Source organism: Rathayibacter sp. AY1C2 (genome assembly GCF_002931195.1).
GTDB lineage: Bacteria > Actinomycetota > Actinomycetes > Actinomycetales > Microbacteriaceae > Rathayibacter.
Genome location: NZ_PSWG01000006.1, coordinates 1 through 55712 on the forward strand (window position 1 = coordinate 1; position 55712 = coordinate 55712).

Here is a 55712-nt window from a genome sequence, read left to right on the forward strand (position 1 = left end):
CGACGCGGCCCGGCAGCTCGCGACCGAGGTACGGGGAGTTGCCGCTGCGGCCGCGCAGGTCCTCGACGGAGAAGCGGCGTCGCGCCTCCGGGTCGTAGAGCACGACGTTCGCGGCGGCCCCGACGGCGAGGCCGCGGTCGTAGCCGTCGAGCCGGCCGATGCGGGCGGGGGCGGAGGAGAGCACGCGCGCGACGTCGGACCAGCTCATCCGCCCGTCCTCGACGACGGCGGCGTGCACCACGCTCAGCGCGCTCTCGAGGCCGACCATGCCGAACGCCGCGGCGTCCCACTCGCAGTCCTTCGCCTCGACCGGGTGCGGCGCGTGGTCGGTGGCGACGATGTCGATGGTGCCGTCGGCGAGGGCCTCGCGGAGGGCGAGCACGTCCTCGTCGCGGCGCAGCGGCGGGTTCACCTTGAAGCGGGCGTCGTAGCTCGGCCCGTCCTGTCCGGCGACGGCCTGCTCGGTGAGGAGCAGGTGGTGGGGGGTGACCTCGGCGGTCACGTCGATCCCCCGGGCCTTCGCCCAGCGGATGACGTCGACCGAGCCCGCGGTCGAGACGTGGCAGACGTGCAGGCGGGAGCCCACGTGCTCGGCGAGGAGCACGTCGCGGGCGATGATCGCCTCCTCGGCCACGGCGGGCCAGCCCTGCAGGCCGAGGGCGCTGGAGACGGCGCCCTCGTTCATCTGCGCGCCCACGGTGAGCCGCGGCTCCTGCGCGTGCTGGGCGACGACTCCGTCGAACGCCTTGACGTACTCGAGAGCGCGGCGCATCAGCAGCGCGTCCGAGACGCACTTCCCGTCGTCCGAGAAGACCCGCACGGCCGCGCGGCTGCGGGCCATCGCGCCGAGCTCGGCGAGCGACTCCCCCGCCAGACCCACGGTCACCGCGCCGATCGGGCGGACCGTCGCGTAGCCGGCGTCCTCGCCCAGGCTCTGCACCTGCTCGACCACGCCCGCGGTGTCCTGCACCGGCGAGGTGTTCGCCATCGCGAAGACGGCGGTGAAGCCTCCGGCGGCCGCAGCTCGCGTCCCGGTGAGGATCGTCTCGCTCTGCTCGAACCCCGGCTCGCGCAGGTGGGTGTGCAGGTCGACCAGGCCGGGCAGCGCCAGCAGGCCGTCGGCGTCGATCACGCGGGCCCCGCGCGAGTCGAGGTCGGCGCCGATCTCGACGATCACGCCCCCGTCGATCAGCAGGTCGGCGGTCGACTCGTCGGCGAGCGTCGCCCCCGAGATCAGGATCCGCTCCGGCGCCGTGCTCTGATGCGGCTGGGCAGTGCTCATCAGTGGACCTCCCGTTCGCCGGACAGCAGCAGGTAGAGCGCGGCCATCCGGACGGACACTCCGTTCGTGACCTGTTCGAGCACCGCGGAGCGGCTCGAATCGGCGGCCGCCGAGGAGATCTCGACGCCCCTGTTCATGGGTCCGGGGTGCATGACGATGGTATCGGGACCCAGCCGGGCGAGCCGCTCGTCGTCGAGGCCCCAGATCCGCGCGTACTCCCGGCCGTTGGGGAAGAACCCGCTCGACATCCGCTCGAGCTGGATGCGCAGGAGCATCACGACGTCGGGGAGCCCGGTGTCGATCGCCTCGTCCAGATCGAAGCGGATGGTCGCGGGCCAGTCGCGCGTGTCGACCGGCACGAGGGTCGGCGGTGCGACCAGGGTCACCTCGGCGCCCAGCGCCGTCAGCAGCCAGACGTTCGAGCGCGCCACCCGCGAGTGCAGGACGTCGCCCACGATCGTGACCGCGACGCCGTCGAGGCTCTTGCCGCGGGACGCGGAGGCGCCGTGCAGGCGCCGGCGGATGGTGAACGCGTCCAGGAGCGCCTGGGTCGGGTGCTCGTGGGTCCCGTCACCGGCGTTGAGGATCGACGCGTCGATCCAGCCGCTCGCCGCAAGAACCGCGGGGGCTCCGGAGGCGCTGTGGCGGATGACCACGCCGTCGGCGCCCATCGCGGCGAGCGTCTGCGCGGTGTCCTTCAGGCTCTCGCCCTTGGAGACGCTGGAGCCCTTCGCGCTGAAGTTGATGACGTCGGCCGAGAGCCGCTTCGCCGCCGCCTCGAACGAGATCCGCGTGCGGGTGGAGTCCTCGAAGAAGAGGTTGACCACGGTCTTCCCGCGCAGGGTCGGCAGCTTCTTGACCTCGCGGTTCTGCACGTCCGCCATGTCCTCGGCGATGTCGAGGAGTGCGATCGCGCTCGCGCGGTCGAGGTCGCGGGTCGAGAGCAGGTGCTTCACGGAGCCGTCTCCTCGCCGGTGGCCTGCGACTCGATCGCGACCAGGTCCTCGCCGTCCGTCTCGACGAGCCGGACGTTGATCCGCTCGCTCAGGCTGCTCGGCAGGTTCTTGCCGACGAAGTCCGCCCGGATCGGGAGCTCGCGGTGCCCGCGGTCGACCAGCGCGGCCAGCCGCACGGCTCGCGGACGGCCGATGTCGCTGAGGGCGTCCAGGGCGGCGCGGATGGTGCGGCCCGAGAAGAGGACGTCGTCGACGAGGACCACTGTCCGGCCGTCGATGCTCGCGGGGACGGCGGTGCGCGCGGGGGTGCGGACCGGGTGCCGGGAGAGGTCGTCGCGGTACATGGTCACGTCGAGGGAGCCGGCGAAGACGGGGGGACCGTCCGGCTCGATCCGCGCGATCGTCTCGGCGATGCGCCTCGCGAGGGCGACGCCGCGCGTCGGGATGCCGAGGACGACCAGCGACTCGGGGCCGCGGTTCGACTCGAGGATCTCGTGGGCGATGCGCGTGAGCGCTCGCGTGATGTCAGCGCCGTTGAGCACGATTCGTGCCATCACACCGACCTCCTTCCCCGCCTCACAGGACGGCTGTTAAAGGAAAAGCCGTGTCGAGTATAGGGGCCCTCGCGCGGCCCGCCGGACGGGCAGCCCGGGAACGACCTCGGCCCGCCCGATCACGGGGATCCGGCGGGCCGAGCAGGTCTCCGGGGCGGGTCAGGCCGTCGTGCGGGACTCCGCGACGGAGGCGAGGAGCCCGTTGATGAAGCCCGCCGAGTCGTCGGTCGACAGCGACGTGGCGGCCTCGACGGCCTCCGAGATGGCGACGCCGTCGGGCACCGCGTCGTTGTGCAGGATCTCCCACACCCCGATCCGGAGGATCGCGCGGTCGACCAGCGGCATGCGCGAGAGTGTCCAGCCCTGGGCGAGCCGGGCGATCAGCTCGTCGATCTCGTCGGCGTGGTCGATGACCCCGTCGACGATCTCGCGGGCGTAGAGCCACGAGGCCTCACGGGCCGGCTCGTTCGCCGCCCGCTCGGCCTCGGCGCGCAGCGACTGGGCGAAGCTGATCTGCCGGACGTCGGCGTTGTAGAGGATGTCGAGGGCGCGCTTGCGCGCCTTCGTGCGAGCACTCACGGGAGGCCCGGCTCAGCTGACGCGGCCGAGGTAGTCGCCCGTGCGGGTGTCTACCTTGACCTTCGTGCCCTGCTCGAGGAAGAGCGGGACCTGGATCTGGTAGCCGGTCTCGACCGTCGCGGGCTTGGTGCCGCCGGTCGAGCGGTCGCCCTGGAGGCCCGGCTCCGTGTAGGTGATCTCGAGGACGACCGAGGCGGGGAGGTCGATGTAGAGCGGGTCACCGTCGTGCAGGGCGAGGGTCACGTTCTGGTTCTCGAGCATGAAGTTCGCCGCGTCGCCGACGACCGCCTCGGGAACGGTGATCTGGTCGTAGTCGCTGGTGTCCATGAACACGAAGTCCGCGCCGTCGCGGTAGAGGTACTGGAAGTCGCGGCGGTCGACGTTGGCCGTGTCGATCTTGGCGCCCGCGTTGAAGGTCTTGTCGACGACCTTGCCCGTGAGGACGTTCTTCATCTTGGTGCGTACGAAGGCGCCGCCCTTGCCCGGCTTGACGTGCTGGAAGTCGATGACGTTCCAGAGCTGGCCGTCGATGCTGAGGACGGTGCCGTTCTTGATGTCGGTGGTAGAGGCCATGCGAAGGGGGATCCGTTTCGGTGGAAGTCTGCGCCGGCGAGCCCGGTACGCGGGCGCGGCGATATCGGCCGGTCCGGCTGACCCGTCGAGTGTAGTCGACGCGGCCCCGTCGGCAGAGGAGTCTGGACGCCGCATGCGAATCGCCCCACCGGTCCGCCGGAGCGCGAGACGGTGGAGGACCGACCCCGAGGAGGAGCACAGGGACGCCTTTCCCGCCGACACAGTCGTGCCGCCCTGGTACTCGATCGTGTTCACCGCGGTGCCGATCGTCATCGCCGTCGTGATCGTGCTCGTCGTGGTGCTGATCGTCGTGAACATGCGCCGGGCGCGCTCGCTCGGAGTGGACCCGCTGACCCTGCGGACCGACGTCGCGGCCCGCTTCGCGCGCGAGGGTCCCGGCTCCGCCCGCCCGCTGGCGGACCGGCTCGCCGAGCTGGAGGCGCTGCGAGCGGCGGGCGCGATCACCGAGGCCGAGTACGCCCAGTCGCGGAGGGCCGCCCTGGGCGGAGGCTGACGGCGCCGCCCGGGCTCAGCCGAGCCGGACCTACGATCCGATCTCCTGGTACGCCGCGAACAGCAGCGACGTCTCCGGCCCCTGCAGGATGCTCGGGCGGGCGATGTCGTCGAGGACCACGAAGCGGAGCATCCCCGCGCGGGTCTTCTTGTCGCGCTGCATCGAGGCGAGGAGCGTCGCCCATCGTCCGAGCGGGTAGCTCGTCGGCAGGGTCAGCGACTCGAGGACCCGGCGCTGGCGGTCCACGACCGCGTCGCTGAGCGATCCGGTCAGGCGCGAGAGCTCGGCCGCGAACATCATCCCGACGGAGACGGCCGCGCCGTGGCGCCACTGGTAGCGCTCGGCGTGCTCGACCGCGTGCCCGAGGGTGTGCCCGTAGTTCAGGATCTCGCGCAGGCCCTTCTCGGTGAAGTCCTCGCCGACGACCCGCGCCTTGATCCCGATCGACAGCTCGACCAGGCTGCGGAACTCCTCCGACGTCGGGTCCGTGGCCAGGTCGATGTCGGACTCGATGATGTCGAGGATGCGCGGCTCGGCGATCATCCCGTACTTCACGATCTCGCCGAAGCCGGCCAGGATCTCGTTGCGCGGGAGGCTGGTCAGCACGTCGAGGTCGGCGACGACAGCCCGCGGCGCGTGGAAGGCCCCGACGAGGTTCTTGCCCTCGGCCGTGTTGATGCCGGTCTTCCCGCCGACGGCCGCGTCGACCATCCCGAGCACGGTGGTCGGCACCTGCACCAGGTCGACCCCGCGGAGCCAGGTGGCGGCGACGAAGCCGGCCAGGTCGGTGATCGCGCCGCCGCCGAAGCCGACGACCACGTCCGTGCGGGTGAAGTCCGACTGCCCCATCACCTGCCAGCAGAAGGCAGCCACCTCCACGCGCTTCGCGGCCTCGGCGTCCGGGACCTCGGCGAGCAGCACCTCGTAGCGCTCGAGCAGGCTCTCGCGGATCTCGGCGGCGAGGACCGCGAGGGTCGGCGGGTGCACGATGAGCACCTTCGCGGCCCGGGGGCCGATCGCGTCGGCGAGGCCGTCGAGGAGTCCGCGCCCGACGTGGATGTCGTAGCCGTTCTCTCCGGCGACGGGGATGGCGGTGGTGCCGTCGTTCATGACTGTCTTCCGCTCGGGCGGCTCGCGGCCGCCGGGTCCGATGGTGCAGGGGTGGCGGAGGGGCGCTGCGCGCGCACCCACTCCGCGATCTCGGCGGCGATCAGGGTGATCGGCCGCCGGGAGGTGTCGACCACGCTGTCCGCGAGGGACTCGTAGACCGGGCGCCGCTCGTCGAAGATGCGGACCCAGTCGCCGACCCCGCCGCGCACCAGCGGGCGGGAGCCGGAGCCGAGCCGGTCGCGGACGGCCTCGGCCGTGGTGGTGAGGAGCACGACGGGGACGTCCGCGAGGTCGGCGCGCGTCGCGGGATCGAGCACCGCTCCCCCGCCGAGGCTCAGCACCACGTCGCGGCGGACGGCGCGCTCGACGACGCGGCGCTCCTCCCGGCGGAAGGCCGGCTCGCCGTGGGCGTCGAAGTAGGGGGCGATCGGGCCGTGGGTGCGCACGAACTCCGCGTCGGAGTCGACGAACCCGGCGCTCAGCGCCTTCGCGACCCGCTTGCCGATCGTCGTCTTGCCGGCCCCCATCGGGCCGATCAGGACGAGGCGGGCGCGGGCCGCGCCGGTATCGTGACCCGCCATCAGCGGGCCGCCGAGGACGCGGCCATCAGGCGAGCCCGAGAGCCGGGTCGCTCGCGGCGGCCGTGCGGAGCTCGTCGGGGATGGCGGCGAGGTAGCCCTGCAGGTTGCGGCGGGTCTCGGCGACGCTGTCGCCGCCGAACTTCTCGAGCACGGCGTTCGCGAGCACCAGGGCGACCATCGCCTCCGCGACGACACCGGACGCCGGCACCGCGCAGACGTCGGAGCGCTGGTGGTGAGCGCCGGCCGCCTCGCCGGTGGCGACGTCGACGGTGCGCAGCGCGTGCGGCACGGTCGCGATCGGCTTCATGCCGGCGCGGACCCGCAGCACGGTCCCCGTGCTCATCCCGCCCTCGGTGCCGCCGGCCCGGTCGCTGGACCGGGAGATGCCGGCGTCGGACTGGAACAGCTCGTCGTGCGCCTCCGAGCCGCGGCGGGTGGTGGTGAGGAAGCCGTCGCCGACCTCGACGCCCTTGATCGCCTGGATCCCCATCAGGGCCGCCGCGAGCTGGGAGTCGAGACGGCGGTCCCAGTGCACGTAGGAGCCGAGTCCGGGCGGGAGATCGTACGCGAGGACCTCGACCACGCCGCCGAGGGTGTCGCCGTCGTCGTGGGCGCGGTCCACCTCGGCGACCATGAGGGCGCTGGTCGCGGCGTCGTGGCAGCGCAGCGGATCAGCGTCCAGGGCGGCGACGTCGGCCGGGCCGGGCAGCGGCGAGCCCTCGGGCACGCGGACCGGCCCGATGGCGAGGGTGTGGCTGACGAGCGAGACGCCGAGCTCGCCGAGGAAGCGGCGGGCGACGGCGCCGAGGGCGACGCGGGCTGCGGTCTCGCGGGCGGAGGCGCGCTCGAGCACGTTGCGGGACTCGGGGAAGCCGTACTTCTGCATCCCGACGAGGTCGGCATGGCCCGGGCGGGGCCGTGTGAGCGCGGCGCCGCGGCCCTTGGGCAGGCTCTCGGGGTCACGGGGCTCCGCCGACATGACGTCGACCCAGCGCGGCCACTCCGTGTTGCCGATGCGCAGGGCGATGGGGCTGCCCATCGTCGCTCCGTGCCGGACGCCGGAGGAGATCGTCAGCTCGTCCTGCTCGAAGTTCATCCGGGCTCCGCGGCCGTAGCCGAGCTTCCGGCGCGCCAGATCGGCGCGGATGTCGTCGAGGGAGACGGGGACGCCCGCCGGCAGTCCTTCGAGGACGGCGACGAGTTCGGGACCGTGGGATTCCCCGGCCGTGAGCCAACGGAGCATCCTCCGATTCTGGCACACGAGGTCAGTGCGCCGGACCCGTCGAGACGGCTCGGCGCATCGCCGCGAGCACCTCGTCCTCGCGATCGAGAGGCAGGGCCGGGTCGCCGCCGACGAAGATCCGCACCTGCACGAGGGCCTGGTGGAGCAGCATCCCGAGCCCGGAGACGACCGGGGAGCCGCCCTGCTCCCAGCGCTGGGCGAGAGCGCTCGGCCACGGGGAGTACGCCACGTCGAACAGGGTCGAGCCCGCGACCGCCGCGTCGGGCACGTCGAGGCCGTCCGCCGCTCCGCCGGGGAGCGTCGAGATCACCAGCGGCGCTCCGGTGGACCAGTCGGCGAAGGAGCGGACCGAGAGCAGGACGCCGAGCGACTCCGCGAGCGGAGCGAGCTCGACGGCCCTCGACGCCGTCCGCAGGACGAGGTCGACCCGCGCCGCGCCCAGCTCGGCGGCGGCGGCCAGGGCGGAGGCGGCGGTCGCTCCCCCGCCGAGCACCTGGACGCGCTCCGCCGAGACGACGCCCGCCTCGGCGAGGGCGCGCACGATGCCCGCGACGTCGGTGTTGAACCCGCGGAGGCGGGGTGCCGGGCCGGAGCGGTCGACCAGCACGGTGTTGACCGCGCCGGTGGCCCGGGCGACCGCGTCCTCCTCCGCCAGCAGCGGGCGCACCGCGTGCTTGAGCGGCATGGTCAGCGACAGGCCGTGCCAGGGCTCACCGGACACGACCTCGGAGAGGGTCGCCTCCGTCGTCTCGACGGCGCGGTAGCTCCAGTCGAGCCCGAGCACCCGGTAGGCGGCCGCGTGCAGCGCGGGCGACTTCGAGTGCGCGATCGGCGCGCCGAGGACCGCGAGGCGGTACCCGGCGGCCGTCACTGGTACTCCGGGTGGTCCCGCATCCAGGCCTGCCACTGGTCGACGGCCGCGTTGTGCTCGGCGTCGGTGGTGGAGTAGACCGTCTCGCCCGTCTCGAGGTTCACCGTGACGAAGTACATCCAGGTGCCGTCCGCGGGGTGCATGACCGCGTCGATCGCCACGTCCCCCGGGTTCGAGATCGGCGCGGGCGGCAGACCGTCGCGCTGGTAGGTGTTGTAGACGTTGCCGGCGTCGTTCCGCTCGGCGTCCGTGGTCGAGACGCGGTCGGTCGCGCCGGTGCCGTACGCCACGGTCGCGTCCGACTGCAGGCGCCACCCCTGGTCGAGGCGGTTCTGGAACACGCGCGCGACCTTCGGGAAGTCCTCGGCGACGCGGGCCTCGCGCTGCACGAGGGACGCGAACACCACGACGCGGTAGCGGTCGTCCACCGGCACACCGGCCTGGTCGAGCGACTGGTACATCCGGTCGACCAGCGTCTTCAGGATGTCGTGCGCCGGCGTCGACGGGTCGATGTCGTACGTCGCGGGGAACAGGAACCCCTCGAGGCTCGTCGCCCCGGCCGGGAGCCCGAACGAGCCCCAGTCGGCGGCGGCCGCCTCGAGGTCCGTCAGCGCGACCCCGGTACCGTCCGCGATGAGCGGCAGCGCCTCCTTGAGCGCCGTCCCCTCGGGGATGACGAAGGTGTTCGCGAGGCGCGTCGACTCGGAGTCGAGCAGCGCCGACAGTGCGGCCTTGGCGCTCATCTCGGCCTTGAGCGAGTACGCGCCGGGCTGGAAGACGGGCTCCGGGCTCTGGGCGAGGAGCAGGTCGTAGAAGGGATCGTACGACTTGATGACCCCGTCCGAGACGAGGTTGTTGGCGATGTCGCTGCCGCCGTCGCCCTGGTGGATCGTGAACAGCACCTCGCTCGAGCCGGTGCCGGTGAAGTCGGTCGGCTCGGGCTCCGCGAACAGGCCGCGCACGGGCTCGAGGAAGATCGTGACGGCGATGGCGACGAGCGCGGCGAAGACGCCGAAGGCCAGAAGCCCGCCGATGAGCCCGCGGCGGCTGCGGCGCTTCTTCGCGCCGCCCGTCGCGCGAGCCGCGCGGCGACGCTTCGGGCGCGCGTCCGGGTCGAACGCGGCCGCGTCGTCGCGGCCGCGGGGCTCGGGCACGTCGGGCCCGGTGAAGAGGCGGCCCAGCGGATCGTGCGCCTCAGTCGGCGCGGGCTGCTGCTCCGGAGTCGGGTCGGGCGGAGTCGGCTGCGCCTGCTCGGCGGCGCGGGCGTCGCGGCGGCTCGGGGGGACGTCGGTCACGAGGAGGTCCTTCGTTCGGTTCGAGCAGGACTCCGGCCGGGGTGCCGGCCGAGCGCTCGGAATCGATGGCGTGCTGCAGGATCACCACGGCGGCGACCTGGTCGATCACGGCTCGGGAGCCGCGGGTGGTGCGTCCGGAGCGGTGCAGGGCGCTCTGAGCGGTGACCGTCGACAGCCGCTCGTCGACGAGCCGCACCGGAGCGGTGGGCACCGCCTCGGCGAGCAGTCGAGCGAATCCGCGCGCGTCCTCCGTCGAGGCCGTCTCGGCCCCCGACAGCGACAACGGCAGTCCGACGATGATCGCCTGGGCATCGTACTCGGCGGCGAGGTGCGCGATCCGGGAGACGTCCGAGGATCCGCCGTCAGTGCCCGCCCTCGCGACCGTCTCGACGGGCACCGCGAGCAGGCCGTCGGCGTCGCAGCGGGCGACCCCGATGCGGGCACGGCCCACATCGATGCCGAGCCGGACGCCGAACCGGCTCATTCAGCTGGTCGCTTCCTGCACCACGGCCTCGAGCGCCGCGCCGATGGCGGAGACGTCGGAGCCGCCGCCCTGGGCGAGGTCGTCCTTGCCGCCTCCGCCGCCACCGAGGATCCCGGCGGCGCGCTTGGCGAGCGCACCCGCGCGGCGGCCCTGGTCGCGGGCGGCCTGGTTGGTGGCGACGATCACCGCGGGCTTGCCCGAGACGTCGGCGGCGAGCGCGACGACGGCCGGCTCCTGGCCGAGCCGCTCGCGGACGGAGGTCACGAGGGAGCGCAGCTCGTCGGTCGATCCCGCGGTGCCGATGCTCTCGGCGACGACGGTCGTGCCGCCCACCGTGCGACGGGTCGCGGCGAGGGCGGGCACCCGGTCGGCGAGGGCCTTGGCCTCGAACGCGGCGATCCGCTTCTCGGCGGCCTTGAGGCTCGCGACGAGCTCGCCGATCCGCTCGGGCAGCTGCTCGCGCGGGGTCTTCAGCGAGGACGAGATCGTGCTGACGAGGGCGCGCTCGGCGGCGAGCTCCTGGAAGGCCTCGCGGCCCACGAGCGACTCGACGCGGCGGTTGGTCGATCCGACCGAGGACTCGCTGACCAGGCTGATCACGCCGACCTCCGACGAGCGCCCGACGTGGGTGCCCGCGCAGAGCTCGCGCGACCAGGGCCCGCCGATGTCGACCACGCGGACGACGTCGCCGTACTTCTCGCCGAAGAGGGCCATCGCGCCGAGCGCCTTCGCCTCGTCGATCGGGAGCTCGCGCGTGACGACCTCGAGGTTGTCCCGGATCGCCGTGTTGGCGATCTCCTCGATCTCGCTGCGGGTCTCGAGCGAGAGGGCCTGGTTCCACGAGAAGTCCAGGCGCAGGTAGCCCGCCTTGTTGTAGGAGCCGGACTGGTGCGCCTGCGGGCCGAGCACCTGGCGCAGCGCGGCGTGGATGAGATGGGTGCCCGAGTGCGCCTGCGTGGCGCCCCGGCGCCAGTCGCGGTCGACGACGGAGGTGGCGGCGTCGCCCACTCCGACCTCGCCGCTGGCGACCTGGACCTTGTGGCTGATGAGACCCTTGACGGGCTTCTGCACGTCGAGGACCTCGAGATCGAAGCCGGAGCCGACGATGCGGCCGGCGTCGGCCTCCTGGCCGCCCGACTCCGCATAGAGGCTGGTCGCCTCGAGGATCACCTCGGCGATGTCGCCCGCGACCGCCTTCGTGACGGAGTGCCCGCCGACGATGAGGCCGAGGATGCGCGTCTCGGTGTCGAGCACGTCGTAGCCGGTGAACAGCGTCTCGCCGTGGGCGCGGAAGTCGGCGTAGACCGAGAGATCGGCCAGCGCCGACTTCTTCGACTTCGCGTCGGCCTTCGCACGCGTGCGCTGCGCGGTCATGAGGGAGTCGAACGCCTCGCGGTCGACCGTCAGACCCGACTCCTCGGCGATCTCGAGGGTGAGGTCGATCGGGAACCCGAAGGTGTCGTGCAGGAGGAACGCGGTGTCGCCCGGCAGCGTCGGCGACTCGGCCTTCTTCGTCTTCAGGACCGCGAGGTCGAGGATCTCGGTGCCGGCCGCGAGGGTGCGCAGGAACGCCTCCTCCTCGCCGTAGGCGCTGGTCGAGAGGCGCTCGAAGTCCGTGGACACCTCGGGGTAGGCCGACGCCATCGCGTCGCGCGAGGCGGCGAAGAGCTCGGGGAACGTCGCGGTGTCCACTCCGAGCAGGCGCATGGCGCGCACCGTGCGGCGCATCAGGCGGCGGAGGATGTAGCCGCGCCCCTCGTTCGACGGCGTCACGCCGTCCGACAGCAGCATCAGCGAGGAGCGCACGTGGTCGGCGATGACGCGCATGCGGACGTCGTCCTCGTGGACGGCTCCGTAGCGGCGGCCCGAGAGCTCGGCGGCGCGATCGAGGACCGGACGGACCTGGTCGATCTCGTACATGTTCTCGACGCCCTGCTTGAGGAAGGCGACGCGCTCGAGGCCCATGCCGGTGTCGATGTTCTTGCGCGGCAGCTCGCCGAGGATGTCGAAGTCGACCTTGCTCGTGCCCTCGCCGCGGAGGTACTGCATGAAGACGAGGTTCCAGATCTCGACGTAGCGGTCGTCGTCCGTCGCCGGGCCGCCGTCGATCCCGTAGGCGGGTCCACGGTCGAAGAAGATCTCGGAGCAGGGGCCCGCGGGGCCGGGCTGGCCGGTCGACCAGTAGTTGGTGTCCTTGTCCAGGCGCTGGATGCGCTCGTCCGGCAGTCCCGCGATCGTCTTCCAGAGCGCGATCGCCTCGTCGTCGTCCTTGTAGACGGTGACCCAGAGGTCCTTCTCGTCGAAGCCCAGTCCCCCGTTGCTCTCGGCGCCGGTGAGCAGCTCCCAGGCGTAGCCGATCGCCCCCTCCTTGAAGTAGTCGCCGAAGGAGAAGTTGCCGTTCATCTGGAAGAAGGTGCCGTGACGAGGCGTCTTGCCGACCTCCTCGATGTCGTTGGTGCGGATGCACTTCTGCACGCTGGTGGCACGCGGGTACGGCGCGGGGACCACTCCGGTGAGGTAGGGCACGAACGGCACCATGCCGGCGACGGTGAAGAGGAGGCTCGGGTCCTCGCTCACGAGGGAGGCGGAGGGGACCACGGTGTGGCCGCGGCTCCCGAAGAAGTCGAGCCAGCGGTTGCGGATGTCTGCGGTCTGCATGGGTTCCGTTACGGTTCGGTCGGTGACGACGCGGATGTCGGGCGGCGGGGCGTCAGCCCTCGCCGATGGCGGCCTTCAGTTCGGCCTCGCGCTGGTGGTAGCCCTCGGAGACGGCCTCGCCGAGCTCCTTCGCGGTGCGGTTGATGTCGGCGAAGAGCCGGGCGCCCGCCTCGGTGCGCGAGACCTGGTGGGCGACCGCGAATCCGAGGCCGATCCCGATGACGATCAGGAGGATGTTCTTCACGGGGTGTCCTTCCACAGCGGCGGGGCGGGCGCGACGGCGCGACGACCCGTTCGATTCTAGGGCGCGGGCGCGGCGCTACTTCGAGCGCGGGCGCTTCGTGCGCTTCGCGGCGGAGCGGCCGACCGCGGCTCCGGCCTTGTCGGCCGTCCGTCCGGCGACGAGCACGGCGCGGACTCCGGCGGTGAAGCCGGCGAGCTTGATGAGCGGACCGCCGACGGTCGCGGCCGTGAGAGCGACGAGCGCGTTGACGTTGCCGGTGACCTCGGCGACGTCCTTGGTGATCGTGTCCACCCGCGCGAGCTGGTGGTTGGCCTCGCGGAGGGTGGAGGCCGACTCGTCGAGGATCGGCGTCAGGCCGTCGCTGGCCTGCTTGATGGCCTCGCTCGTGCTGTCGAAGACGCGCCCGAGCTTCCAGAGCGGGACGGCGGTGATCGCCACCAGGATCGCGAACACCCCCGCGGCGATGAGCCCTGCGATGTCTCCACCGGTCACGGTGACCTCCGTTCGATGCCGCCCAGCGCGGCACTCCAGCCTACCGACGGGCCGCGAGAGGGTCGGACGCGGGGACGAGCGCTCGGCTCGGGCGCGACGGCCGGATCGGGCGCAGCGCGGGACTCTCGGAGCGCGGCGGGCACTCCGGATCGCGACCCCGGGAACGGGAAAGGCCCCGGTGCGGACACCGGGGCCTTTCTCTGCGGGGCTGGACTCAGCGGGCCGCGTAGTACTCGACGACGAGCTGCACTTCGCAGGTCACGGGGACCTCGGCGCGCTTCGGGCGGCGCAGGAGCGTCGCCTGCAGCTTGTCGATCTCGACCTCGAGGTAGCCCGGGGTCTTGGGGAGGACGTCGACGTGTCCACCGGCGGCGGCGACCTGGAAGGGCTCGGTGCCCTCGGAGCGGGTCTTGACGTGGATGACCTGGCCCGGCTTCACGCGGAAGGAGGGGCGGTCGACCGTCTTGCCGTCCACCATGATGTGGCGGTGGGTGACGAACTGGCGGGCCTGCGCGGTGGTACGGGCGAAGCCCGAGCGCAGGACGAGGGCGTCGAGGCGCATCTCGAGGAGCTCGACCAGGTTCTCACCGGTCAGGCCCTGGGTGCGGCGCGCCTCCTGGAAGGCGATGCGGAGCTGCTTCTCGCGGATGCCGTACTGGGCGCGCAGACGCTGCTTCTCACGCAGGCGGACCGCGTAGTCGGAGTCGGCCTTGCGCTTCGAGCGGCCGTGCTCGCCGGGAGCGTAGGGACGCTTCTCGAGGTAGCGGGCGGCCTTCGGGGTCAGGGGGATGCCGAGGGCGCGCGAGAGGCGCGTCTTCGAGCGGGTACGGGACGTGGTCGACACAGTGGTCCTTCCAAGGTCTGAGAGGTTCGGTCGCAGCTCTCGACCGCCGGCTCCGGGAGGAGGGCGGACGCCGCGGTCGTGTCCTCCGCGGGTGCGGGGGAAGGGTGACCGCAGTGGCGGGCTGCGCGATTCAGAGGGATGCGCTGCTCCGCTCGGCTACAGAGCGGTGGGCAACCTCGCAAGACTATCAGGCCACGGCCTCCCGTGCGGGTCGCGCGAGTTCGCGGTCGGCGCGGTCAGCCCCGGTCGCCGCGGATGATGCGCAGGAGCTTCGCCAGTCGTGCGGAGACGTCGCGCTCGTTGCCGTGCTCGGTGGGCCGGTAGTACCGCGCGCCCTGGAGCGGGTCCGGGAGGTACTGCTGCTCGAGGACGCCGAGGTCGGCGTCGTGCGGGTACCGGTAGCCCTTCCCGTGGCCGAGCTTCTTGGCGCCGGGGTAGTGCGCGTCGCGCAGGTGCGCCGGCACCCGGCCCGCGCGGCCCGCGCGCACGTCCGCGATGGCCGCGTCGATGGCGGAGTAGGACGCGTTCGACTTCGGGGCGGTCGCCAGGTGCACGACCGCCTGGGCGAGCGGGATGCGCCCCTCCGGCATGCCGATGAACTGCACGGCGTCGGCCGCGGCGATCGCGACGACGAGCGCCTGCGGGTCGGCCATGCCGATGTCCTCGGACGCGGAGACGATGATGCGGCGGGCGATGAACCGCGGATCCTCCCCCGCCTCGATCATCCGGGCCAGGTAGTGCAGCGCCGCGTCGACGTCCGAGCCCCGGATGGACTTGATGAAGGCGCTGATGACGTCGTAGTGCTCGTCGCCGTTGCGGTCGTAGCGCAGCAGGGCGCGGTCGACGGCGCGCGCGACGACCTCGGTCGTGATCACGGGGAGCGCGGGCTCCTCGGCGGCGGCCTCGACGGGAGCGCCCTCGTCGTCCTCGTCCTCCTCGTCCGGGTCCTCCGCGGCGGCGGCGCGGGCGACCCGGTCGGCCTCGCGGGCCTCCGAGCGGGCGGAGGTGGCGGCGGCCTCGAGCGCGGTCAGCGCCCGCCGGGCGTCTCCGGAGGCGAGCCGCACGATGCTCGCCCGGGCCTCCTCCTCCAGCGTCACCGAGTCGCGCAGACCCCGCTCGTCGTGCAGGGCGCGGTCGACCAGGACGCCCAGGTCGTCGTCGCTGAGCGGCTCGAGGGTCAGCAGGAGCGAGCGCGAGAGCAGCGGCGCGATCACCGAGAACGAGGGGTTCTCGGTCGTGGCCGCGATGAGGATGACCCACCCGTTCTCGACCCCGGGCAGCAGCGCGTCCTGCTGGGCCTTGGTGAAGCGGTGGATCTCGTCGAGGAAGAGCACGGTGGACGTGCCGTAGAGGTCGCGGGTGGAGAGCGCCTCCTCCATCACCTGCCGCACGTCCTTCACGCCCGCCGTGACGGCGGAGAGCTCGACGAAGCGGCGGCCGCTGGAGTGGGCCACCGCCTGCGCGAGCGTGGTCTTGCCCGTGCCGGGAGGGCCCCAGAGGATCACGGACACCGCTCCCCGCTCCCCCGTGGTGTCGGCGGCGAGGGCGACCAGGGGCGAGCCGGGCGTCAGGAGGTGGCGCTGGCCGGCGACCTCCTCGAGGCTGCGCGGCCGCATCCGCACGGCGAGCGGAGTCGCCCCGGAGCGGAGTCCGGCCTGCTGCATGGTCATGCCCCCAGCGTAACGACGGCCTCCGACAGAGCCCCGGCCCGACTGCCCGGCGCGACGGAGCGGCGTTTGTCGCGCCTCCGGCGGTTCTCGTAGGCTCGACGCGGCCTGCGTGCGCGGGCCGCCGCGCCGAAGCCGCGCGGACGAGGACGTCGGAGGAACACGTGGCCCAGGGCAAGTCGAACGACCGCGAGGCGCGCACCCGGCTCCGGGCCTACCAGGCCCGTCAGAGCCTCCACCGCTCGAGGCAGAAGCGGCGCGTGCGCGACAACGTGATCGCGGCGATCGCCGCCGTCGTCGTGATCGGGCTCGCGGTCGTCGCCCAGATCCTCTACTTCTCCGGCGGCCCCGGCACCCCGGTCGCCGAGCCGACCTCCTCCTCCTCCGCGACCCCGACGCCCGAGGCGACGGGGGCGAACACCGGCGACGTCCCCTCCTCCGACATCGCCGAGGGCCGCGACTGGACGGGCACGCTCACGATCGGCGAGGACCCGCTGGGCATCACGCTCGCCGGCGCCGCCGCCCCGCAGGCGGTGTCCTCCTTCATCTCGCTGACGCAGTCCGGCTTCTACGACGGCGTCTCCTGCCACCGCCTCACCACGGAGGGCCTCTACGTCCTCCAGTGCGGCGACCCGGACGGCGACGGCACCGGCGGCCCCGGCTACAGCTACGGTCCCGTCGAGAACGCGCCCGAGGACGGCGTCTACCCGGCCGGGACCATCGCGATGGCCCGCCAGGGCGGCAACGGCTACAGCCAGGGAAGCCAGTTCTTCGTCGTCTACCAGGACACGACCCTGCCCGCCGACGCGGCCGGCGGGTACACCGTGCTCGGGCAGGTCACCTCGGGACTCGACGCCCTCGTCAGCGACGTCGTGTCGAAGGGCACGGCCGACGGATCGGGTGACGGCGCCCCCGCCGAGCCCGTGACCATCACCTCCGTCTCCGTCCAGTAGCCGCACCCGCGGCGTCGTCACGGTCCGCCCGCGCGGGGAGTGCAATAGGCTTGTCGTCACTGCCCGTTCGCGGCCGAGCGCGGTCTTCGGCCCTCCGGCCGTCGAGCCCCACCGGCCGACGACGCGACGGGCACCGAGAAGCACGACATCGAACAGCAAGGTGAGGCTCCGAGCGATGAGTGACCAGCAGCCGTGGGGACGGGTCGGCGACGACGGGACGGTCTACGTCCGCGTCGGCGACGGGGAGCGAGAGGTCGGCCAGTACCCCGATGCGACTCCCGAGGAGGCGCTCGCCTACTACGAGCGCAAGTACACGGAGCTCGCCGGGCAGGTCTCCCTGCTCGAGCAGCGCGCCAAGCGGGGCGCGCCCGCCGGAGACGTCGCCCGCACGGTGCAGTCGCTGTCCGCGGCCATCGCGCAGGCGAACGCCGTCGGCGACCTCGAGTCGCTGCAGACCCGGGTCGACGCGCTGAGCGGCTCCGTCGAGGATCTGACCGAGCAGCAGGCGGCCGAGTCGAAGGCCGCGCTGTCCGAGGCCCTCGCCCACCGCGAGGCCATCGTCGCCGAGGCCGAGGCCCTGGCGGCGGTCGACCCGGCGAAGACGCAGTGGAAGCAGGCCAGCGCCGCGATCGACGACCTCTTCGCCCGCTGGCAGAACCACCAGCAGCAGGGCCCGCGCCTTCCCAAGAACGACGCGAACGAGCTGTGGCGCCGGTTCCGCGGAGCGCGCACCACGATCGAGCAGAACCGCAAGGCGTTCTTCGCCGACCTCGACTCCGCGCACCGCGAGGCCAAGCAGGCCAAGCAGGCGCTCATCGACCAGGCCGAGGCGCTGGTGCCGCAGGGCGCCGATGCCATCCCGGACTACCGCGCGCTCCTGGAGCGCTGGCGGGTCGCCGGCCGTGCCGGCAAGCGGTTCGACGACGCGCTCTGGGCGCGCTTCAAGGCCGCCGGCGACGCGATCTACGGCGCCAAGGCCGAGATCGTCGCGCAGGAGAGCGTCGAGTACACCGAGAACCTCGACCTCAAGCTCGCCCTCCTCGAGGAGGCGGAGCCGCTCCTGCAGGAGCAGGACCGCGAGAAGGCCAAGCGGGTGCTGCTCTCGATCCAGGAGCGCTGGGACGCCGTCGGCCGCGTGCCGCGCGAGCAGGTGCGCACCGTCGAGGACCGCCTCCGCAAGGTCGAGGCGCACGTCCGCAAGCTCGACGAGGAGCACTGGAACCGCAGCAACCCGGAGCGCAAGGCCCGCTCCGAGGGTCTCGCCTCGCAGCTGACCGCCGCGATCCAGAAGCTCCAGGACGAGCTCGACGAGGCGAAGGCGCGCGGCGACCGCGACGCGATCGCCCAGGCTCAGGAGGCGCTCGACGCCCGCAAGGTCTGGCTCGACGCGATCGGCTAGACCCGCGCCGGCGGATCCCTCCACAGATCCGCTCGCGACGCTCCGGAGGGGAGGCGCATCGGCCAGCATGGCCGGATGCGCCTCCCCTCCGTGCTCCTCCCCGGGCACCTCCCTCTCGCGGAGCTGTGCGCCGCCCGCCTCGACGGCGAGCTGGTCGCGCTCGACGAGGGCTTCCTCGTCGCGGACCTGCCCCTGGGGGCGTCCGAGCGGGCCGCCTCCCTGCGCTCGTTGCTCCCCCGCGGCGCCGTCGCCGATCGTCTCTCCGCCGCATGGGTGCACGGGGCGACGCACGGCCCGCCGCCGGTGCACAGCGCCTCGATCGACCGGCGGAAGCGCCGACAGGCGCCGTCGAACCCCCGCCTGCGCTGCCACGAGGTCCTGCTCGACGAGGACGACGTCGTCCTCCTCGGCGGCGCGCCGGTCACGTCACCTGCTCGCACGCTGATCGACCTCGCCCGGACGGAGGACGCGGGCGCGATCCTCCGAGCGCTCTCTCGGAGCACCCGGACCGGCCTCGACGCCGTCCTCGCGAGGCTGGAGGAGGGCAGCGCCGTCGCCGGACGGAGGATCGTCGGACGACGGCTGCGGGCGGCGCTCGGCGAGGCGCCGCCCGGGGATCAGCCCGCGTTCACCCGGTAGACGTCGTAGACGGCGTCGATCCGGCGCACGGCGTTCAGCACGCGGTCCAGGTGGGTGGTGTCGCCCATCTCGAAGACGAACCGGCTGATCGCCAGCCGGTCGCTCGAGGTCGAGACCGTCGCCGAGAGGATGTTGACGTGGTGCTCCGAGAGCACGCGCGTCACGTCGCTCAGCAGGCCCGAGCGGTCCAGCGCCTCGACCTGGATCTGCACGAGGAAGATGCTCTTGGAGGACGGCGCCCACTCGACGTCGACGATCCGCTCCGGCTCCTTCAGCAGCTCCTGCACGTTGTGGCAGTTCGCCTGGTGCACGGAGACGCCGGCTCCCCGCGTCACGAATCCGACGATCTGATCGCCCGGAACCGGGGTGCAGCACTTCGCGAGCTTCACCAGGATGTCCGGCGCGCCCTTCACGAGGACGCCCGACTCGCTGCTCCGGCTCCGCGGCCGGGGCGAGCGCGGGAGGGTGACCTCGTTCTCGTCCGACTCCGGATCGCCCTGGATGGAGGAGACGACCTTCTCGAGCACCGACTGGGTCGAGACGTGGCCCTCGCCGACGGCCGCGTAGAGCGCCTCGACGTCGTTGTAGCGCAGCTGGCTGGCCACCTCGGTGAAAGTGTCTTGGCTCATCAGCTTCTGCAGCGGCAGGTTCTGCTTCCGCATCGCCCGGGCGATGGAGTCCTTGCCCTGCTCGATCGCCTCGTCGCGCCGCTCCTTGGTGAACCACTGCCGGATCTTGTTGCGTGCCCGGGGGCTCTGCACGAAGTGGAGCCAGTCCTGGCTCGGTCCCGAGTCGGGGTTCTTCGAGGTGAAGACCTCGACCACGTCGCCCGTCGTCAGAGCCGACTCGAGCGGCACGAGGCGCCCGTTGACCTTGGCGCCCATCGTCCGATGCCCGACCTCGGTGTGCACCGCGTAGGCGAAGTCGACCGGGGTCGCACCGGTCGGCAGGCCGATCACGCGTCCCTTCGGGGTGAAGACGTAGACCTCCTTGGCGCCGATCTCGAAGCGGAGGGAGTCGAGGAACTCGTTCGGGTCTGTGGTCTCCGACTGCCAGTCCGAGAGGTGCGCGAGCCAGGCGAGGTCGGTGTCGTTCGATCCGGAGGTGGGCACCTTGCCGGTGGCCATCTGCTCCTTGTACTTCCAGTGCGCCGCGATGCCGAACTCCGCGTGCTGGTGCATCTCGTTGGTGCGGATCTGGATCTCGACCGCACGCCCCTTCGGCCCGACGACCGTCGTGTGCAGCGACTGGTAGAGGTTGAACTTCGGAGTGGCGATGTAGTCCTTGAACCGGCCCGGCATCGGCGTCCAGCGGGCGTGGATCGAGCCGAGCACGGCGTAGCAGTCGCGCACCGAGTTCACGAGGACGCGGATGCCGACCAGGTCGTAGATCTCGTCGAACTCGCGACCGCGGACGACCATCTTCTGGTAGATCGAGTAGTACTGCTTCGGCCGGCCGACGACACGACCGCGGATCCGCCCGGCCCGCAGGTCCTCGCTGATCAGGTCGATGACGTTCTGCACGAACTCCTCGCGCTGCGGCGTCCGCCGCTTCACCAGGCTCTCGATCTCGTTGTAGATCTTGGGGTAGAGCACCGCGAAGGACAGGTCCTCGAGCTCCCACTTGATCGCCTGGATGCCGAGGCGGTGCGCCAGCGGCGCATAGATCTCGAGGGTCTCGGTGGCCTTGCGGGCCGCGGACTCGGCGGGGACGAAGCCCCAGGTCCGCGCGTTGTGAAGGCGGTCGGCGAGCTTGATGATCAGGACGCGGATGTCCTTCGACATCGCCACGATCATCTTGCGGACGGTCTCGGCCTGCGCGCTGTCGCCGTACTTGACCTTGTCGAGCTTGGTGACGCCGTCGACGAGCATCGCGACCTCGTCGCCGAAGTCCGCGCGGAGCTCGTCGAGCTGGTAGTCGGTGTCCTCGACGGTGTCGTGCAGCAGCGCGGCGGCGATCGTCTTCGAGCCGATGCCGAGGTCGGCGAGGATCTGCGCGACGGCCAGCGGATGCGTGATGTAGGGCTCGCCGCTGCGGCGCTTCTGGTTCGCGTGCGCCCGCTCCGCGACCGAGTACGCGCGCTCGATCAGCGCGATGTCGCTCTTCGGATGGTGCATCCGGACGGTGCGGACGAGGGTGTCGACAGCACCGGAGGGCTGCGCGCGCGAGAAGATCCGCGGGACCAGTCTGCGCAGGGCAGCGGTCGAGGACGTCGTCGTCGTTTCCGTCACGCGAGGATCTCCATCGCCCCATTATCGCCCGTGCGGACGGCGCCGATGACCGTTCCGCCCGGGGCGGACGGCGCCGGCGTCAGCCGATGCGTCCCGGGCGCCCCTCGCCGTCGACCACGTCGCCGCCCGCCGCGGCCCAGGCGGTCATGCCGGCGTCGACGTTGGCGACCTCGTATCCGGCGCCCTCGAGGGCCTGCGTCACCATCGCGGAGCGGACTCCGGAGTGGCAGACCACCAGGATCGCCGTGTCGGCCGGGAGCTCGTCCTGCCGGGCGCCGATCTCCCCCATCGGGATGTGATGGGCGGCCGGAGCATGCCCCGCCGCCCACTCGTGCGGCTCCCGGACGTCGAGCAGCCAGACCTCGTCGCGCTCGACGAGTCCGACGGCGTCGGCCGCCGTGACCTGGGCATAGTCGGCCACGGCTCAGCCCTGCACGGCCGGCGCGGCCGGAGCGGTCGCCTTCGCCCGGGCCGACTCCACGCGCTTGTCGTGCTTGGAGATCTCGGGCTCCCGGCTGCGCAGCTGGGCGTACAGCGGCGCCGCGACGAAGATCGTCGAGTACGTGCCGACGATGATGCCGATCAGCAGGGCGAGGGAGATGTCGCGGAGAGTGCCCGCGCCGAGGACGAACGCGCCGATCACGAGGATCGCGGCCACCGGGAGGGCGGCGACGATCGAGGTGTTGATGGAGCGCACGAGAGTCTGGTTCTCGGCCAGGTTCACCGTCTCGGAGAAGGTGCGGGTCGTGCTGCCGAGCGCCTCCACGGTGTTCTCGCGGATCTTGTCGAAGACCACGACCGTGTCGTAGAGCGAGTAGCCGAGGATCGTCAGCAGTCCGATCACCGCCGCCGGCGACACCTCGGTGCCGGTGATGCCGTAGACGCCCGCCACGATCACGAGGTCGTGCAGGAGCGCGACGATCGCCGCGAGCGACATCTTCCAGGTGCGGAAGTACGCCCACATGGCCAGGGCCGCGAGGACCACGAAGATCACCAGGCCGCGCAGGGCCTGCTGAGTCACGTCGTTGCCCCACGCCGCTCCGATGAAGGAGGAGGCGACCTGGTCGGTGGGCACGTCGTACGCCTCCGACAGGGCGTTCCGCACCGCGGTCGACTCGTCGGTCGAGAGCTGGCCCGTCTGCACGCGGATGGAGTCGTCGCCGACGATGGACACGCGCGGCACGGTCTCCGGAGCGACCGAGGTCACCGCATCCGTCGCCGTCGCCTGCTCGAGGCTCGACGGCGAGGACACCGTGAACTGCGAGCCGCCGGTGAACTCGATGCCGAAGTTGAAGCCGCCGCGGGCGACCGTCCCGAGCAGCGTGATCAGGATCAGGGCGAGCGAGACGAGGTACCACGTGCGGCGCCGGCCGACGAAGTCGATCGATCGCGCACCGGTGTAGAGGTCGTTTCCGAACTGCGAGAAGCTGGCCATCACGCGTCCTTCCCGTTCGAGTCGTTGGAGTCGCGCAGGCCGGCCGCCTCGGCGGCCTTCCGCTCGGCGATGGTCTGGCGCTTGGCCGCCTCACGGGACGCGGAGGCGCGCTTGCCGGGGACCACCTGGTCCTGCGGACGGAAGGCGGCACGGCCGCGGTAGACGGCCCCGAGCGCCCGGGGATCCAGGCCCGAGGCCTTGTGCCCCTCGGCGAAGAACGGTCTCGTGGCCATCAGCTGCAGGATCGGGTGGGTGAACAGCGCCACCACGATCAGGTCGATGATCGTCGTGATCCCGAGGGTGAGCGCGAAGCCGCGGACACTGCCGACGGCGAGGAGGAAGAGGACCACCGCGGCGAGCAGGTTCACCATGTCGGACGCGAAGATCGTGCGCAGCGCGCGCCGCCAGCCGGACTCGACGGCGGACTCGAGGCCGCGTCCGTCGCGGAGCTCGTCGCGGATGCGCTCGAAGTACACGATGAACGAGTCGGCCGTGATGCCGATCGCGACGATGAGACCCGCGACTCCTGCGAGCGAGAGGCGCAGTCCCTCCCGCCAGGACAGCAGCGTGACGACGAGGTAGGTGACGATCGCCGCGACGAGCAGCGAGGCGATCGTGACGGCCCCGAGCACGCGGTACTGCGCGATGGAGTAGACGATGACGAGGATCAGGCCGATGAGGCCGGCGAGCAGGCCGCTGGCGAGCTGGGCGGAGCCGAGCGTCGCCGAGATGCTGTCCGAGCTCTGGACCTGGAAGCCGATCGGCAGCGCGCCGTACTTGAGCTGGTCGGCGAGCGTCTTCGACGACTCCTGGGTGAAGGAGCCCGAGATCTGCGCGTTGCCGTCGGTGATGGCGGCGTTCGTCGACGGGGCCGAGATGACCCGGCCGTCGAGGACGATCGCGAACTGGTTCTGCGCACCCTGCAGCGCCACGAGGCGCGAGGTCACGTCGCCGAAGGCCTGCGTGCCCTGGTCGTCGAACGAGAGGTTGACGGCCCAGGTGCCGGTGCTGGCGCCGGAGGAGGTCGTCATCAGGCCGTTCGAGGCGTCCGAGATGTCCTCGCCGGTGATCTCCACCGGGCCGAGGACGTACTTCACCGTCCCGCTGTCGTCGCAGGTGATGAGCGGCTGGTCGGCCGGGGCGAGGTTCGGGTCCTGGCCGTTGAGGAACGCGCAGTCGAACGAGGTGTACTGGGCCTCGAGCGCCGGCGTGAGGTAGGCGAGGTCGCTCGCGTTCGTCGGCGAGGCGGTCGGCTCCGTCGCGAGCGACGGGTCGACGGGCGTCGGCGTGGGCGAGGACGTCGCGTCGCCGCCGACCGAGCTGTTGGTGGCCTGGCTCGCGACGAGGACCGGGCGGAAGTCGAGCTTCGCCGAGGCCTCGATGCGCTGGAGCGTCTCGTCGTCGGGCGTGCCGGGGATCGAGACGACGATGTTGCTCGAGCCCTGGGTCGTGATCTCGGCCTCGGAGACGCCGGACGCGTCGATGCGCTGGCGGATGATCGAGACGGCCTGCGTCAGCTGCTCCGACGAGACGGTGTCGCCGTCGTTCAGCTGCGGCTGCAGGACGATCTGCGTGCCGCCCTCGAGGTCGAGGGCGAGCTTCGGCGTCCAGGAGCCGCCGCCCCAGAGGACGGCCGCCGTATTGAGTCCGACGAGAGCGAGGATCAGGACACCGAGCCAGCTCAGGGAGCGGCGGGCCTTCCGGACGGGGGTTGATGCGGCCACCCAGGGCTCAGCTTTCTCTTCGGTCGACGGTGATCGGCCCGGGGACGCCCGGGTGTGGAGAAGGGCGGGCGGGCGCCGATGCGCCCGGCCCGCCCAGGAGACTACTGCGCGTCGGGGCGGCGGTCGCGCTCGACCGGGTCCACCAGCGGGTCGCGGTGCGCGGAGTCGCGCTCGCCGAACTCGGGCGAGCCGGTCGCGGTCAGCGGGTCGGCCTCGTCCTCGGTCTCGACGACGACGGCGTTCTCGCTCGGGTCGATGAGCCGGGCGATCGCCTGACGGTGGATGGTCAGCAGCGTGCCGGGGGTCGACTCGATGACGATCTTGTTCGCCTCGTCGTCGATCGACACGACGGTGCCGAAGAGGCCGGAGCCGGTCATCAGCTCCACCCCCGGCTGGAGGTTGTTCTTCATGCTCTCCGCGTCGCGCTGGCGCTTCTTGTTGTTGCGGAACATGAAGATGATCATCACGGCGAGCAGCAGGACGAGCAGGATGATCGTCGGATCCATGGGTGGGCCTTCCGGAGTGGATGGGCGATCCGCCGCGCGGCCTCAGGTCGAGGCGGAGCGGATCGAGCGGCCCGTCGGGCCTAGAGAATCATAGATCATCGGGGAACAGGGGCGGCTGAGCCGCCGTCCCCCGTGGGTCGATGCCGAAGTGGCGGTAGGCGGCGGGGGTCGCCACGCGGCCGCGCGGCGTCCGGGTCAGCAATCCGATCCGCACGAGGAACGGCTCGACGACGGCCTCGACCGTCTCCGCCTCCTCCCCCACCGACACGGCGAGGGTGTTCAGGCCGACCGGCCCGCCGTCGAAGCGGGTCAGCACGATCTCCATCACCGCGCGGTCGAGCCGATCGAGTCCGAGCGCGTCGACGTCGTAGAGCTCCAGCGCCGCGCGGACGGCGGTCACGTCGGCCCGTCCGCCGTGGACCAGGGCGAAGTCCCGCACCCGCCGGAGCAGGCGGTTAGCGACGCGCGGGGTGCCTCGGCAGCGGCCGGCGATCTCGGCGATCGCGTCCGCGTCGATGTCGAGCTCGAGCAGCCGTGCCGCCCGGGCGAGCACCTGCCGCAGCTCGTCCTCCGCGTAGAACTCGAGGTGCGCGGTGAAGCCGAAGCGGTCGCGGAGCGGATTGGGCAGCAGGCCGGAGCGGGTCGTGGCGCCGACGAGCGTGAACGGGGCGAGATCCAGCGGGACGGACGTCGCTCCCGCCCCCTTGCCGACCATGATGTCGATCCGGAAGTCCTCCATCGCGAGGTAGAGCATCTCCTCCGCGGAGCGCGCCATGCGGTGGATCTCGTCGATGAAGAGGATCTCGCCGGGCAGCAGCGAGGAGAGGACGGCGGCGAGGTCGCCCGCGTGCTGGATCGCGGGGCCGCTGGAGAGCCGCAGGGGCGAGGAGCTCTCCTCCGCCACGATCATCGCGAGGGTCGTCTTGCCGAGCCCGGGCGGGCCCGCGAGCAGGATGTGGTCGGGGGTCCGGCCCTGCATGGCCGCGGCCTTGAGCAGCAGCTCGAGCTGGCCGCGCACCTTGCGCTGGCCGACGAACTCGCTGAGGTTCCTGGGGCGCAGTGCACCCTCGAAGGCGACCTCGGCCTCCGAGGCGACCTCGGCGCCCAGCACCTCGTCGCTCACGAGCGGGCCGCCGGGCCGAGGCGGGCGAGGGCGAGCCGGAGCAGCGCCTGCACGTTCGCGGCGTCGGAGGCCTGCGCGTCGAGCAGGATCTCGTCGACCACATCGGCCGCGGTGCGCTCGGGCCAGCCCAGGCCGACGAGCGCCGCGAGCACGTTCTGCGCGGCGGTGGCGGCGGGACCGGAGCCGCGGGCGGCGCGCGGACGGACGGTCACCTTGCCGGCGAGCGACAGGATGATCAGCTTGGCCGTCTTCGGGCCGATGCCGCTGACCTTCCGGAACACCCCGTCGTCCTCGTCGGCGACCGCCTGCGCGATCCGGTCCGGCTCGACCGCGCCGAGCACGCCGAGGGCGGACTTCGGGCCGACGCCGGTCACGCCGATCAGCAGCTCGAAGATCTCGAGCTGCTCCTCGTCGGGGAAGCCGTAGAGGGTGAGCGAGTCCTCGCGGACGACGAGCACGGTGCTGACCGTGGTCTCGTCGCCGACGCGCATCTCGAGCGCGTGGTGCGGGGTCACGTTCACCGCGTAGCCGACGCCGTGGACGTCGAGGACGGCGAGACTCCCGCGGGCGGAGAGGACGGTGCCGCGGAGGGAGGAGATCACCGCGTCAGTCTAGATGCTCGAACAGGCGTTCGACTCGCGGCCTCGGCGGCGCGCCACGCCCGCTGCGCTGCTGTGCCGCCCGCCGCTCCGTCGGCACCGGCTCCCGCCGACCCGGAGGAGGGCGCGAGAGGGGCCCGCCAGGCGTGGCAGACGGCCAGGGCGAGAGCGTCGGCCGCGTCGGCCGGCCGCGGCGGGGCGTCGAGCCGGAGGACGCGCTGGATCATCGCGGTGACCTGGCGCTTGTCCGCGGCTCCGTAGCCGGTGACGGCGGCCTTCACCTCGCTCGGCGTGTGCATCCCGACCGGGAGCCCGCGCCGGGCCGCCGCGACGAGGGCGACGCCGCTGATCTGCGCGATGCCCATCACGGTGCTGACGTTGTTCTGCGCGAAGACCCGCTCGATCGCGACGGCGTCGGGGCGGTGCTCGTCGAGCAGCGCCTCGAGTCCGTCGCCCAGGGCCAGCAGGCGGCGCTCCAGCGCGTCGTCGGGCGGTGTCCGGAGGACCGTCACGTGCACGAGAGTCGCGCGGCGGTCGCGCGAGACGTCGACGATGCCGACGCCGCAGCGGGTGAGCCCGGGGTCGATCCCGAGGACGCGCATCAGGCCGCCCCTCGGGATCGGGCCGGGCTCACCGCGTCACTCCTCGTTCTCGAGCTCGGCGCGCACCTCGGCGGTGATGTCGAGGTTGGTGTAGACGTTCTGCACGTCGTCCGAGTCCTCGAGCGCGTCGATCAGGCGGAAGACCTTGCGGGCCGTCTCGGCGTCGGCCTCGACCTGGAGGGAGGCGACGAACTCGATGTCGGCGGAGTCGTAGTCGATGCCTGCCTCCTGCAGGGCCGAGCGGGCCGGGACGAGCTCGCTCGGCTCGACGCGGACCTCGAAGCTCTCGCCGTGGTCGAGCACGTCGTCGACGCCGAAGTCGAGGACCGCGCCGAGCACGTCGTCCTCGGTGACGCTCTCTCCGTGGGGCACGGAGATGACGCCCTTGCGCGCGAAGTTGTAGGCGACGCTGCCCGGGTCGGCCATGGTGCCGCCGTTGCGGGTCATCGCGGTGCGGACGTCCGCCGCGGCGCGGTTCTTGTTGTCGGTGAGGCACTCGACGAGCAGGGCGATGCCGTTGGGGCCGTAGGCCTCGTACATGATCGTCGTGTAGTCGATGACCTCGCCGGTGAGGCCGGCGCCGCGCTTGATCGCGCGGTCGATGTTGTCGTTCGGCACCGAGGTCTTCTTCGCCTTCTGCACGGCGTCGACGAGCGTCGGGTTGCCGGAGAGGTCGGCGCCGCCGATCTTGGCGGCCACCTCGATGTTCTTGATCAGCTTGGCGAAGGACTTCGCGCGGCGCGAGTCCTTGATCGCCTTCTGGTGCTTGGTCGTGGCCCACTTGGAATGCCCGGACACGGTGCTCCCTCGGAAATCTCGTTGCGTGCGGCCCCCGAGGGCGCCGCTGATGGCAGGGGCCAGTCTATTCGAGAGCCGGTCCGCGCCCGTCTCGGCCCGAGCACCGAGACTTCCACACCCTCCTCGCCGGAGACGAGCCGCCGTCTCGGCAGCCCCCGCACCGCCGAACCAGTGATCCGCGTGCCAGCGGATCGCTGTAGGCGGACGCGACCCGCTCCACCCGCCCCGCCAACTCCGAGAGCCGACCGCGGCGAGCCGGGCAGGGACCGGCTCCCACAAGCACCGCCGAACGCACGATCCGCGTCCCAGCGGATCGCGCTAGGCGGACGCGACCCGCTCCACCCGTCCCGCCATCTCCGGAAGCCGACCGCGGCGAGCCGGGCAGGGACCGGCTCGCCACAAGCACCGCCGAACCAGTGATCCGCGTACCAGCGGATCGCTGTAGGCGAACGCGACCCGCTCCACCCGCCCCGCCATCTCCGGAAGCCGACCGCGGCGAGCCGGGCAGGGACCGGCTCGCCACAAGCACAGCCGAACCAGTGATCCGCGTACCAGCGGATCGCTGTAAGCGAACGCGACCCGCTCCACCCACCCAGCCACCCCCGAGAGCCGACCGCGGCGAGCCGGGCAGGGACCGGCTCGCTATCTGATCAGCCGCGACAGCAGCCGGTCGGCGAGGATCCTGCCGTCGGTCTGGCAGGTGGGGCAGTACTGGAGCGTGGAGTCGTGGAAGACCACCTGGCGGATCGTGTCGCCGCAGACGGGGCACGCCTCTCCTGTGCGGCCGTGGACGCGCATGCCGAGCTTCTTCTCGCGCTTGAGGTCGGCCGCGTGCAGGCCCTCGGCGCGGGCGAGCGCCTCCTCGAGTGTGTAGCGGAGGGCCGCGTAGAGGCGGTCCAGCTCGTCGGCGTTGAGCGCGGCGGGCTTGAAGGGCGACATGCGCGCCACGTGGAGGATCTCGTCGGAGTAGGCGTTGCCGATGCCGGCGATGCGGGACTGGTCGCGGAGGACGCCCTTCACCTGCGCCCTGCCCGCCGTGGCGAGGATCGCGCCGAGGATCTCCTCGGTGAACTCCGGGTCCAGCGGATCGGGACCCAGCCGGGCGACGCCCGGGACGTCGAGCGGATCGGCGACGATCGAGAGCGCGAGGCTCTTCTTGGTGCCGGCCTCCGTCACGTCGAACCCCGACCCGTCGTCGAGGACCAGCCGCGCGGCGAGCGGTCCCCGGCCGGGCTTCGCCGGCGCCGTCGGCCGCTCGGGCCGCCAGCGGACCCAGCCGGCGCGGGCGAGGTGCAGGAGGACGTGGGCCTCGCCGACTGCGAGGTCGAGGAACTTGCCGTGCCGCGACACTCCGTGGACGGTCTCGCCGGAGAGAGCCGACGGCGGGATGGCCACGGTCTTGAGGGCGGAGATGGCGAACACGTCGAGCCGCTCGAGGACGCGTCCGCCCAGGCGCGCGTCGAGATCGAGGGCGAGGGCCTGGACCTCGGGGAGTTCGGGCATGCGACCACCCTGGCCCGCGGGTCCCGCACCGTCCACCCCTGGCGGAGGGGACGGCAGCGGGTCAGTCGCCGAAGCGCGTCGCCGCGACCTTCCGCAGGAACAGCTCGTGGAACCGGTAGTCGCCGGTGATCTCGGGATGGAACGCCGTCCCGAGGAGGTTGCCCTGCTCGACCGCGACCACCCGCCCGTCGGCGACGCTGGCGAGCGCGGTCGCCCGCTCCCCCAGCTCCTCCACGACCGGTGCGCGGATGAAGACCGCGTGCACCGGCGGATCGCCGATGGCCGGCACGTCGAGATCGGTCTCGAAGGAGTCGAGCTGGTTGCCGAACGCGTTCCTCCGGACCGACACGTCCAGGCCGCCGAAGCTGCTCTGGCCGTCGATGCGGTCGAGGACCCGGTCGGCGAGCATGATCAGCCCGGCGCAGGTCCCGTAGACGGGCATGCCCGCCCCGATCGCCTCGACGACCGGCTCCGCGAGGCCGAAGAGGCGCGACAGCTTGTCCATCACCGTGGACTCGCCGCCCGGGATGACCAGCCCCGCGACGGTGGCGAGCTCCTCCGGGCGTCGCACCAGCACCACCTCGGCGCCCAGCTCGCGCAGGACGTGCGCGTGCTCGCGGAAGTCGCCCTGCAGCGCGAGGACCCCGACGCGGAGCCCCTCGAGGGACTCCCGCGTCGATCCTGCGCCGGCGAGCGGCGCGTCGGCGCTACCAGCCACGCTCGGCGAGGCGGTGCGGCGCGGGCACGTCGGCCACGTTGATGCCGACCATCGCCTCGCCCAGGCCGCGCGAGGCCTCCGCGACGACCTTCGCGTCGTCGAAGAAGGTGGTCGCCTTCACGATCGCGGCCGCGCGCTTGGCGGGCTCGCCCGACTTGAAGACGCCGGAGCCGACGAACACGCCGTCGGCGCCCAGCTGCATCATCAGCGCCGCGTCGGCCGGGGTCGCGACCCCGCCGGCGGTGAAGAGGACGACGGGGAGCTTGCCGGTCCGGGCGATCTCGACGACCAGGTCGTAGGGGGCCTGCAGCTCCTTCGCGGCGACGTAGAGCTCGTCCTTGGTCATCGCCTTCAGGCGGTTGACCTCGCCGGAGATCGTGCGGATGTGCTTGGTCGCCTCGGAGACGTCGCCGGTGCCGGCCTCGCCCTTCGAGCGGATCATCGCTGCGCCCTCGGTGATGCGGCGCAGCGCCTCGCCCAGGTTGGTCGCTCCGCAGACGAAGGGGACGGTGAAGTTCCACTTGTCGATGTGGTTCACGTAGTCGGCGGGCGAGAGGACCTCGGACTCGTCGATGTAGTCGACGCCGAGCTCCTGCAGGATCTGCGCCTCGACGAAGTGGCCGATGCGCGCCTTCGCCATGACGGGGATCGACACGGCGGAGACGATGCCGTCGATCAGGTCGGGGTCGCTCATGCGTGCGACGCCGCCCTGCGAGCGGATGTCGGCGGGGACGCGCTCGAGCGCCATGACGGCGACCGCGCCGGCGTCCTCCGCGATGCGGGCCTGATCGGCGTCGACGACGTCCATGATGACGCCGCCCTTGAGCATCTCGGCGAGACCGCGCTTGACGCGGCTCGAGCCGAACTGCTCGGGAGCGGACGAGGACGGAGTGGTGGTGTCGGTCATGTTCGCGAGTCCTGTTCTGTGCGGCGACTTCCGCCGACGGCAGCTCCGAGTCTACGAGACGGCGCCCGCCGTCCGCGGCGCTGGACAGGGGGCCGAGCGGCGGTCTAGAGGCTCGGCCAGGCCGCCGCGAGGCTCGCCCGCACGTCGCCGAGCAGCTGCGGGAGCGCCTTCGTGCGGGCGATGATCGGGAAGAAGTTCGCGTCGGTCGCCCAGCGCGGAACCACGTGCTGGTGCAGGTGCGCGGCGATCCCCGCTCCCGCGACCGCGCCCTGGTTCATCCCGAGGTTGAAGCCGTCGTTGTTCGAGACCGAGCGGACGACGCGCATCGCCGTCTGCGTGAGCGCTCCGATCTCGGCCACTTCCTCGGGAGTGGCCTCGTCGTAGAGCGGGATGTGCCGGTACGGGCAGACCAGGAGGTGGCCGGAGTTGTACGGGAACAGGTTCAGCAGGACGTAGGCGTGCTCCCCGCGGGCGACGATGAGGGCCTCCTCGTCGCTCAGCGTCGGCGCCACGCAGAAGGGGCAGTCGTCGGCTCCGGGCTGCCCCTTCTGGATGTAGACCATCCGGTGCGGCGTCCACAGGCGCTGGAACTCGTCGGGAACCCCGGCGAGGTGCGCCGAGCCCTCCGCCCCCTCGGGCACGCAGCCGTCGCTCACGCTCAGACCTGCGCCTTCGAGGCGACGGCCTCGCGGATGCGCGCGACGGCGTCGGCGACCGGGATCCCGTTCTCCTGCGTGCCGTCGCGGAAGCGGAAGCTGACGGCTCCGGCGTCGCGGTCCTTCTCCCCCACGATCATCTGGAAGGGCACCTTCTGCAGCGTGGCGTTGCGGATCTTCTTCTGCATCCGGTCGCTGGAGTAGTCGATCTCGGCGCGGATGCCCGACCGCTTGAGCTCGCCGACGACCTCCTCGAGGTAGGGCAGGTACTCGTCGGCGATCGGGATGCCCACGACCTGGACCGGCGACAGCCAGACCGGGAACGCCCCGGCGTAGTGCTCGGTGAGGATCGCGAAGAAGCGCTCGATGGAGCCGAAGAGCGCGCGGTGGATCATCACGGGCCGCTTCTTCGAGCCGTCCGAGGCCGTGTACTCGAGCTCGAAGCGCTCGGGCTGGTTGAAGTCGAGCTGGATGGTCGACATCTGCCAGGTGCGGCCGATGGCGTCGCGCGCCTGCACCGAGATCTTCGGACCGTAGAACGCCGCTCCTCCCGGATCCGGCACCAGCTCGAGACCGGAGGCGACGGCGACCGCGCGCAGCGACTCGATCGCTTCCTCCCACTGCTCGGGCGCACCGACGAACTTCGGGTTGCCCTCCTCGTTCGTGGACAGCTCGAGGTAGAAGTCGTCGAGGCCGTAGTCGCGCAGCACCTGCAGCACGAACTCGAGGTTGCGGGTCAGCTCGGCCGACACGTCCTCCTGCGCGACGTAGATGTGGGCGTCGTCCTGGGTCAGGCCGCGCACGCGGGTGAGGCCCTGCAGGGTGCCGCTCTTCTCGTAGCGGTACACGGTGCCGAACTCGGCCAGGCGCAGCGGGAGCTCGCGGTAGCTGCGGCCGCGCGAGCGGAAGATCAGGTTGTGGAACGGGCAGTTCATGGGCTTGAGGTAGTAGTCCTGGCCCTGGCGGGTGACGTTGCCGTCCTCGTCCTGCAGCTCGTCGAGGTGCATCGGGGGGAACATCCCCTCGGAGTACCACTGCAGGTGCCCGCTCGTGAGGAACAGGTCGCCCTTGGTGATGTGCGGCGTGTAGACGAGCTCGTAGTCGTGGGCGAGCAGCTGCTCGCGCATGTACTGCTCGATCTCGTAGCGGATGATCCCGCCCTTGGGGTGGAAGACCGCGAGGCCGGAGCCGATCTCGTCCGGGAAGGAGAACAGGTCGAGCTCGTGGCCGAGCTTGCGGTGGTCGCGGCGCGCCGCCTCCTCGAGGCGGGCCTGGTGCTCGCGCAGCTCGTCCTTCGTGGGCCACGCGGTGCCGTAGACGCGCTGCAGCTGCGGGTTCTTCTCCGAGCCGCGCCAGTAGGCGGCAGCGTTGCGGGTCAGGGCGTAGCCGTTGCCGATCATGCGGGTGTTGGGCAGATGCGGACCGCGGCAGAGGTCCTTCCAGACCGTCTCGCCGGAACGCGGGTCGACGTTGTCGTAGATGGTGAGCTCGGCGCCGCCGACCTCGACGCTCTCGTCCTCGGCTCCCCCTCCCTTGATCCCGATCAGCTCGAGCTTGTAGGGCTCGCCGGCGAGCTCGGCGCGCGCCTCCTCCTCGGAGACGACGCGGCGCACGAACCGCTGGCCCTGGCGGACGATGCGGTCCATCGCCTTCTCGAGCGCCTTCATCGCCTCGGGCGTGAAGGGCTCCTCGACGTCGAAGTCGTAGTAGAAGCCGTCGGTGACGGGCGGGCCGATGCCCAGCTTCGCCTCCGGGTTGATCTGCTGCACCGCCTGCGCGAGCACGTGGGCCGCGGAGTGGCGGAGGATGTTCAGCCCGTCCGGCGAGGAGATGAGCACCGGCTCGATGCGGTCGCCCGGCACGACGTCGGCGGCGAGGTCCTTGAGCTCCCCGTTGACGCGGATCGCGACCACGGCCCGGTCGGTGAAGTGCGTGAATCCCGTGCCCGCCTCGGTGACGACCGAGTGGGACTCGTTCTCTGCGGGATTCGACGGTTCGTTCGACACGTGCGGGCACTCCTCGGGCTCGGTTGACCCCTCGACTGTAGTCGGCGGCGGCCTCTACCCGAGCGCGTCGAGCACGCGGACGCCGAGCGCGCGCAGAGCGGAGGCGAACTCGTCCCGGTCGGCGCGGGGGAGCACGAGCGAGCTGCGCTCGAGCTGGTGCAGGAGGACCTCCTCCAGGCCGGACGGCAGGGAGTCCACGGCGAGCGCCCCCTCGAGTGCGGCGAGCACGGCGACGACGGCCACCGCGTCGCGTGCCGCGAGTCTGCGTGCGCTGATCTCCATGCGTCTCCGTCCGTGTCGTCCGACCCCGTCACCCTGCCGACAGGACGTGCCCCGGAGAGGGGCGCGGCGGCGACCGGTGCGCAATCCGTCCAGGTGTCATCCTGGTCAGATGGGTGCCGGTCCTGCGCTGCAGCGCTTCACGCGCTCCGGGGCCGACCTGGACGAGGCGCGGCGCTTCTACTCGGACGGCTACGGCGGGTCGGGATTCCGGACGGAGACGGTCGAGCGGCCCTTCTCCTTCCGCTACGACGTCTCCGGGAGCGAGGGCGTGAGCCTGCGGACGTCGGTGTTCCGGGGCTCCGTGTCCGGGGGGCTGCGTCCGGAGGGCGAGTACGTCGTCTCGTGGTTCCTCTCCGGCACGAGCGTGGTGGACCCGGAGGGCGATCGGATCGTCCACCTGCCGGGGCGGCCGGTCGTGTTCCCCAGCGCGCGTCCGTTCGAGTTCGTCAGCCGCGACTTCCAGCAGCGGCTCGTGCACGTGGCCGCCGGCCTCCTCGAGCAGGTCGCGTCCGAGGCCGGCGACGGCGTGCCGCTGCCGCTCGTCTTCGACCACCGCTCGATCGCCTCCCTGTCGGCACTCCCGGGCTGGTGGCGGGCGGTCGACGACTTCGCGGGCGTCCTGCGGTCGGGCCGCGAGGCGACCGCGCTGCAGCTCGTGGCGGCGGAGCGCGGCGTCGCTCTGCACCTGCTCGCGACCTTCGCGCACCGGCCGGTCGTCGTCCCGCCGCAGGTGCTGCGGCCGGGGCTCGAGCACCTGCTGCGGGCCGCCGAGTTCCTGCACGCGTTCGCCGCATCACCCGTCACCGTGTCCGACATCGCGGCAGCGGCGGGGCTCACTCCGCGGGCGCTGCAGGCCGCGTTCCGGAGGCACTTCGGCGACACTCCGCTCGGCTACCTGCGCGGCGTGCGTCTCGACCGGGCGCGCGTCGAGCTTCGCGAGGCCGCTCCGGGCGAGGAGACCGTGCGCGCCGTCTCCGCGCGCTGGGGCTTCCTCAACCAGGGCCGCTTCTCGGGGGCGTACCACCGCCGCTTCGGCGAGTACCCGGTGGAGACCCTGCGCCGCTGACGCTCAGGCGCCGGGAGCGAGATCGCGGGCGTAGCAGACCGAGTGCTCGGACCCGATGTAGGCGCCGAACGGCGGGATGGCGTGGTAGCCCTCCCGGAGGTAGAACCGCATCGCGTCGGGCTGGAGCGTCCCGGTCTCCAGCACCAGGCGCGTCGTGCCCAGAGCGGCCGCCCGCGCCTCGAGCGCGCGCAGGACGGCCGTGGCCGCTCCGGTGCCGCGGGCGGCGGGGTCGGCGAACATCCGCTTCACCTCGATCGCCCCCGGTCCGAGGACGTCGTCGTCGAGAGGCCGCAGTCCGCCGCAGGCCACCGCCGTGCCGCTCGCGTCGCGGGCGACGAGGAAGACGGGCACGTCGTCGGCCGAGGGCGGCGTACCGGGCTCGTGGTCGTCGTTGCCGTAGCGCTCGTCGAGCTCGCGCCGCTGCGCGTCGCGCAGACGCTCGGCGTCCGGGTGGGTCCACGCCACCTCGTCGATGGTCCAGCTCATGAGGGCTCCTCCCGGCCGCGCGGCGGGCACGGCCGAGGCCATTCTGCCGCGCCAGCCCCCTCCGGCCGACCCGGTGGCAACCCCTTCCGCGCCGGAACGCAGCGGGCGTCGACTGGAGGCCCACCGACGAAAGGACTCACCGTGCTCTCCGACTCCCCCATCGGCCCCGTTCTGCTCTCCCGCGACCTCGCCGCCTCCCGCGCCTTCTACGCCGGCTCCCTGGGACTGGAGGTCCTCGAGGAGAGCGAGTCGGCGATCGCCTACTCCTGCGGCGGCACGCGGCTCACCGTCACCGCCAGCACCACGGGCTCGAAGGACGAGCAGACCAAGGCCGCCTGGCGGGTGGCCGACCTGCGCGCCGAGCTGGACGCGCTGGCGACTCGGGGCGTGGCTCCGGAGGACTACGACAGCGACGAGCTGCGCACCGAGAACGGCGTGGCCGACCGCGGCAGCGTCTGGGCGGCCTGGATCCTCGATCCCGACGGGAACGCGCTCGGCTTCGAGCAGCCCAAGAGCTGATCGGCGCCGCTCTAGACTCGCCCCATGCCCGACGACTCCGCTCCGCTGCCCGCGCCCGGGTGGTACCCGCACCCGGCCGACCTCGGCTCGGAGCTCTACTGGGACGGCGCGGCGTGGACGGACCGGTCCCGTCCGTCCTCCTCGGCGCCCGCTCCCGCCTACGGCACGCCCCCGGGCGCTCCGGAGCAGGAGCTGTACGCCTATCCGTCCGCCCCGTCCTCCGCGGCGGGCCGCAACCCCATGGCGATCGCGAGCCTCGTGCTCGGCGTCCTGAGCCTGCTGATCAATCCGCTGCTGATCCCCTCGATCCTCGCCATCGTCTTCTCGGCGAAGGGCCGGGCGGCCGCACCGCTCGTCGGAGGCGGTCGCGGGCTCGCGACGGCCGGACTCGTCACCGGGATCCTCGGTCTGGTGTCGGGCGTCTTCACCATCGTCGGCAACCTCTCGGCCGGGGTCCCCGGCCTGACCGGCTGACCGGGGTGCCGCGGCCCTCGACGCCCCGATGACCGCGCGCCGGAGCGCTCCCTGGCTCCTCGTCGTGGCGGTCGCCCTGGTCGTGCTGGTCCTGCGCGGTCCGATCGTCGCCGTCGCGCCCATCATCGACGCGGTGCGCGAGGACCTCGCGCTGTCCGCGGGCCAGGCGGGGATCCTCACCAGCATCCCCGTGCTCTGCTTCGCCCTGGCGACTCCGCTCGCCCTCCTGGTGATCCGCCGCGCGGGACCCGACGCCGCCGTGACCGTCACGGTGATCGGCGTCGCGCTCGGCACGATCGTCCGATCGATCGGCGACGTGGGACCGGCCGTGGCGGGCACCGTCCTGATCGGCGTCTCCATCACGATCGGCAACGTCGTCCTCCCCGTCGTGATCCGGCGGGACGTCGCTCCCGAGCGCGTCGACCTCACGACGGGCGTCTACACCGCAGCCCTCAACATCGGCTCGACGATCACCTCGCTCGGCACCGCTCCGCTCGCTCTAGCCCTCGGCTGGCGCGGCGCCCTGCTCGTCTGGCTCGCCCTCAACGCCCTCGCTCTGGCCGGCTGGCTCGTGGCCGTGGGGCCTCGGGCGGCCCTGCGTCCGACTCCCCGCCCGGCCCGCGCCGACCGCGCACCGGCCGCACCGGCTCCGCGGATCTTCCGCAGCGCGACCGTGCTGGCGCTCGCGCTCTGCTTCTCGAGCCAGGCGTTCTCGTACTACGGAGTGACGGCGTGGCTCCCCTCGCTGCTCGTCGACCGCAACGGCTTCTCGATCGCGACCGCGGGCGCGAGCGCCTCGGTGTTCCAGCTCGCCGCGGTCGCCGGCGCCCTCGGCGTCCCGCTCCTGGTCCGGAGGCTCGGACCCCTGGGGGGCATCGTGCTCGTCGGCCTCCTCTGGTGCACGGTGCCGGCGGGGCTGCTGCTCGCGCCGCAGCTCTGGGCGCTCTGGTGCGTGCTGGGCGGCACGGCCCAGGGCGGAGGATTCACGGTGGTCTTCGTGCTCGTCGTGCGGCTCTCCCGCTCCGACGCCCACGCGTCGCGGCTCTCGGCCACGGTGCAGGGGATCGGCTACGCCGTGGCCGCCACCGCCCCGACCGTCATCGGGTTCGCGCACGACGCGAGCGGCGGCTGGGAGGCTCCCCTGCTGACCGTCCTCGCCGCGACCTGCTCCTTCCTCCTCTTCGGCACCCTCGCCGCCGCGCGCCAGCGCCGGGCCTGACCCGCGACACGACCGGCCGCGCCGTCAAGGGGGCCGTCCGACGACTGTCGGCCCCGTAGCGTGTCCGCATGGCCGAGCAGAGCACTACCCGCGAGAAGACAGCGCCCGATCCCGACGATTCCCGGAAGCCCGACGACGTCACCGACATCACCAAGCGCTCCTGGTTCTACGTCCTCAAGAAGACGGCCCGCGAATTCGGCGCGGACCAGTGCACCGACCTCGCCGCCGCGCTCACCTACTACGCCGTGCTCGCGCTCTTCCCCGCCCTGCTCGCGATCGTGTCGGTGCTGGGGCTCTTCGGCCAGGCGCAGGCCACCACTGATCTGGTGCTCGACCTGATCGGGAACCTCGCGTCGAGCGAGGTCGTCGACCTGCTGCGCGACCCGATCCAGGCGCTGACCAGCTCCTCCGCCGCGGGTCTCGCCTTCGTGACCGGTGTCGTCGGAGCGATCTGGTCCGCCTCCGGCTACGTCGGCGCCTTCGGCCGCGCGATGAACCGCGTCTACCAGATCGACGAGGGGCGCCCCTTCTGGAAGCTCCGCCCGACGATGCTCGGCGTGACCGTGGTGACGGTCGTCCTGATCGTGATCGCGGCGCTCATCCTGGTGCTCAGCGGACCGGTCGCGACCGCCGTCGGCGACGTCGTGGGCCTCGGGCCCGCCGCCCTCACCGTGTGGAACATCGCGAAATGGCCGGTGCTCGTGGTCATCGCGATCGTGATCGTCGCGACCCTGTACTACTGGGCGCCCAACATCCGCCAGCCGAAGTTCCGCTGGATCAGCATCGGATCGATCGTCGCCCTGGCGATCTGGCTGATCGCCTCGACCGGCTTCGCGTTCTACGTGGCCAACTTCTCCAACTACAACAAGACCTACGGCTCGCTCGGCGCGGTGATCGTCTTCCTCCTCTGGATCTGGATCACCAACATCGCCCTGCTCTTCGGCGCGGAGTTCGACGCCGAGCTCGAGCGCGGACGCGAGCTGCAGGCGGGCATCGAGGCGGAGGAGACCATCCAGCTCCCCCCGCGCGACACCGCCGCGAGCGACAAGAAGGCGGCAGTGCACGAGAAGGACGTCCGCGACGGGCGCTGGCTGCGGCTGGCGAGCGAGAACCGCAGCGACGAGGGCACGGCCCAGGACGACGAGGCCGCGAAGAAGAAGTGACTCAGGACTCGGACGACCAGAGCGCGCGGTAGTAGGCCGCGCGCTCGTCGTCCGGATCCGCTCCGTACTCCGCGAGGAGCAGCGGGGTGTGGCCGGGGCCGTAGTTCCAGCCGAGGCTGACGGCGGCGACCGCCAGATCCGCCCAGCGGTCGCCCACGCCCAGGTCGCCGACGTCGACCGTGCCGCTCCAGCGTCCGTCGTCGTCGACGAGCGTGTTCGGAGCGCACGCGTCGCCGTGCACCACGACGGGGTCCACGAGCTCCGGAGCCGCGCCGAGCGCCGACGGCCGGCGCGCGAACCAGGAGTCGTCGCGCAGCTCCTCGGGCACCGCGTCGACGGGGAGCGCGTGGACCGCCCGCAGGCCGGCCGCGATCGCGCGGACGGCCTCCTCCGGCCGGGCTGTCCACTCCGGGTCGACGGCGCTCCGCCCGGCCAGCGGTGCGGTGAGGAGCCACTGCCCCTCCTCGTCCTCGCCCGCCTCCAGGATCCGGGGCGCGTCGATCCGCCCCTCCAGCCAGCGCAGACGCGCGATCTCGCGACGGAGGTCGACGCCCGTGGACCGGGGATTCCACTTCAGGTACCCGGCGTCCACGCGGAAGGTCAGCCCGTCGAGCTCGTTGCGCCAGACGAGCGCCGGATCGGTGCCGCCGTTCAGGCGCCTCGCCGGCGACGGGATCCGGACGCCCTCGAGCGAGGACTGCCGTGCGAGGTCCGGACCGCTCATGCCCTCAGGGTAGGCGCCCCGATCCTGAGAGGATCCGCATGCCGCGGACCGCGCCACCCGCCTCCTCCGAGCAGCGCGCCCTTACCCTGACGGGCGTGCCGGAGCAGCCGCCCGGCGCGATCCGGTGACGAGGGAGCCCCCGTGACGCAGAGCGACGACGACCGCGGGCCCGTGCAGCCCGACTTCTCGAAGGAGCAGGAGGGCTACCGTCCCGGGCTCAAGCCCCGGCAGCTGCAGATGATCGCCATCGGCGGCGCGATCGGCACCGGCCTCTTCCTCGGCGCGGGCGGCCGACTCGCCACCGCCGGTCCCTCGCTCGTCGTCGTGTACGCGGTCTGCGGCGTCTTCGCCTACCTGATCCTCCGCGCGCTCGGCGAGCTGGTCCTGCACCGGCCGAGCTCGGGCTCCTTCATCTCCTACGCCCGCGAGTTCCTGGGCGAGAAGGCCGCCTTCGTCGCCGGATGGATGTACTTCCTGAACTGGGCGATGACCGCGATCGCCGACGTCACCGCGGTGGCCCTGTACGTGAAGTACTGGTCGCTCTTCTCCTCCGTGCCCCAGTGGCTCCTCGCACTCATCGCCCTGGTCGTCGTGCTCTCGCTGAACCTCGTCTCGGTCAAGGTCTTCGGGGAGCTGGAGTTCTGGTTCGCGCTCATCAAGGTCACGGCGCTGGTGGTCTTCCTGGTGATCGGCGTCGTCGTGCTCGCCGCGGGCTGGCCGCTGCAGTCCGGCGGCGTCTCCGTGGACCCCGGGATCAGCCTCTGGAACGACAACGGCGGCATCCTGCCCGGCGGCCTGATCGCCAGCGTCCTGGTCGTCCAGGGCGTGGTGTTCGCCTACTCCGGAGTCGAGCTGGTCGGCACGGCGGCGGGCGAGACCGCGGAGCCGGCGAAGGTCATCCCGCGCGCCATCAACTCGGTCATCCTGCGCATCGCCGTCTTCTACGTCGGCTCGGTGCTGCTGCTGACGCTGCTGCTGCCCTACACGGCCTACTCGAAGGGCGAGAGCCCGTTCGTCACGTTCTTCAGCTCGCTGGGCGACGGCTCCTCGGGCGAGATCGCCGGATCGATCATGAACTTCGTCGTGCTGACGGCCGCGCTCTCCAGCATCAACGCCGGGCTCTACTCGACCGGCCGCATCCTCCGCTCCATGGCGCTCAACGGCTCCGCCCCCGCCTTCACCGGCCGGATGAACAAGCAGGGCGTCCCCTACGGCGGCATCCTGCTCACGGCGAGCATCACCCTGATCGGGATCGTGCTGAACCTCTTCGTGCCGTCCGAGGCCTTCGAGATCGTCCTCAACGTCTCGGCGCTGGGCATCGTCACGGGCTGGGGCATGATCGTCCTCTGCCAGATGCAGCTGCAGCGCTGGGCGGCCCAGGGGCGCCTGGAGCGCCCGTCCTTCCGGATGCCCGGCGCCCCGGTGACCTCGTGGCTCACCCTGGCGTTCCTGGTGATCGTGGTGGTCCTCATCGCCGTCGACTTCCCGACCGGCACCTGGACCGTGGGGATCGTCGCGGTGGTCGGCGTGCCCGCCCTGATCGTGGGCTGGCACGTCGCGAAGCCGCGCATCCTGGCGATCGCGTCCGCCCGTGACGGCTTCACCGGCGCCCACCCCGTGATCGCCGCCCGTCCGGCCTCCGAGGCCAAGCGCGACGGGAACGAGCGGCGCCACGAGTAGCGCGGGTCAGCGCCGGCGGAGGTAGCGCAGGAGCAGCGTGTCGCCGGCGCTGAGCACGTGCGCCAGGTGCTGCGGGCGCGGTCCGGGGACGTCGCCGCGGGCGAGCCTCCCGGAGTCCCCCGCCTCGAGCGTCGGAGCGACGGTCAGGCAGAGCTCGTCGACGGCGTCCGCGGCGAGGAGGGTCCCGAGCAGCGACGGACCGCCCTCGCAGTGGATCCTGCCGAGCCCCCGCTCCGCGAGCTGCGCCCGCATCCGCGTCGCGTCGAGCTCTGCGTCGCCGCAGACGAGCACGTCGGCGACCTCGGCGAGCTCCGCGCGGCGGCGGGCCGGCGAGGAGCCGGTGGTCACGACGATCGGGCGCACCGGCGCCTCGGTGAAGATCCGCGAGTCGGGATCGAGGTCGAGCGACCCCGAGACGATCGCGAAGACGGGCTGCGGGGCGAGCCCGGTGCCGAGCCGGGACCGCACGGACTCGTCGCTCAGCACCATCGGGCCGTAGCCCTCGGTCCGCACCGTGCCGGCCGCGACGAGCACGACGTCGGCGAGCCGGCGGAGCAGGTCGAACACGCGCAGGTCCGCCGCGCCCCCGAGATCGCCCGAGACGCCGTCACGGGTGACCGCGCCGTCGACGCTCGCGACGAAGTTGACCCGGAGCCACTCCTCGCCCGCCCCGTCCGCGTAGAGGGCCAGCAGAGCCTCGTCGGACAGGTCCTGCCCGGCCTGCGACAGGCCGTCGATGCGGGCGCTCACGCCGCCGGCTCCACGTTGTGGCGGAGGAAGACGGGCGCCCGCCAGCCCAGCACCGCCTCCGTCATCCGCACGGCGTCCACCGCCTGGCGCACGTCGTGCATGCGCACGATCCGCGCACCGTTCAGGATGCAGATCACCGCGGCGGCGAGGGAGCCCTCGAGGCGCTCCCCCTGCGGCCGGTCCAGCGCCTCGCCGATGAAGTCCTTGTTGGACACCGCGGCGAGCACCGGGAAGCCGAGCGCGGCCACCTCGCCCAGCCGGCGGGTGAGCTCGAGCGTGTGCACGGTGTTCTTGTTCAGGTCGTGACCCGGATCGACGATGATCCTCCCGGCAGGCACTCCACCCGAGAGCGCGCGATCGACGCGGCTCCGCAGATGGTCGACCACTGTCGCCACGACGTCGTCGTACTCGGGTCTCTCCGGCTCGCTGCGGGGGGCGCCCACGCTGTGGGTGATGACGAGCTGAGCGGAGGAGGAGGCGACGACCTCGAGCATCCGGGGGTCGTGCAGCCCGCTCGTGTCGTTGATGACGGAGGCGCCCGCGGCGATGCTCGCGCGCGCGACCTCGGCGCTCGTCGTGTCCACCGAGACGACCACGTCGCTCCGCTCCGCGATGCCCGCCACGACGGGGACGACCCGGTCGAGCTCCTCCTGGAGCGTGACAGCGGGGCCGCGGCCGAACGGCACTCCGCCGATGTCGACCCAGTCGGCGCCGAGCTCCGCAGCGCGCACGGCGGCCGCGATGGCGCTGTCCAGGGCGAAGGTGGAGCCCTTGTCGTAGAAGGAGTCGGGTGTGCGGTTCACGACCGCCATCACGGCCACCTGCCGCTCGAAGTCGAACTCTCGTCCGCCGATGTGCCGCGTGGTCATGGGCGCGTCCCTCCCGCTCGGAGCGCCGGGAGAAGGCCGGCGCCGCTCACCCTAGACGAGCGGAGTCGGCGGAGGCTGGAGCGGGCCGCCCTCGAGCAGCGCCTGGAAGAGGACGTGGTCCTGCCACTCCCCGGCGATCCGCAGGTAGCGCCGCGCGACGCCGATCCGCTCGAAGCCGTTGCGCTGCAGCACGGTCTGCGATCCGACGTTGTGGAGGAGCGTCCCGGCCTGCACGCGGTGCAGCCCCAGATCCTCACGCGCGGTGCGCAGGACGGCTCCGACCGCGCGGGTCATCACGCCGCGGCCCTGCAGACCGCTGTCGAGCCAGTAGCCGAGATCGCCGCTGTCGAAGGCGCCGCGGACGATGTTCGCGAGAGTCAGCCGACCGACGATCACGCCGCCCGCGTCGAGGACGAGCGGGAGGACGCTGCCGGCCCGGTGCGCGGCGAGCGCGTCCGCGACGGCGTCGGTCTGGCCCCCCGCCTCGAAGAAGCGGGTCGAGCGCGTCGGCTCCCAGGGCGCGAGGTGCCGGCGGTTGCGCCGGTACGCGGCGGCGAGGGCCGGTCCGTCGTCCCGCGAGACGAGCCGCAGGAGGGTGCCCTGGTCGTCGACGGGGATCGGGGCGGGCATCCTGCGAGGGTAGCGCCGGAGCCGGGAACGACAGAACCCCCGGCCAGGGGCCGGGGGTTCTCGTGGTGGGCGATACTGGGATCGAACCAGTGACCTCTTCCGTGTCAGGGAAGCGCGCTACCGCTGCGCCAATCGCCCGTTGCTCCGTGCGGAGCGCCTCGTTCGGTGAACGATCGAGGTGGATACGGGATTCGAACCCGTGTATACGGCTTTGCAGGCCGCTGCCTCGCCTCTCGGCCAATCCACCGTGTACGGGATTCGGTGTCGGCGGCCCGAGGGCCGACCAGGTGGGAGGCACCCGAGGGTGCCGTCCCGATGACGCCGGTCCGAGGACCGGTGTTCGAGCGGATGACGAGATTCGAACTCGCGACCCTCACCTTGGCAAGGTGATGCGCTACCGCTGCGCCACATCCGCATGTAGGTCGTACTGGTGTTGCCGTCTTGCGTGTCGTGCTGTCTTGCTGTCTGTCCGGCGCTTTCGCTGCCCGGCTCGACCTAGAAGAATGTATACGACAGCGGCGCCGGAATCCAAATCGAGCGGACGCCGATCCCGCCGCTCGGAGTCCGATCCGCGTCTTTCCGCGCGAAACCGGCTCGTCGCCGTCCGTTCACCCGGGCGTGGCGGGCGTCGGCGGTGCATCCGGGCCCCGCGGATCCGCTACGATCGTCTCTCGGGTCGTCCAGCACGTCCCCCTGGGCGATTGGCGCAGTTGGTAGCGCGCTTCCTTCACACGGAAGAGGTCATCGGTTCGAGTCCGGTATCGCCCACCCTCACCCCCGGTCCGTGCTCACGCACTCGGCCGGGGGTTCTCTCGTCCCGCCGCGGTCGTCCTCCGGCCTCGCAGCGCCCAGTCGAAGGAGCCGACCCGCGATGATGGGCCGCTCGCACGCCGTCTCCGGTGCGCTCGCCTGGGCCGTCGCCGCCTCCGTGCCCGCCGTCGCCGGGCCCCTCGGCCTCGCGGGTCTCCCGCTCGACCTCCGACTGGTCGGCCTCGGAGTCGCCGCCGGCTGGGCCCTGGTGCCCGACGCGGACCACGCGAGCGCGACCGTCTCCCGCTCGGCGCCGGGCGCCTCCCTGCTCACGGCGACCGCGGGCCGGATCAGCGGAGGGCACCGGCACGGGATGCACTCGCTGCTCGCGGTCGCCGTCGTCTGGTACCTGGTGCCGGTGCTCACGGCGCTGCGCTTCCCGGTGCCGGTCGTCGGCCCCGTCGCCGTGGCCGCCGTGCTCACGCTGCCCGCCCTCGCCTTCGCCGCGAAGGCCGTCCGGGCCGCCCCCTCCTGGCGCATCGCCTGGGCCGGGGCGACGGTCGTCACGGTCCTGCTCGTCGCGCTCGCCGACGGCACCTGGGCGTGGCTCCGGGTCGCCGCGACGCTGGGCTACCTCGTGCACGTGGCCGGCGACGCCCTCACGACCGGCGGGATCAACTGGCTGTGGCCGCTGCGCGTGCGCCTGCCGCGGCGCCTGCGCCGGACACCGCTGCGCCACGTCTGGACCACCGGAGGCTACGCCGCGCTGCCCGTCCTGGGCTCCTCCGGGTCCTGGCGCGAGACGGTCCTCTACTGGCTCATGTCCGCGGCGACGATCGTGCTCACCGCCTCGATGATCACGGCCGAGCTGCTGTAGCCCGGGGCGCCCTCCTCAGAAGACCTTCCCCGGGTTCATGATCCCCAGCGGGTCGAACACGGCCTTGATCCCGCGCTGGAGCGCCAGCGAGTCCTCGCCCAGCTCCTCCGCCAGCCAGCGCTGCTTGAGCAGTCCCACGCCGTGCTCGCCCGTGAGCGTGCCGCCGAGGGCCAGGGCCGTGCGGAAGAGCTCCGCGGCGGCGTCCCAGACGTCCTCCCCCACGGGTCCGTCCCCCGCGGGCAGCACGAAGTTCGGGTGGAGGTTCCCGTCCCCCGCGTGGGCGACGGTGGGGATGCTGAGCCCCGTCCGCTCCTCGATGCCGCGGATCGCCGCGAACATCGCCGGCAGCGCGGAGCGGGGCACGCAGACGTCCTCGATCAGCACGCGGCCCTCCGCCTCGAGCGCCGGGTGGAAGGCCCGGCGGACGGCCAGCAGAGCCTCACCCTCGGCCGGGTCCTCGGTCGCCTCGGCGGCGCCCCCGGAGGCGGTCACGATCTCGAGGACGCGCTGCGACTCCTCCGCCGCTCCTCCGCCGTCCGTCTGGACGAGGAGGTAGGCGGCACCGCGGTCCAGCATCGCTCCGGTGTAGCGCGAGATCGCGGCGAGCGCCGCCTCGTCCATCAGCTCCATCACCGCGGGACGGAGCCGCGCGGCGGTGATCGCGGCGGAGGCGGCGGCCGCGGCGACGACGCTCGGGAAGTACGCGCCGACCGTGACCACGCGCCCGGTCGGGATCGGGCGGAGCTTCACGGTGGCCTCCACGATGACGCCCAGCGTCCCCTCGGAGCCGGTCAGGAGCGCGGTGAGGTCGTACCCTGTGACTCCCTTCACGCTGCGGCGGCCGGTGCGGAGCAGTCGCCCGTCGGGGAGGACGACCGTCAACCCGAGCACCGCCTCCCGGGTCACGCCGTACTTGGCGCACAGCAGCCCCCCGGCGTTCGTCGCGATGTTGCCGCCGATGCTCGAGATCGCGCGGCTCGCGGGGTCGGGCGAGAACACGAGGCCGTGCGGAGCGACAGCGTCCGACAGCGCCTGATTGATGACCCCGGGCTCGACCACCGCCAGCTCGTCCTCGAGCGACACCTCGAGGATGCGGTCCATCGCGGCGGTCGAGAGGACGAGCGCTCCCCCGCTCGCCACTCCCCCGGCAGCGAGGCCCGTTCCCGCTCCGCGCGGCACGACCGGGAGCCGGTGCTCCGTCGCTATGCGCAGCGCCGCCTGCACGTCCTCGACCGAGCGCGCAGCGACGAGCGCGAGCGCGCGACCCGGTGCGGAGAAGCCCGACTTGTCGGTGTGCACGGCCTCGAACCCGGGGCCCTCGGTCAGGACCGCGTCTCCGAGCGCGTCGCGCAGCTGTCGGAGGATCTCCTGGTCGAGCATGGTTCACTCCGTGCGGTCGCGGGCGGGTCCTTCCGATCCTTCCACGGGCGCGGGGCAGGATGGCGGGATGACCGGAGAGACGCGATGGCCGCGGTGACGAGCGCGGGGATCCTGCTGCACCGCGAGGGCCCCTCCGGCACCGAGGTGTTCCTCGGGCGGATGGGCGGCCCCTTCTGGACCCGGCGCCCCCGCGCGTGGACGATCCCGAAGGGCGTGCACACGGGCGACGAGACGCCGCTGGACGCCGCGCGCCGCGAGTTCGAGGAGGAGACCGGCGCTCCTCCGCCCGTCGGGGAGCTGACCCTCCTCGGCGCGTTCCGGCAGAGCGCGGCCAAGACCGTCACGGTCTTCGCCGGGCGCGGACACGCGGACACCGCCTTCGTCGCGAGCAACACCTTCGAGCTGGAGTGGCCGCGGGGCTCCGGCGTGCTGCGCAGCTTCCCCGAGCTGGAGGACGCCCGGTGGCACCCGCTCGTCGAGGCCCGCTCGCTGGTGGTGGCCGGGCAGGTCGCCGCCCTCGACGCGCTGGCCGAGCTGCTGGCGGATCCGGACGGCGGGGACCGGGCCGGCACCGCCCCCTAGTCGGCGGCCGCGTAGACCCGCAGGCCCAGCGGCACGATCCGCACCACGGCCTCGTCGAATCCGTCGCGGGAGCCGTCGAAGCGCTCGATCTCGCCGTCGTGCGCCCACTCGGGGTCGTCCCCCGCGGGCCGGCGCGCGCCGACGGTGATCTCCGGCGTCGAGAACGACTCCACCACCGGTGTCCGCCAGCCGGGCACACGGCCGACCACCGGGGTCGCCGTACGGCCGAGCAGGAGCGAGAACGCTCCCCGGGTGCGAGGAGTCCGTCCTGAGTGCAGGATGCGCACGTCGAGGTGGCCGTCGTCGAGCCGACGCCGGGCGAGCGGGGCGGCCGTGCGCGGGTGCTCCTGATTCACCCCGACGAAGTACGACCAGACGAGCTGCGTGCGCCCGTCGCGCCGGAGCTCGAACGGATCGGTGCGCCGCACGACCGAGAGGGCCGCGATCACGGCGGCGAGCGGCTTCCCGATCCGCTTCTCGCGCTTCTCGCGGGCCGCGACGAACTCCGGGTAGACGCCGATCGAGACCGTGTTGAGCACCGTGACCGGGTCTCCCCCGTCCGCGACGACCTCGGCCACGTCGACGTCGCGGCGCTCGCCGATCGTCGCCGCGTCGAGCGCGTCCTGGACGGTGAGCAGCCCCAGCGCCTTCGCGAAGTGGTTCATGGTCCCGCCCGGCAGCACGAGCAGCGTCATCCCCTCGGCGCGGGCGAGAGCGGCACCGACCGACATGGTCCCGTCCCCGCCGTAGATCCCGAGCACCCGGGGCGGAGAGTCCCCCGAGCGCGCCTCGCGCACCACGTCGGCGAGGTCCTCCCCCTCGGTCAGCCGGTGCACGCGCGCCTTCGGGAACCGGGCCCGGACCAGCGGCTCGGGATCGGGGCGGTGCGAGTCCCGGCCCGCGCCGGGGTTGAGGACCACGAGGAGGGCGGCGCCGTCCCCCAGCGGGCTGCGGTCGACGGGGGGCCGGGTCGCGCGCTCCGAGACGGGCACGTGGCGCGGCTCGGCCGGCAGGACGGCTCGGCCGACGACCGCGACCGCCGCGCCGAGCGCCGCGCCGCCGAGGACGTCCGAGAGCCAGTGGACGCCGACGTGCAGGCGGGAGAAGGCCACGGCGGCGGCGAGCGGGGCGACCGCCGCCCCCACTCGGGGCGACTCGAGCGCGACCCCGGCGGCGAAGGCAGCGGCGCTCGCCGCGTGCCCCGAGGGGAAGGACGCCGACGTCGGCACCGTCGCCAGGCGCCGGCCGACCGGGACGTCGACGAGGAGCGGCCGGTCGCCGCCGAACACGCGCTTGCCGACCAGGTTCGCGAGCGCGCTGGCCGCGGCGAGCGAGGCGGTCCCCCGCAGAGCCTCGCGGGGACGGCCCGCCAGGAGCAGCAGGACGCCGACGCCGGCCCAGAGGACTCCGTGGTCCGCGGCCCGGGAGAGCCCCACGAGCGCCCCGTCGACGACGGGCGACGGGCGACGGGCGTTCAGCCGCCGGGCCGCACGAGCGTCCGCCCGGCGCACGACCCGCGGGACGGTGACGAGTCGGCGGAGCAGGACGGACGGGGGTCGGGTTCCGCGGAGGGCCATGCGCTCAGCGTAGGAGGAGGCGCCTCCGCGGTCCCTGGACCGGTCGACGGCGCGCTACACCTCGCCGAAGCCCGACTCGACCAGATCGCCGAGCCGGCCGACCGCCTCCTGGGCCTGCGGCCCCGACGCCGAGAGGACGACCTCGTCCCCGCGGTCGAGCCCCAGCGACATCACGCCGAGCAGGCTCGTGGCGTCCTTGCCGTTCGCGTCGATCCGGGCGTCGAAGGTGGCGGCGAGCGTCACGAAGTCGGCCGCGGGACGGGCGTGCAGGCCGTTCGGGTTGATGAGGCGGACGCGGCGCTGCACGCGCTCGTCACCGGGCGGAGCCTCCTCGGCGGGAGCAGCGAGCGCCTCGCCCCGGGCCGACTCCGCGGCGGCGAGCACCTCGTCCAGCGACGCCCCCGTGCCCGCGGCGACGGCGGCCGCGACCGCCCCCTCCACCATTGGGGCGTCGGCGATCCGGACCCGGGCGCGCGCCTCGTCGCCGAGGAACTCGACCGCGGTCTCCGCCGTCATGATCGCCGAGCCGAGGTCGCAGAGGACGACGACCCCCTCGCCGGAGTCCGCCTCCGCCAGCGCCGCCGTGATGCGGTCGAAGCTGGTGCCGATGCCGCCGTCGTCCGTCCCGCCCGCGGCGACCAGCGCGACCGAGGCCGCCATCTGCTCCGCGAGCTCGACCAGCCCCTCCGCCAGCTGCGCGCTGTGCGAGACCAGGACCAGCCCGACGCTCACGCCGCCGCCTCGGCCGCTGCGCGGAGCAGGAGCACGGTCGACACGCTGCCGGGATCACGGTGCCCGATGGCGCGCTCGCCGAGGTAGCTGGCTCGTCCCTTGCGGGCGACCAGCGGGTCCGTCGACTCCGCTCCGCTCTGCGCCGCCTCCGCCGCCGCGGCGAGGACGTCGGCCGGAGCCGCTCCTTCCTCGGCGGCGGCCGCGGCCGCGTCGACCGCCGGCGTCCACGCGTCCACCATCGTCTTGTCGCCCACCTCGGCCTTGCCGCGGAGCACGATGCCGTCCCTCGCCGCGGCCAGGAGCGCTGCGACGTCCGCACCCTCGAGCGCGACCTCGCCCGCGACCGCGGCGGAGGCCTTCAGGAACGCCGTGCCGAACAGCGGGCCCGAGGCGCCGCCGACGGTGGAGATGAGCGTCGTCGCGACCAGCTTGAGCACGTCCGCCGGGAGCCCCTGCTCCGGCGCCGCGTCCAGCTTCGCGACCACCGCCTGGAAGCCGCGGTCCATGTTCTCGCCGTGGTCCCCGTCGCCGATCGCCCGGTCGAGCGTGATCAGCTCGACCCGGTGCTCCGCGATCGACTCGGCGGCGCGGCGGATCCACGCCGTCGCCCACGCCGCGTCGAGCCCGGCTCCCTGTGCGTCCTGCATGGTCGTCTCCTCCTCGTGCGCCGCTCCTGCGGCTGTCGTTCCGGTCATGGTGTGCGCGCGGGCGCTCAGCGTCCCCACCGCAGCGCCGCGGTCTGCACCGGGGAGTCCCACAGCTCGGTCAGGGCGTCGTCGAGCTTGAGGACGGTGAGCGAGAAGCCCTGCATCTCGAGCGACGTCGTGTAGTTGCCGACGAGGCTGCGTGCGACGGTGATCCCCTTCTCGGCCAGCGCCTCGGCTGCGCGGCGGTAGGCGAGGTACAGCTCGATCTGCGGCGTGCCGCCCATGCCGTTCACCAGGAGCAGCACCTCGTCCCCGGAGGAGAACGGCAGGTCCTCCAGGATCGGACCGAGGATCCGGTCGACGATGCGGTCGGCCGGCTCCAGCGCGATCTTCTCCCGGCCGGGCTCGCCGTGGATGCCGATGCCGATCTCGATCTCGTCCTCGCCCAGCTCGAAGCTCGGCTCGCCCGCGTGCGGGACGATGCACGGCGTGAGGGCGACGCCCATCGAGCGCACGTTCGCGATCACCGTCTCGGCGATCGTCGCGACCTCGTCGAGGGAGTCGCCCCGCTCGGCCGCGGCGCCCGCGATCCGCTCGACCAGCACGGTGCCGGCCACCCCGCGGCGGCCCGCGGTGTAGAGCGAGTCCTTCACCGCGACGTCGTCGTCGACGATCACGCTGCGCACCTCGATCCCCTCGGCGCCGGCGAGGTCGGCCGCGGTCTCGAAGTTCAGGACGTCGCCCGTGTAGTTCTTCACGATGTGCAGCACACCCGCGCCGCCGTCGACGGCCTGCGTGGCCGCGACGATCGGGTCGGGCGTGGGCGAGGTGAAGACGGGACCCGGGACGGCGGCGTCCAGCATCCCGAATCCGACGAAGCCCGCGTGCAGCGGCTCGTGCCCGCTGCCGCCTCCGCTGACGATGCCCACCTTGCCCGAGCGGGGCGCGTCGGCCCGCACCACGAACAGGGGATCCGGCACCACCCGCACCAGGTCGGCGTGCGCCAGGCCGAAGCCGGCCACCGACTCCGTGACGACGTTCTTCGGGTCGTTGATGAGCTTCTTCATCGAGGTCTCCTCCAGGATCGGGCCACCACTCGGGCGTCCCGTGACCTGCGGGCGATCCGGCGCGTGGTGGATCGCCGCCCGCACCGTCGCGGACAGCAGCCCCACGTTACGCCCTGCGCTCGCGCCTACGGCAGCGGGACGACGGCGCGCTGCGTCTCGCGGACCCACTCCTCGAGCTTGGCCGTGGCGGCCCCGGAGTCGACGGCCTCCGCCGCGCGGTCCATCGACGTCCGCAGGCGCTCCAGGACGGGCGTGCGCACCAGGTCCGGGTCGCGCGCCAGGTCGAACGCCGCGAGGCCCGCGGCCGCGTTCAGAAGGACGATGTCGCGGACGGGGCCGCCGTCTCCCGCGAGCACCGAGCGCACCACGCTCGCGTTGTAGGCGGCGTCGCGGCCGCGCAGCTCGTCGATCCGCGCGCGGGGCAGGCCCAGGTCGCGCGGGTCGAGGTCGTGCTCGACCACGGAGCCGCGCGACACCTCCCAGATGTGGCTGTGACCCGTGGTGGTGAGCTCGTCGAGGCCGTCGTCCCCGCGGAACACCAGAGCCGTCGCCCCGCGCGTCCGGAACACGCCGACGACCAGCGGCACCCGGTCGAGGTGCGCCACTCCGACCGCCGAGGCCTCGGGACGCGCCGGATTGCAGAGCGGGCCGAGGAAGTTGAACACCGTCGGCACGCCCAGCTCGGCGCGCACCGGACCGGCGTGCCGGAAGCCGGGGTGGAAGAGGGACGCGAAGACGAAGGCGATCCCCGTCCGCCGGAACACCTCGGCCACCCGCTCGGGAGAGAGGGAGAGGTCGACCCCGAGTGCCGCGAGCACGTCGGAGGAGCCGGAGGAGGAGGACGCGGCCTTGTTCCCGTGCTTCACGACGGGCGTGCCGGCGGCGGCCGCGATGATCGACGCGGTGGAGGAGATGTTGACGGTCCCGAAGCGGTCCCCGCCCGTCCCGACGATGTCCAGGGCCATCGGGTCCACGTCCAGCGGCACCGCGTGGTCGAGGATCGCGTCGCGGAAGCCGACGATCTCGTCGACGGTCTCGCCCTTCGCCCGGAGGGCCACCAGCAGTCCGGCGAGCTGCGCCGGAGTCGCCGCGCCCTCCATCACCTGCTCCATGGCCCACGTCGCCTCGGAGACGCTCAGATCGGAGGACTCGAGGAGTGCGCTGAGAACGTGCGGCCAGGACAGGGTTTCCGACATGGCTCCCAGATTATGCGACGAGGATCGCCTCCCGGCTAGTGCGACTTCCCTCCCCTGCCATCGGCCATAATGGTCTGTGTGACGAGCACCTCTCTCTCCCCCACGGCCACCGCGCCCGTAGTGAACCGACCCAACCCGGTCGCGGTCGGAACGATCGTCTGGCTGGGCAGCGAGGTCATGTTCTTCGCCGGCCTCTTCGCGATCTACTTCACCCTGCGCAGCACCTCCCCCGAGCTCTGGGGCGCCGAGACCCAGATCCTCAACGTCCCCTACGCGGGCGTGAACACGGTGATCCTCGTGGCCTCGTCGTTCAGCTGCCAGTTCGGCGTGTTCGCCGCCGAGCGGCTGCAGCCGCGTGCGACGGGCCTCAGCCCGTTCAAGTGGGGCATGGTCGAGTGGTTCTTCCTCACCTACGCCCTGGGCGCGGTCTTCGTCTCCGGCCAGGTGCTCGAGTACGCGACCCTCGTCTCCGAGGGCGTCACGCTCTCCAGCAACGCCTACGGCTCCGCCTTCTACCTGACGACCGGCTTCCACGCCCTGCACGTCACCGGCGGCCTCATCGCGTTCCTCCTCGTCATCGGCCGCGGCTTCGCGGTCAAGAACTTCGGCCACAAGGAGGCGACGAGCGCCATCGTCGTCTCGTACTACTGGCACTTCGTCGACGTCGTCTGGGTCGGCCTGTTCGCCGTCATCTACTTCCTCAAGTGACGCGCCCGCCGATGCCCCACTCCACTCCCGACCCCCGCAGGAAGGACGCCTCGATGGCCTCCCCGAAGACGAAGAGCCGAGCCAAGAAGGGTCGCCGCCACCCGCTCGCCACCCTGGCCCTGATCGCCATCGGCCTCGGGCTCACCGGCGGGACCTACGCCGCGGTCGGCGTCGCGACGTCCGCCTCCGCGGAGACGTCGTCCACCAGCCAGCAGACGATCGACGAGGGCTCGAAGCTCTTCGCCGCGAACTGCGCCACCTGCCACGGCCTCGACGCCGCGGGCACCGACAACGCTCCCTCCCTCATCGGAGTGGGCGCGGCGTCGGTCGACTTCCAGGTCGGCACCGGCCGCATGCCGATGCAGATGCACGGCCCCCAGGCGCTCGAGAAGCCGGTGCAGTTCACCGACGAGCAGGTCGGCGAGCTCGCCGCCTACGTCGCGTCGCTGGCCCCCGGCCCCGCGATCCCCGAGGGCGAGGTCCTCGACGGACAGGGCGACGCGGCGAACGGCGCCGAGCTGTTCCGCATCAACTGCGCCATGTGCCACAACGTCGCCGGGGCCGGCGGCGCGCTCACCGAGGGCAAGTTCGCTCCCCCGCTGGGCGGCGTGACCGAGGCGCACATCTACGAGGCGATGGTCACCGGCCCGCAGAACATGCCGGTCTTCAACGACCTGAACATCTCGCCCGAGGACAAGCGCGACATCATCTCGTACCTCAAGTACATCGAGGCCAACCCGTCCCCGGGCGGATTCGCGCTCGGCTCCCTCGGGCCGGTCGCAGAGGGCCTGTTCCTCTGGATCTTCGGCCTCGGCGCGATCGTGGCCTTGACGGTGTGGATCACCGCCCGATCCAACTAGACGACTGCAGCGCCCTGACGGGCGCGACTGACCCACGGCACCGACTGGTGCCGACACGGCGTGAAAAGGAGAACCATGGCAGAGCACGATGAGGGTGGCACGGACCTCGCCACCTCGTCGGCCACCGGGCACGGAACGGCTCCGGCCGGCACCGCGGTCGTGACGCGGGACCGCGTCCAGGACCCGGGCCTCCCGCCGCACCGCCCCCGGATGACCGACCTCGACCCCAAGGTCGAGAAGCGTGCCGAGCGCACGGTGTACACGCTCTTCTACCTCTCCTTCGCGGGCTCGATCTTCGCGGTCGCCGCCTACATGGCGTTCCCGATCACCGAGGACGTCGCGTCGGTCCGGCTGAACACGCTGTTCATCGGCCTGGGCATGTCCCTCGCGCTCCTGGGCATCGGCATCGCCGCCGTCCACTGGGGCAAGCAGCTGATGTCGGACCACGAGGGCATCGACATCCGCCACCCCGTCCGCAGCGCGGAGCCCACCCGCGCCCGTGCGCTCGAGATCTTCGACCAGTCCGACAAGGAGTCCGGCTTCGGCCGCCGCTCCCTCGTCCGGAACAGCCTGATCGCCTCCCTCGTCGTGTTCCCCCTGCCCGCCGTGATCCTGTTCCGGGGCCTCGGCCCGCAGGACCAGAACCCCGTCGCCCTCCTCAAGACCACCCTGTGGGAAGAGGGCACGAGGCTCACCCTGGACCCGTCGGGAGCGCCGATCCTCGCATCGGACGTCACCCTCGGATCCGCCTTCCACGTCATCCCCGAGGGCCTCAACGACGCCGAGGGCAAGCTGGAGGAGAAGGCCAAGGCCGCCGTCCTCCTGATGCGCCTGAAGCCGGAGGACCTCATCGTCAGTGAGGGTCGCGAGACCTGGAACTACGACGGAATCGTCGCCTACTCCAAGATCTGCACGCACGTCGGCTGCCCTGTGGCGCTGTACGAGCAGCAGACCCACCACCTGCTGTGCCCGTGCCACCAGTCGCAATTCGACATCACGCGCGAGGCCGCCGTCATCTTCGGCCCGGCGAAGCGTCCGCTTCCGCAGCTCCCCATCACCGTCGACGCCGAGGGTTACCTGGTCGCCAGAAGCGACTTCACGGAGCCCGTCGGACCGTCCTTCTGGGAGCGATGACTCACATGTCCACCACCACCCCCTCACGCCCCTCCAGCTCCCCCGCGGAGCCCGAGGACGGCGTCATCCTCGGATCCGGCAAGTTCCAGAAGGGGTACGTCGGAGCGGCGTCGAACTACATCGACGAGCGCACGAGCATCTCCGCGGTCGTCAAGGAGTTCGGTCGCAAGATCTTCCCCGACCACTGGTCCTTCCTCCTCGGCGAGGTCGCGCTCTACAGCTTCGTCATCATCCTGCTGTCGGGCACCTTCCTCACCTTCTTCTTCCAGGCCTCGATGGTCGAGACGCACTACGAGGGCAGCTACCTGCCCCTCAAGGGCATCGAGATGTCGGCGGCGATGTCGTCCTCGCTCGACATCTCCTTCGACATCCGCGGCGGCCTGCTGATGCGGCAGATCCACCACTGGGCGGCACTGCTGTTCGTGGCCTCGATCGGCCTGCACATGCTGCGCATCTTCTTCACCGGTGCGTTCCGCAAGCCCCGCGAGCTCAACTGGGTCATCGGCTTCGTCCTCTTCATCCTCGCGATGGCCGAGGGCTTCACCGGCTACTCGCTCCCCGACGACCTGCTCTCGGGCAACGGCCTCCGCATCA

General features: G+C 72.3%; 57 protein-coding genes, 4 tRNA genes and 1 pseudogene (1 of these 62 running past the window's edge). 17 read left to right on the forward strand and 45 right to left on the reverse strand.

The features are described from left to right. From C5C55_RS06270 to efp, 5 genes are all read right to left on the reverse strand, one after another. Window positions 1-1282: dihydroorotase (locus C5C55_RS06270; protein WP_104233304.1), on the reverse strand; the 1282-nt coding region annotated here is incomplete at its 3' end. Further along, window positions 1282-2238 carry an aspartate carbamoyltransferase catalytic subunit gene (locus C5C55_RS06275; RefSeq protein WP_104233305.1) on the reverse strand — a complete coding sequence of 319 codons (957 nt, stop codon included), beginning with the start codon at window positions 2236-2238 and terminating at the stop codon, window positions 1282-1284. The genes C5C55_RS06275 and C5C55_RS06270, both read right to left, overlap by 1 nt. Then, a complete protein-coding gene (pyrR, locus tag C5C55_RS06280; protein WP_104233306.1) occupies window positions 2235-2795 on the reverse strand; it encodes a bifunctional pyr operon transcriptional regulator/uracil phosphoribosyltransferase PyrR in 561 nt (186 codons plus the stop codon). Before pyrR ends, C5C55_RS06275 begins: the two co-directional genes overlap by 4 nt. Before the next feature lie 156 nt (window positions 2796-2951). Continuing rightward, the gene (gene nusB / locus C5C55_RS06285) at window positions 2952-3371 is read right to left on the reverse strand and encodes a transcription antitermination factor NusB (protein ID WP_104224751.1); all 420 of its coding nucleotides are present in this window, start codon (window positions 3369-3371) and stop codon (window positions 2952-2954) included. 12 nt (window positions 3372-3383) lie between these two features. Continuing rightward, window positions 3384-3944, reverse strand: a complete 561-nt coding sequence (gene efp, locus C5C55_RS06290) for an elongation factor P (protein WP_068210208.1) — start codon at window positions 3942-3944, stop codon at window positions 3384-3386. Between the two features lie 226 nt (window positions 3945-4170). Between efp and C5C55_RS06295 the strand changes: the two genes are divergently transcribed. Beyond that, window positions 4171-4458, forward strand: coding sequence for an SHOCT domain-containing protein (locus C5C55_RS06295; RefSeq protein ID WP_104233307.1), 288 nt, complete (start codon window positions 4171-4173; stop codon window positions 4456-4458). 30 nt (window positions 4459-4488) lie between these two features. Here the strand turns inward: C5C55_RS06295 and aroB are convergent, their stop codons facing one another. From aroB to C5C55_RS06350, 11 genes and pseudogenes are all read right to left on the reverse strand, one after another. Continuing rightward, the gene (aroB, locus tag C5C55_RS06300) at window positions 4489-5568 is read right to left on the reverse strand and encodes a 3-dehydroquinate synthase (RefSeq protein ID WP_104233308.1); all 1080 of its coding nucleotides are present in this window, start codon (window positions 5566-5568) and stop codon (window positions 4489-4491) included. Further along, a complete protein-coding gene (locus C5C55_RS06305) occupies window positions 5565-6149 on the reverse strand; it encodes a shikimate kinase (protein ID WP_104233309.1) in 585 nt (194 codons plus the stop codon). Before C5C55_RS06305 ends, aroB begins: the two co-directional genes overlap by 4 nt. Before the next feature lie 25 nt (window positions 6150-6174). Beyond that, the gene (gene aroC, locus C5C55_RS06310; protein WP_104233310.1) at window positions 6175-7392 is read right to left on the reverse strand and encodes a chorismate synthase; all 1218 of its coding nucleotides are present in this window, start codon (window positions 7390-7392) and stop codon (window positions 6175-6177) included. Between the two features lie 22 nt (window positions 7393-7414). After that, window positions 7415-8263 (reverse strand): shikimate dehydrogenase, encoded by an 849-nt coding sequence (locus C5C55_RS06315; protein WP_258065188.1) that lies wholly within the window; start codon window positions 8261-8263, stop codon window positions 7415-7417. Next, window positions 8260-9558 carry an endolytic transglycosylase MltG gene (mltG, locus tag C5C55_RS06320; RefSeq protein WP_104313171.1) on the reverse strand — a complete coding sequence of 433 codons (1299 nt, stop codon included), beginning with the start codon at window positions 9556-9558 and terminating at the stop codon, window positions 8260-8262. Before mltG ends, C5C55_RS06315 begins: the two co-directional genes overlap by 4 nt. A 10-nt stretch (window positions 9559-9568) precedes the next feature. Further along, window positions 9569-10042, reverse strand: a pseudogene (gene ruvX / locus C5C55_RS06325) (Holliday junction resolvase RuvX); the annotation flags it as partial. Then, window positions 10043-12700, reverse strand: a complete 2658-nt coding sequence (gene alaS, locus C5C55_RS06330; protein ID WP_104233312.1) for an alanine--tRNA ligase — start codon at window positions 12698-12700, stop codon at window positions 10043-10045. It abuts the pseudogene before it with no gap. 52 nt (window positions 12701-12752) lie between these two features. Next, on the reverse strand, window positions 12753-12944 hold the full coding sequence (locus C5C55_RS06335; protein ID WP_104225329.1) for a hypothetical protein: 192 nt from the start codon (window positions 12942-12944) through the stop codon (window positions 12753-12755). Between the two features lie 75 nt (window positions 12945-13019). Beyond that, the gene (locus C5C55_RS06340) at window positions 13020-13436 is read right to left on the reverse strand and encodes a DUF948 domain-containing protein (protein WP_104224759.1); all 417 of its coding nucleotides are present in this window, start codon (window positions 13434-13436) and stop codon (window positions 13020-13022) included. A 214-nt stretch (window positions 13437-13650) separates the two neighbouring features. Then, on the reverse strand, window positions 13651-14280 hold the full coding sequence (gene rpsD / locus C5C55_RS06345; RefSeq protein WP_068210518.1) for a 30S ribosomal protein S4: 630 nt from the start codon (window positions 14278-14280) through the stop codon (window positions 13651-13653). Window positions 14281-14516: 236 nt separating this feature from the next. Next, window positions 14517-15950 carry a replication-associated recombination protein A gene (locus C5C55_RS06350; RefSeq protein ID WP_104225330.1) on the reverse strand — a complete coding sequence of 478 codons (1434 nt, stop codon included), beginning with the start codon at window positions 15948-15950 and terminating at the stop codon, window positions 14517-14519. A 161-nt stretch (window positions 15951-16111) separates the two neighbouring features. On the opposite strand from C5C55_RS06350, the gene C5C55_RS06355 reads away from it, so the two are divergent. The 3 genes from C5C55_RS06355 to C5C55_RS06365 all read left to right on the forward strand — a co-directional run bounded on the left by C5C55_RS06355 (window position 16112) and on the right by C5C55_RS06365 (window position 18938). Next, complete coding sequence (locus C5C55_RS06355) at window positions 16112-16900, forward strand: peptidylprolyl isomerase (RefSeq protein WP_104233313.1); 789 nt, start codon at window positions 16112-16114, stop codon at window positions 16898-16900. Between the two features lie 175 nt (window positions 16901-17075). Beyond that, window positions 17076-18299: a DUF349 domain-containing protein gene (locus tag C5C55_RS06360; protein WP_104233314.1), complete on the forward strand. Its 1224-nt coding sequence runs from the start codon at window positions 17076-17078 to the stop codon at window positions 18297-18299. Window positions 18300-18374: 75 nt separating this feature from the next. Next, window positions 18375-18938 (forward strand): type IV toxin-antitoxin system AbiEi family antitoxin, encoded by a 564-nt coding sequence (locus tag C5C55_RS06365; protein ID WP_104225333.1) that lies wholly within the window; start codon window positions 18375-18377, stop codon window positions 18936-18938. Here C5C55_RS06365 and C5C55_RS06370 read toward each other — a convergent pair. The 15 genes from C5C55_RS06370 to C5C55_RS06440 all read right to left on the reverse strand — a co-directional run bounded on the left by C5C55_RS06370 (window position 18917) and on the right by C5C55_RS06440 (window position 34028). Then, the gene (locus tag C5C55_RS06370; protein WP_104225334.1) at window positions 18917-21169 is read right to left on the reverse strand and encodes a bifunctional (p)ppGpp synthetase/guanosine-3',5'-bis(diphosphate) 3'-pyrophosphohydrolase; all 2253 of its coding nucleotides are present in this window, start codon (window positions 21167-21169) and stop codon (window positions 18917-18919) included. The genes C5C55_RS06365 and C5C55_RS06370 overlap by 22 nt on opposite strands. A 79-nt stretch (window positions 21170-21248) precedes the next feature. Next, window positions 21249-21590, reverse strand: coding sequence for a rhodanese-like domain-containing protein (locus tag C5C55_RS06375; protein WP_104233315.1), 342 nt, complete (start codon window positions 21588-21590; stop codon window positions 21249-21251). 3 nt (window positions 21591-21593) lie between these two features. Then, window positions 21594-22604 (reverse strand): protein translocase subunit SecF, encoded by a 1011-nt coding sequence (gene secF, locus C5C55_RS06380; protein ID WP_104233316.1) that lies wholly within the window; start codon window positions 22602-22604, stop codon window positions 21594-21596. Then, on the reverse strand, window positions 22604-24328 hold the full coding sequence (secD, locus tag C5C55_RS06385) for a protein translocase subunit SecD (protein WP_104233317.1): 1725 nt from the start codon (window positions 24326-24328) through the stop codon (window positions 22604-22606). The genes secF and secD overlap by 1 nt, the downstream gene beginning before the upstream one ends. A 101-nt stretch (window positions 24329-24429) precedes the next feature. After that, on the reverse strand, window positions 24430-24834 hold the full coding sequence (yajC, locus tag C5C55_RS06390) for a preprotein translocase subunit YajC (protein WP_104233318.1): 405 nt from the start codon (window positions 24832-24834) through the stop codon (window positions 24430-24432). Window positions 24835-24922: 88 nt separating this feature from the next. After that, entirely contained in the window at window positions 24923-25957 is a 1035-nt protein-coding gene (ruvB, locus tag C5C55_RS06395) for a Holliday junction branch migration DNA helicase RuvB (protein WP_104233319.1), read from the reverse strand. Next, window positions 25954-26559 carry a Holliday junction branch migration protein RuvA gene (gene ruvA / locus C5C55_RS06400; RefSeq protein ID WP_104233320.1) on the reverse strand — a complete coding sequence of 202 codons (606 nt, stop codon included), beginning with the start codon at window positions 26557-26559 and terminating at the stop codon, window positions 25954-25956. The genes ruvB and ruvA overlap by 4 nt, the downstream gene beginning before the upstream one ends. Beyond that, a complete protein-coding gene (gene ruvC, locus C5C55_RS06405; protein ID WP_104225338.1) occupies window positions 26556-27158 on the reverse strand; it encodes a crossover junction endodeoxyribonuclease RuvC in 603 nt (200 codons plus the stop codon). Before ruvC ends, ruvA begins: the two co-directional genes overlap by 4 nt. Window positions 27159-27194: 36 nt before the next feature. Then, window positions 27195-27956, reverse strand: a complete 762-nt coding sequence (locus C5C55_RS06410) for a YebC/PmpR family DNA-binding transcriptional regulator (RefSeq protein ID WP_104224772.1) — start codon at window positions 27954-27956, stop codon at window positions 27195-27197. 642 nt (window positions 27957-28598) lie between these two features. Next, window positions 28599-29459: an Fpg/Nei family DNA glycosylase gene (locus C5C55_RS06415; protein WP_104233321.1), complete on the reverse strand. Its 861-nt coding sequence runs from the start codon at window positions 29457-29459 to the stop codon at window positions 28599-28601. Window positions 29460-29520: 61 nt separating this feature from the next. Beyond that, window positions 29521-30093 carry a pyridoxal 5'-phosphate synthase glutaminase subunit PdxT gene (pdxT, locus tag C5C55_RS06420; RefSeq protein ID WP_258065190.1) on the reverse strand — a complete coding sequence of 191 codons (573 nt, stop codon included), beginning with the start codon at window positions 30091-30093 and terminating at the stop codon, window positions 29521-29523. A gap of 73 nt (window positions 30094-30166) precedes the next feature. Then, on the reverse strand, window positions 30167-31084 hold the full coding sequence (gene pdxS / locus C5C55_RS06425; protein ID WP_104224629.1) for a pyridoxal 5'-phosphate synthase lyase subunit PdxS: 918 nt from the start codon (window positions 31082-31084) through the stop codon (window positions 30167-30169). Between the two features lie 104 nt (window positions 31085-31188). Then, entirely contained in the window at window positions 31189-31740 is a 552-nt protein-coding gene (locus tag C5C55_RS06430) for an HIT domain-containing protein (protein ID WP_244230646.1), read from the reverse strand. A 2-nt stretch (window positions 31741-31742) separates the two neighbouring features. Further along, entirely contained in the window at window positions 31743-33653 is a 1911-nt protein-coding gene (thrS, locus tag C5C55_RS06435; RefSeq protein WP_244230674.1) for a threonine--tRNA ligase, read from the reverse strand. A gap of 147 nt (window positions 33654-33800) precedes the next feature. Further along, window positions 33801-34028: a hypothetical protein gene (locus tag C5C55_RS06440; protein ID WP_104233323.1), complete on the reverse strand. Its 228-nt coding sequence runs from the start codon at window positions 34026-34028 to the stop codon at window positions 33801-33803. 109 nt (window positions 34029-34137) lie between these two features. Here C5C55_RS06440 and C5C55_RS16720 point away from each other — a divergent pair, with 109 nt between their 5' ends. Beyond that, complete coding sequence (locus C5C55_RS16720) at window positions 34138-35094, forward strand: AraC family transcriptional regulator (RefSeq protein WP_219812336.1); 957 nt, start codon at window positions 34138-34140, stop codon at window positions 35092-35094. 3 nt (window positions 35095-35097) lie between these two features. On the opposite strand, the gene C5C55_RS06450 is transcribed toward C5C55_RS16720, so the two are convergent. Further along, window positions 35098-35580, reverse strand: coding sequence for a GNAT family N-acetyltransferase (locus C5C55_RS06450; RefSeq protein ID WP_104233324.1), 483 nt, complete (start codon window positions 35578-35580; stop codon window positions 35098-35100). 141 nt (window positions 35581-35721) lie between these two features. Between C5C55_RS06450 and C5C55_RS16510 the strand changes: the two genes are divergently transcribed. From C5C55_RS16510 to C5C55_RS06470, 4 genes are all read left to right on the forward strand, one after another. Further along, a complete protein-coding gene (locus C5C55_RS16510; protein ID WP_104233325.1) occupies window positions 35722-36099 on the forward strand; it encodes a VOC family protein in 378 nt (125 codons plus the stop codon). A gap of 24 nt (window positions 36100-36123) precedes the next feature. Further along, window positions 36124-36573 (forward strand): DUF2510 domain-containing protein, encoded by a 450-nt coding sequence (locus tag C5C55_RS06460; RefSeq protein WP_104224633.1) that lies wholly within the window; start codon window positions 36124-36126, stop codon window positions 36571-36573. 28 nt (window positions 36574-36601) lie between these two features. Beyond that, the gene (locus C5C55_RS06465) at window positions 36602-37792 is read left to right on the forward strand and encodes a CynX/NimT family MFS transporter (protein WP_104233326.1); all 1191 of its coding nucleotides are present in this window, start codon (window positions 36602-36604) and stop codon (window positions 37790-37792) included. 68 nt (window positions 37793-37860) lie between these two features. Next, window positions 37861-38955 (forward strand): YihY/virulence factor BrkB family protein, encoded by a 1095-nt coding sequence (locus C5C55_RS06470; RefSeq protein ID WP_104233327.1) that lies wholly within the window; start codon window positions 37861-37863, stop codon window positions 38953-38955. Window position 38956: 1 nt separating this feature from the next. On the opposite strand, the gene C5C55_RS06475 is transcribed toward C5C55_RS06470, so the two are convergent. Then, complete coding sequence (locus tag C5C55_RS06475) at window positions 38957-39679, reverse strand: aminoglycoside 3'-phosphotransferase (protein ID WP_104233328.1); 723 nt, start codon at window positions 39677-39679, stop codon at window positions 38957-38959. Between the two features lie 141 nt (window positions 39680-39820). On the opposite strand from C5C55_RS06475, the gene C5C55_RS06480 reads away from it, so the two are divergent. Beyond that, window positions 39821-41359, forward strand: coding sequence for an amino acid permease (locus tag C5C55_RS06480; RefSeq protein ID WP_258065186.1), 1539 nt, complete (start codon window positions 39821-39823; stop codon window positions 41357-41359). Between the two features lie 6 nt (window positions 41360-41365). Here C5C55_RS06480 and C5C55_RS06485 read toward each other — a convergent pair whose 3' ends face one another. From C5C55_RS06485 to C5C55_RS06510, 6 genes are all read right to left on the reverse strand, one after another. Further along, complete coding sequence (locus tag C5C55_RS06485) at window positions 41366-42109, reverse strand: pyrimidine reductase family protein (RefSeq protein WP_104233329.1); 744 nt, start codon at window positions 42107-42109, stop codon at window positions 41366-41368. Then, window positions 42106-42978 carry a dihydropteroate synthase gene (folP, locus tag C5C55_RS06490; RefSeq protein WP_104233330.1) on the reverse strand — a complete coding sequence of 291 codons (873 nt, stop codon included), beginning with the start codon at window positions 42976-42978 and terminating at the stop codon, window positions 42106-42108. The genes C5C55_RS06485 and folP overlap by 4 nt, the downstream gene beginning before the upstream one ends. Before the next feature lie 51 nt (window positions 42979-43029). After that, a complete protein-coding gene (locus C5C55_RS06495; RefSeq protein ID WP_104225349.1) occupies window positions 43030-43608 on the reverse strand; it encodes a GNAT family N-acetyltransferase in 579 nt (192 codons plus the stop codon). A 63-nt stretch (window positions 43609-43671) separates the two neighbouring features. Continuing rightward, window positions 43672-43746 (reverse strand) — tRNA-Val (locus C5C55_RS06500). A 38-nt stretch (window positions 43747-43784) separates the two neighbouring features. Continuing rightward, window positions 43785-43855: transfer RNA gene (locus C5C55_RS06505), tRNA-Cys, on the reverse strand. Between the two features lie 96 nt (window positions 43856-43951). Continuing rightward, window positions 43952-44023 (reverse strand) — tRNA-Gly (locus tag C5C55_RS06510). Between the two features lie 280 nt (window positions 44024-44303). Between C5C55_RS06510 and C5C55_RS06515 the strand changes: the two genes are divergently transcribed. Further along, a tRNA-Val gene (locus C5C55_RS06515) sits at window positions 44304-44376 on the forward strand. Window positions 44377-44479: 103 nt separating this feature from the next. Further along, window positions 44480-45235, forward strand: coding sequence for a metal-dependent hydrolase (locus tag C5C55_RS06520; RefSeq protein WP_104233331.1), 756 nt, complete (start codon window positions 44480-44482; stop codon window positions 45233-45235). A 15-nt stretch (window positions 45236-45250) separates the two neighbouring features. Here the strand turns inward: C5C55_RS06520 and C5C55_RS06525 are convergent, their stop codons facing one another. Then, window positions 45251-46615, reverse strand: a complete 1365-nt coding sequence (locus tag C5C55_RS06525) for an FAD-binding oxidoreductase (protein WP_104233332.1) — start codon at window positions 46613-46615, stop codon at window positions 45251-45253. An 84-nt stretch (window positions 46616-46699) separates the two neighbouring features. Between C5C55_RS06525 and C5C55_RS06530 the strand changes: the two genes are divergently transcribed. Continuing rightward, entirely contained in the window at window positions 46700-47197 is a 498-nt protein-coding gene (locus C5C55_RS06530) for an NUDIX domain-containing protein (RefSeq protein ID WP_104233333.1), read from the forward strand. Here the strand turns inward: C5C55_RS06530 and C5C55_RS06535 are convergent. The 5 genes from C5C55_RS06535 to trpD form a co-directional block, all read right to left on the reverse strand. Further along, window positions 47194-48774: a bifunctional phosphatase PAP2/diacylglycerol kinase family protein gene (locus C5C55_RS06535; protein ID WP_104233334.1), complete on the reverse strand. Its 1581-nt coding sequence runs from the start codon at window positions 48772-48774 to the stop codon at window positions 47194-47196. The genes C5C55_RS06530 and C5C55_RS06535 overlap by 4 nt on opposite strands. 54 nt (window positions 48775-48828) lie before the next feature. Next, window positions 48829-49506: a dihydroxyacetone kinase phosphoryl donor subunit DhaM gene (gene dhaM, locus C5C55_RS06540; RefSeq protein WP_104233335.1), complete on the reverse strand. Its 678-nt coding sequence runs from the start codon at window positions 49504-49506 to the stop codon at window positions 48829-48831. Next, window positions 49503-50153, reverse strand: coding sequence for a dihydroxyacetone kinase subunit DhaL (gene dhaL / locus C5C55_RS06545; RefSeq protein WP_104233336.1), 651 nt, complete (start codon window positions 50151-50153; stop codon window positions 49503-49505). Before dhaL ends, dhaM begins: the two co-directional genes overlap by 4 nt. Window positions 50154-50218: 65 nt before the next feature. Continuing rightward, window positions 50219-51220, reverse strand: coding sequence for a dihydroxyacetone kinase subunit DhaK (dhaK, locus tag C5C55_RS06550; protein WP_104233337.1), 1002 nt, complete (start codon window positions 51218-51220; stop codon window positions 50219-50221). A 125-nt stretch (window positions 51221-51345) separates the two neighbouring features. Next, window positions 51346-52416 carry an anthranilate phosphoribosyltransferase gene (gene trpD / locus C5C55_RS06555; RefSeq protein ID WP_104225357.1) on the reverse strand — a complete coding sequence of 357 codons (1071 nt, stop codon included), beginning with the start codon at window positions 52414-52416 and terminating at the stop codon, window positions 51346-51348. A gap of 69 nt (window positions 52417-52485) precedes the next feature. On the opposite strand from trpD, the gene C5C55_RS06560 reads away from it, so the two are divergent. From C5C55_RS06560 to C5C55_RS06575, 4 genes are all read left to right on the forward strand, one after another. After that, window positions 52486-53124 (forward strand): heme-copper oxidase subunit III, encoded by a 639-nt coding sequence (locus C5C55_RS06560; RefSeq protein ID WP_104224647.1) that lies wholly within the window; start codon window positions 52486-52488, stop codon window positions 53122-53124. Window positions 53125-53177: 53 nt separating this feature from the next. Beyond that, window positions 53178-53984 (forward strand): c-type cytochrome, encoded by an 807-nt coding sequence (locus C5C55_RS06565; RefSeq protein WP_104224648.1) that lies wholly within the window; start codon window positions 53178-53180, stop codon window positions 53982-53984. A 75-nt stretch (window positions 53985-54059) separates the two neighbouring features. Continuing rightward, window positions 54060-55118 carry a ubiquinol-cytochrome c reductase iron-sulfur subunit gene (locus C5C55_RS06570; RefSeq protein ID WP_104225358.1) on the forward strand — a complete coding sequence of 353 codons (1059 nt, stop codon included), beginning with the start codon at window positions 54060-54062 and terminating at the stop codon, window positions 55116-55118. Window positions 55119-55123: 5 nt separating this feature from the next. After that, window positions 55124-55712, forward strand: the 5' end (the start) of a protein-coding gene (locus C5C55_RS06575; RefSeq protein WP_104224650.1) for a ubiquinol-cytochrome c reductase cytochrome b subunit. Its footprint extends 1067 nt past the window's final position; 589 of the gene's 1656 nt are visible here — the first part of the coding sequence; its start codon is at window positions 55124-55126; the stop codon falls past the right edge of the window.

What these genes read in the sequence shown, in the direction of transcription:
- efp (WP_068210208.1), bottom strand. Translation starts at nt 3,944, where the DNA reads ATGGCCTCTACCACCGACATCAAGAACGGCACCGTCCTCAGCATCGAC.
- aroB (WP_104233308.1), bottom strand. Translation starts at nt 5,568, where the DNA reads ATGAACGACGGCACCACCGCCATCCCCGTCGCCGGAGAGAACGGCTAC.
- C5C55_RS06305 (WP_104233309.1), bottom strand. Translation starts at nt 6,149, where the DNA reads ATGGCGGGTCACGATACCGGCGCGGCCCGCGCCCGCCTCGTCCTGATC.
- aroC (WP_104233310.1), bottom strand. Translation starts at nt 7,392, where the DNA reads ATGCTCCGTTGGCTCACGGCCGGGGAATCCCACGGTCCCGAACTCGTC.
- alaS (WP_104233312.1), bottom strand. Translation starts at nt 12,700, where the DNA reads ATGCAGACCGCAGACATCCGCAACCGCTGGCTCGACTTCTTCGGGAGC.
- C5C55_RS06350 (WP_104225330.1), bottom strand. Translation starts at nt 15,950, where the DNA reads ATGACCATGCAGCAGGCCGGACTCCGCTCCGGGGCGACTCCGCTCGCC.
- C5C55_RS06360 (WP_104233314.1), top strand. Translation starts at nt 17,076, where the DNA reads ATGAGTGACCAGCAGCCGTGGGGACGGGTCGGCGACGACGGGACGGTC.
- C5C55_RS06365 (WP_104225333.1), top strand. Translation starts at nt 18,375, where the DNA reads ATGCGCCTCCCCTCCGTGCTCCTCCCCGGGCACCTCCCTCTCGCGGAG.
- secF (WP_104233316.1), bottom strand. Translation starts at nt 22,604, where the DNA reads ATGGCCAGCTTCTCGCAGTTCGGAAACGACCTCTACACCGGTGCGCGA.
- yajC (WP_104233318.1), bottom strand. Translation starts at nt 24,834, where the DNA reads ATGGATCCGACGATCATCCTGCTCGTCCTGCTGCTCGCCGTGATGATC.
- ruvC (WP_104225338.1), bottom strand. Translation starts at nt 27,158, where the DNA reads ATGCGCGTCCTCGGGATCGACCCCGGGCTCACCCGCTGCGGCGTCGGC.
- C5C55_RS06415 (WP_104233321.1), bottom strand. Translation starts at nt 29,459, where the DNA reads ATGCCCGAACTCCCCGAGGTCCAGGCCCTCGCCCTCGATCTCGACGCG.
- pdxS (WP_104224629.1), bottom strand. Translation starts at nt 31,084, where the DNA reads ATGACCGACACCACCACTCCGTCCTCGTCCGCTCCCGAGCAGTTCGGC.
- C5C55_RS06440 (WP_104233323.1), bottom strand. Translation starts at nt 34,028, where the DNA reads ATGGAGATCAGCGCACGCAGACTCGCGGCACGCGACGCGGTGGCCGTC.
- C5C55_RS16720 (WP_219812336.1), top strand. Translation starts at nt 34,138, where the DNA reads ATGGGTGCCGGTCCTGCGCTGCAGCGCTTCACGCGCTCCGGGGCCGAC.
- C5C55_RS06450 (WP_104233324.1), bottom strand. Translation starts at nt 35,580, where the DNA reads ATGAGCTGGACCATCGACGAGGTGGCGTGGACCCACCCGGACGCCGAG.
- C5C55_RS06460 (WP_104224633.1), top strand. Translation starts at nt 36,124, where the DNA reads ATGCCCGACGACTCCGCTCCGCTGCCCGCGCCCGGGTGGTACCCGCAC.
- C5C55_RS06465 (WP_104233326.1), top strand. Translation starts at nt 36,602, where the DNA reads ATGACCGCGCGCCGGAGCGCTCCCTGGCTCCTCGTCGTGGCGGTCGCC.
- C5C55_RS06470 (WP_104233327.1), top strand. Translation starts at nt 37,861, where the DNA reads ATGGCCGAGCAGAGCACTACCCGCGAGAAGACAGCGCCCGATCCCGAC.
- C5C55_RS06475 (WP_104233328.1), bottom strand. Translation starts at nt 39,679, where the DNA reads ATGAGCGGTCCGGACCTCGCACGGCAGTCCTCGCTCGAGGGCGTCCGG.
- folP (WP_104233330.1), bottom strand. Translation starts at nt 42,978, where the DNA reads ATGACCACGCGGCACATCGGCGGACGAGAGTTCGACTTCGAGCGGCAG.
- C5C55_RS06495 (WP_104225349.1), bottom strand. Translation starts at nt 43,608, where the DNA reads ATGCCCGCCCCGATCCCCGTCGACGACCAGGGCACCCTCCTGCGGCTC.
- C5C55_RS06520 (WP_104233331.1), top strand. Translation starts at nt 44,480, where the DNA reads ATGATGGGCCGCTCGCACGCCGTCTCCGGTGCGCTCGCCTGGGCCGTC.
- C5C55_RS06525 (WP_104233332.1), bottom strand. Translation starts at nt 46,615, where the DNA reads ATGCTCGACCAGGAGATCCTCCGACAGCTGCGCGACGCGCTCGGAGAC.
- C5C55_RS06530 (WP_104233333.1), top strand. Translation starts at nt 46,700, where the DNA reads ATGGCCGCGGTGACGAGCGCGGGGATCCTGCTGCACCGCGAGGGCCCC.
- C5C55_RS06535 (WP_104233334.1), bottom strand. Translation starts at nt 48,774, where the DNA reads ATGGCCCTCCGCGGAACCCGACCCCCGTCCGTCCTGCTCCGCCGACTC.
- dhaL (WP_104233336.1), bottom strand. Translation starts at nt 50,153, where the DNA reads ATGCAGGACGCACAGGGAGCCGGGCTCGACGCGGCGTGGGCGACGGCG.
- dhaK (WP_104233337.1), bottom strand. Translation starts at nt 51,220, where the DNA reads ATGAAGAAGCTCATCAACGACCCGAAGAACGTCGTCACGGAGTCGGTG.
- trpD (WP_104225357.1), bottom strand. Translation starts at nt 52,416, where the DNA reads ATGTCGGAAACCCTGTCCTGGCCGCACGTTCTCAGCGCACTCCTCGAG.
- C5C55_RS06560 (WP_104224647.1), top strand. Translation starts at nt 52,486, where the DNA reads ATGGTCTGTGTGACGAGCACCTCTCTCTCCCCCACGGCCACCGCGCCC.
- C5C55_RS06565 (WP_104224648.1), top strand. Translation starts at nt 53,178, where the DNA reads ATGGCCTCCCCGAAGACGAAGAGCCGAGCCAAGAAGGGTCGCCGCCAC.
- C5C55_RS06570 (WP_104225358.1), top strand. Translation starts at nt 54,060, where the DNA reads ATGGCAGAGCACGATGAGGGTGGCACGGACCTCGCCACCTCGTCGGCC.